The organism is Citrobacter portucalensis, from assembly GCF_002042885.1.
GTDB classification, from domain to species: Bacteria; Pseudomonadota; Gammaproteobacteria; order Enterobacterales; family Enterobacteriaceae; genus Citrobacter; species Citrobacter portucalensis.
Genome location: NZ_MVFY01000006.1, coordinates 1 through 57477, shown reverse-complemented (window position 1 = coordinate 57477; position 57477 = coordinate 1). Strand labels below are relative to the sequence as shown.

Annotated in this window: 56 protein-coding genes and 7 tRNA genes (1 of these 63 only partly in view); 46 read left to right on the top strand and 17 right to left on the bottom strand. The window is 51.5% G+C overall.

What is annotated here, in order from left to right; genetic code table 11:
* From asnB to BZK40_RS10555, 8 genes are all read left to right on the top strand, one after another.
* Positions 1-1513 carry the 3' portion of an asparagine synthase B gene (asnB, locus tag BZK40_RS10590; RefSeq protein WP_008784099.1) on the top strand. Its footprint begins 152 nt before the window's first position, so 1513 of the gene's 1665 nt are visible here — the last part of the coding sequence; the start codon falls outside the window, past its left edge; the stop codon is at positions 1511-1513.
* Positions 1514-1736: 223 nt separating this feature from the next.
* A tRNA-Met gene (locus tag BZK40_RS10585) sits at positions 1737-1813 on the top strand.
* A 9-nt stretch (positions 1814-1822) separates the two neighbouring features.
* Positions 1823-1907: transfer RNA gene (locus BZK40_RS10580), tRNA-Leu, on the top strand.
* Positions 1908-1930: 23 nt separating this feature from the next.
* Positions 1931-2005: transfer RNA gene (locus BZK40_RS10575), tRNA-Gln, on the top strand.
* A 38-nt stretch (positions 2006-2043) separates the two neighbouring features.
* Positions 2044-2118: transfer RNA gene (locus BZK40_RS10570), tRNA-Gln, on the top strand.
* A 21-nt stretch (positions 2119-2139) separates the two neighbouring features.
* Positions 2140-2216, top strand: a tRNA-Met gene (locus tag BZK40_RS10565).
* A gap of 43 nt (positions 2217-2259) precedes the next feature.
* A tRNA-Gln gene (locus tag BZK40_RS10560) sits at positions 2260-2334 on the top strand.
* 36 nt (positions 2335-2370) lie between these two features.
* Positions 2371-2445, top strand: a tRNA-Gln gene (locus tag BZK40_RS10555).
* Positions 2446-2549: 104 nt separating this feature from the next.
* Here BZK40_RS10555 and ubiF read toward each other — a convergent pair.
* Complete coding sequence (gene ubiF / locus BZK40_RS10550) at positions 2550-3725, bottom strand: 3-demethoxyubiquinol 3-hydroxylase (protein ID WP_079934609.1); 1176 nt, start codon at positions 3723-3725, stop codon at positions 2550-2552.
* 145 nt (positions 3726-3870) lie between these two features.
* Between ubiF and miaB the strand changes: the two genes are divergently transcribed.
* From miaB to rihA, 10 genes are all read left to right on the top strand, one after another.
* Positions 3871-5301, top strand: a complete 1431-nt coding sequence (gene miaB, locus BZK40_RS10545; protein WP_003022779.1) for a tRNA (N6-isopentenyl adenosine(37)-C2)-methylthiotransferase MiaB — start codon at positions 3871-3873, stop codon at positions 5299-5301.
* A 205-nt stretch (positions 5302-5506) separates the two neighbouring features.
* Positions 5507-6553 carry a PhoH family protein gene (locus BZK40_RS10535; protein WP_003022776.1) on the top strand — a complete coding sequence of 349 codons (1047 nt, stop codon included), beginning with the start codon at positions 5507-5509 and terminating at the stop codon, positions 6551-6553.
* Positions 6550-7017: an rRNA maturation RNase YbeY gene (ybeY, locus tag BZK40_RS10530; RefSeq protein WP_003831323.1), complete on the top strand. Its 468-nt coding sequence runs from the start codon at positions 6550-6552 to the stop codon at positions 7015-7017. The genes BZK40_RS10535 and ybeY overlap by 4 nt, the downstream gene beginning before the upstream one ends.
* A gap of 129 nt (positions 7018-7146) precedes the next feature.
* The gene (gene corC, locus BZK40_RS10525; RefSeq protein WP_003022770.1) at positions 7147-8025 is read left to right on the top strand and encodes a CNNM family magnesium/cobalt transport protein CorC; all 879 of its coding nucleotides are present in this window, start codon (positions 7147-7149) and stop codon (positions 8023-8025) included.
* 24 nt (positions 8026-8049) lie between these two features.
* The gene (gene lnt, locus BZK40_RS10520) at positions 8050-9588 is read left to right on the top strand and encodes an apolipoprotein N-acyltransferase (protein WP_079934607.1); all 1539 of its coding nucleotides are present in this window, start codon (positions 8050-8052) and stop codon (positions 9586-9588) included.
* 411 nt (positions 9589-9999) lie between these two features.
* Complete coding sequence (gltI, locus tag BZK40_RS10515; protein ID WP_003022762.1) at positions 10000-10908, top strand: glutamate/aspartate ABC transporter substrate-binding protein GltI; 909 nt, start codon at positions 10000-10002, stop codon at positions 10906-10908.
* A 159-nt stretch (positions 10909-11067) separates the two neighbouring features.
* Positions 11068-11808: a glutamate/aspartate ABC transporter permease GltJ gene (gene gltJ / locus BZK40_RS10510; protein ID WP_003831316.1), complete on the top strand. Its 741-nt coding sequence runs from the start codon at positions 11068-11070 to the stop codon at positions 11806-11808.
* Positions 11808-12482 (top strand): glutamate/aspartate ABC transporter permease GltK, encoded by a 675-nt coding sequence (gltK, locus tag BZK40_RS10505; RefSeq protein ID WP_048214691.1) that lies wholly within the window; start codon positions 11808-11810, stop codon positions 12480-12482. Before gltJ ends, gltK begins: the two co-directional genes overlap by 1 nt.
* Positions 12482-13207, top strand: coding sequence for a glutamate/aspartate ABC transporter ATP-binding protein GltL (gene gltL, locus BZK40_RS10500; RefSeq protein WP_003022754.1), 726 nt, complete (start codon positions 12482-12484; stop codon positions 13205-13207). The genes gltK and gltL overlap by 1 nt, the downstream gene beginning before the upstream one ends.
* 116 nt (positions 13208-13323) lie before the next feature.
* Positions 13324-14259, top strand: coding sequence for a pyrimidine-specific ribonucleoside hydrolase RihA (gene rihA / locus BZK40_RS10495; protein WP_079934606.1), 936 nt, complete (start codon positions 13324-13326; stop codon positions 14257-14259).
* Between the two features lie 96 nt (positions 14260-14355).
* Here rihA and BZK40_RS10490 read toward each other — a convergent pair whose 3' ends face one another.
* Positions 14356-14838, bottom strand: coding sequence for a zinc ribbon-containing protein (locus tag BZK40_RS10490; RefSeq protein WP_003022748.1), 483 nt, complete (start codon positions 14836-14838; stop codon positions 14356-14358).
* Between the two features lie 235 nt (positions 14839-15073).
* Here BZK40_RS10490 and leuS point away from each other — a divergent pair, with 235 nt between their 5' ends.
* Genes leuS through nadD form a run of 4 tightly spaced genes read left to right on the top strand, consistent with a single transcriptional unit; the run spans position 15074 to position 19941 of the window.
* A complete protein-coding gene (gene leuS / locus BZK40_RS10485) occupies positions 15074-17656 on the top strand; it encodes a leucine--tRNA ligase (protein ID WP_095533124.1) in 2583 nt (860 codons plus the stop codon).
* A 14-nt stretch (positions 17657-17670) separates the two neighbouring features.
* On the top strand, positions 17671-18267 hold the full coding sequence (gene lptE / locus BZK40_RS10480) for an LPS assembly lipoprotein LptE (RefSeq protein WP_032942688.1): 597 nt from the start codon (positions 17671-17673) through the stop codon (positions 18265-18267).
* Positions 18267-19298, top strand: a complete 1032-nt coding sequence (holA, locus tag BZK40_RS10475) for a DNA polymerase III subunit delta (protein WP_032942687.1) — start codon at positions 18267-18269, stop codon at positions 19296-19298. The genes lptE and holA overlap by 1 nt, the downstream gene beginning before the upstream one ends.
* 1 nt (position 19299) lies before the next feature.
* A complete protein-coding gene (nadD, locus tag BZK40_RS10470) occupies positions 19300-19941 on the top strand; it encodes a nicotinate-nucleotide adenylyltransferase (protein WP_095533129.1) in 642 nt (213 codons plus the stop codon).
* Here nadD and cobD read toward each other — a convergent pair.
* Positions 19916-21010, bottom strand: coding sequence for a threonine-phosphate decarboxylase CobD (gene cobD, locus BZK40_RS10465; RefSeq protein WP_079934673.1), 1095 nt, complete (start codon positions 21008-21010; stop codon positions 19916-19918). The two genes, nadD and cobD, sit on opposite strands and share 26 nt — an antisense overlap.
* A 96-nt stretch (positions 21011-21106) precedes the next feature.
* On the opposite strand from cobD, the gene BZK40_RS10460 reads away from it, so the two are divergent.
* From BZK40_RS10460 to lipA, 10 genes are all read left to right on the top strand, one after another.
* Entirely contained in the window at positions 21107-21718 is a 612-nt protein-coding gene (locus BZK40_RS10460; RefSeq protein WP_032942684.1) for an adenosylcobalamin/alpha-ribazole phosphatase, read from the top strand.
* A 254-nt stretch (positions 21719-21972) separates the two neighbouring features.
* Positions 21973-22290 carry a ribosome silencing factor gene (gene rsfS, locus BZK40_RS10455; RefSeq protein ID WP_003022728.1) on the top strand — a complete coding sequence of 106 codons (318 nt, stop codon included), beginning with the start codon at positions 21973-21975 and terminating at the stop codon, positions 22288-22290.
* 3 nt (positions 22291-22293) lie between these two features.
* Complete coding sequence (rlmH, locus tag BZK40_RS10450) at positions 22294-22761, top strand: 23S rRNA (pseudouridine(1915)-N(3))-methyltransferase RlmH (RefSeq protein ID WP_003022725.1); 468 nt, start codon at positions 22294-22296, stop codon at positions 22759-22761.
* A gap of 30 nt (positions 22762-22791) precedes the next feature.
* Complete coding sequence (gene mrdA / locus BZK40_RS10445) at positions 22792-24693, top strand: peptidoglycan DD-transpeptidase MrdA (protein ID WP_003831292.1); 1902 nt, start codon at positions 22792-22794, stop codon at positions 24691-24693.
* A gap of 2 nt (positions 24694-24695) precedes the next feature.
* Complete coding sequence (gene mrdB / locus BZK40_RS10440) at positions 24696-25808, top strand: peptidoglycan glycosyltransferase MrdB (protein ID WP_003022718.1); 1113 nt, start codon at positions 24696-24698, stop codon at positions 25806-25808.
* Positions 25809-25818: 10 nt separating this feature from the next.
* Positions 25819-26928 carry an endolytic peptidoglycan transglycosylase RlpA gene (rlpA, locus tag BZK40_RS10435; RefSeq protein ID WP_057067704.1) on the top strand — a complete coding sequence of 370 codons (1110 nt, stop codon included), beginning with the start codon at positions 25819-25821 and terminating at the stop codon, positions 26926-26928.
* 142 nt (positions 26929-27070) lie between these two features.
* Entirely contained in the window at positions 27071-28282 is a 1212-nt protein-coding gene (gene dacA / locus BZK40_RS10430) for a D-alanyl-D-alanine carboxypeptidase DacA (RefSeq protein WP_003022711.1), read from the top strand.
* 106 nt (positions 28283-28388) lie between these two features.
* Positions 28389-28652, top strand: a complete 264-nt coding sequence (gene ybeD / locus BZK40_RS10425) for a DUF493 family protein YbeD (protein WP_003022706.1) — start codon at positions 28389-28391, stop codon at positions 28650-28652.
* Between the two features lie 114 nt (positions 28653-28766).
* Positions 28767-29408: a lipoyl(octanoyl) transferase LipB gene (gene lipB / locus BZK40_RS10420; protein WP_032942682.1), complete on the top strand. Its 642-nt coding sequence runs from the start codon at positions 28767-28769 to the stop codon at positions 29406-29408.
* 206 nt (positions 29409-29614) lie between these two features.
* A complete protein-coding gene (lipA, locus tag BZK40_RS10415) occupies positions 29615-30580 on the top strand; it encodes a lipoyl synthase (RefSeq protein WP_003022702.1) in 966 nt (321 codons plus the stop codon).
* A gap of 98 nt (positions 30581-30678) precedes the next feature.
* On the opposite strand, the gene tatE is transcribed toward lipA, so the two are convergent.
* Entirely contained in the window at positions 30679-30882 is a 204-nt protein-coding gene (tatE, locus tag BZK40_RS10410; RefSeq protein WP_003022699.1) for a twin-arginine translocase subunit TatE, read from the bottom strand.
* Between the two features lie 128 nt (positions 30883-31010).
* Positions 31011-31799 carry a deaminated glutathione amidase gene (locus tag BZK40_RS10405; RefSeq protein WP_008784083.1) on the bottom strand — a complete coding sequence of 263 codons (789 nt, stop codon included), beginning with the start codon at positions 31797-31799 and terminating at the stop codon, positions 31011-31013.
* 90 nt (positions 31800-31889) lie between these two features.
* Between BZK40_RS10405 and crcB the strand changes: the two genes are divergently transcribed.
* Positions 31890-32273 (top strand): fluoride efflux transporter CrcB, encoded by a 384-nt coding sequence (crcB, locus tag BZK40_RS10400; protein ID WP_003831281.1) that lies wholly within the window; start codon positions 31890-31892, stop codon positions 32271-32273.
* Between the two features lie 52 nt (positions 32274-32325).
* Here the strand turns inward: crcB and cspE are convergent, their stop codons facing one another.
* Positions 32326-32535 (bottom strand): transcription antiterminator/RNA stability regulator CspE, encoded by a 210-nt coding sequence (gene cspE / locus BZK40_RS10395; protein ID WP_000034825.1) that lies wholly within the window; start codon positions 32533-32535, stop codon positions 32326-32328.
* A 189-nt stretch (positions 32536-32724) separates the two neighbouring features.
* The gene (gene pagP, locus BZK40_RS10390; RefSeq protein ID WP_079934605.1) at positions 32725-33288 is read right to left on the bottom strand and encodes a lipid IV(A) palmitoyltransferase PagP; all 564 of its coding nucleotides are present in this window, start codon (positions 33286-33288) and stop codon (positions 32725-32727) included.
* Between the two features lie 462 nt (positions 33289-33750).
* Here pagP and dcuC point away from each other — a divergent pair, with 462 nt between their 5' ends.
* Positions 33751-35136: an anaerobic C4-dicarboxylate transporter DcuC gene (dcuC, locus tag BZK40_RS10385; protein WP_003022136.1), complete on the top strand. Its 1386-nt coding sequence runs from the start codon at positions 33751-33753 to the stop codon at positions 35134-35136.
* Positions 35137-35252: 116 nt separating this feature from the next.
* Here the strand turns inward: dcuC and dpiA are convergent, their stop codons facing one another.
* Together dpiA and dpiB are read right to left on the bottom strand one after the other, a co-directional pair.
* Positions 35253-35933: a two-component response regulator DpiA gene (gene dpiA, locus BZK40_RS10380; protein WP_003831279.1), complete on the bottom strand. Its 681-nt coding sequence runs from the start codon at positions 35931-35933 to the stop codon at positions 35253-35255.
* On the bottom strand, positions 35902-37563 hold the full coding sequence (gene dpiB, locus BZK40_RS10375) for a sensor histidine kinase DpiB (protein ID WP_008784080.1): 1662 nt from the start codon (positions 37561-37563) through the stop codon (positions 35902-35904). Before dpiB ends, dpiA begins: the two co-directional genes overlap by 32 nt.
* 391 nt (positions 37564-37954) lie before the next feature.
* Between dpiB and citC the strand changes: the two genes are divergently transcribed.
* The 8 genes from citC to rna all read left to right on the top strand — a co-directional run bounded on the left by citC (position 37955) and on the right by rna (position 45609).
* A complete protein-coding gene (gene citC / locus BZK40_RS10370) occupies positions 37955-39031 on the top strand; it encodes a [citrate (pro-3S)-lyase] ligase (protein WP_003831277.1) in 1077 nt (358 codons plus the stop codon).
* The gene (gene citD / locus BZK40_RS10365; RefSeq protein WP_003831276.1) at positions 39028-39324 is read left to right on the top strand and encodes a citrate lyase acyl carrier protein; all 297 of its coding nucleotides are present in this window, start codon (positions 39028-39030) and stop codon (positions 39322-39324) included. The genes citC and citD overlap by 4 nt, the downstream gene beginning before the upstream one ends.
* Positions 39321-40229 carry an aldolase/citrate lyase family protein gene (locus BZK40_RS10360; RefSeq protein ID WP_003831275.1) on the top strand — a complete coding sequence of 303 codons (909 nt, stop codon included), beginning with the start codon at positions 39321-39323 and terminating at the stop codon, positions 40227-40229. The genes citD and BZK40_RS10360 overlap by 4 nt, the downstream gene beginning before the upstream one ends.
* Positions 40230-40238: 9 nt before the next feature.
* Positions 40239-41771 carry a citrate lyase subunit alpha gene (gene citF / locus BZK40_RS10355; protein WP_003831274.1) on the top strand — a complete coding sequence of 511 codons (1533 nt, stop codon included), beginning with the start codon at positions 40239-40241 and terminating at the stop codon, positions 41769-41771.
* 3 nt (positions 41772-41774) lie between these two features.
* Positions 41775-42329 (top strand): citrate lyase holo-[acyl-carrier protein] synthase, encoded by a 555-nt coding sequence (citX, locus tag BZK40_RS10350; protein WP_079934604.1) that lies wholly within the window; start codon positions 41775-41777, stop codon positions 42327-42329.
* Positions 42298-43203 (top strand): triphosphoribosyl-dephospho-CoA synthase CitG, encoded by a 906-nt coding sequence (gene citG / locus BZK40_RS10345; RefSeq protein ID WP_003831272.1) that lies wholly within the window; start codon positions 42298-42300, stop codon positions 43201-43203. Before citX ends, citG begins: the two co-directional genes overlap by 32 nt.
* A 25-nt stretch (positions 43204-43228) precedes the next feature.
* Positions 43229-44692 (top strand): citrate/succinate antiporter CitT, encoded by a 1464-nt coding sequence (citT, locus tag BZK40_RS10340; RefSeq protein WP_003022114.1) that lies wholly within the window; start codon positions 43229-43231, stop codon positions 44690-44692.
* A 110-nt stretch (positions 44693-44802) separates the two neighbouring features.
* On the top strand, positions 44803-45609 hold the full coding sequence (gene rna / locus BZK40_RS10335) for a ribonuclease I (protein WP_003835606.1): 807 nt from the start codon (positions 44803-44805) through the stop codon (positions 45607-45609).
* Positions 45610-45650: 41 nt separating this feature from the next.
* On the opposite strand, the gene BZK40_RS10330 is transcribed toward rna, so the two are convergent.
* On the bottom strand, positions 45651-46274 hold the full coding sequence (locus BZK40_RS10330; RefSeq protein ID WP_003022109.1) for a flavin reductase family protein: 624 nt from the start codon (positions 46272-46274) through the stop codon (positions 45651-45653).
* A gap of 96 nt (positions 46275-46370) precedes the next feature.
* Positions 46371-47201 carry an alpha/beta fold hydrolase gene (locus tag BZK40_RS10325; RefSeq protein ID WP_020996552.1) on the bottom strand — a complete coding sequence of 277 codons (831 nt, stop codon included), beginning with the start codon at positions 47199-47201 and terminating at the stop codon, positions 46371-46373.
* A 275-nt stretch (positions 47202-47476) separates the two neighbouring features.
* Here BZK40_RS10325 and rnk point away from each other — a divergent pair, with 275 nt between their 5' ends.
* Together rnk and uspG are read left to right on the top strand one after the other, a co-directional pair.
* The gene (gene rnk / locus BZK40_RS10320; protein WP_003831264.1) at positions 47477-47887 is read left to right on the top strand and encodes a nucleoside diphosphate kinase regulator; all 411 of its coding nucleotides are present in this window, start codon (positions 47477-47479) and stop codon (positions 47885-47887) included.
* Between the two features lie 183 nt (positions 47888-48070).
* A complete protein-coding gene (gene uspG, locus BZK40_RS10315) occupies positions 48071-48499 on the top strand; it encodes a universal stress protein UspG (RefSeq protein WP_003022101.1) in 429 nt (142 codons plus the stop codon).
* 69 nt (positions 48500-48568) lie between these two features.
* Here uspG and BZK40_RS10310 read toward each other — a convergent pair whose 3' ends face one another.
* The 6 genes from BZK40_RS10310 to ahpC all read right to left on the bottom strand — a co-directional run bounded on the left by BZK40_RS10310 (position 48569) and on the right by ahpC (position 55218).
* The gene (locus BZK40_RS10310) at positions 48569-49336 is read right to left on the bottom strand and encodes a dimethyl sulfoxide reductase anchor subunit family protein (protein ID WP_008784075.1); all 768 of its coding nucleotides are present in this window, start codon (positions 49334-49336) and stop codon (positions 48569-48571) included.
* Entirely contained in the window at positions 49336-49893 is a 558-nt protein-coding gene (locus BZK40_RS10305; protein WP_008784074.1) for a 4Fe-4S dicluster domain-containing protein, read from the bottom strand. The genes BZK40_RS10310 and BZK40_RS10305 overlap by 1 nt, the downstream gene beginning before the upstream one ends.
* On the bottom strand, positions 49890-52160 hold the full coding sequence (locus BZK40_RS10300; RefSeq protein ID WP_008784073.1) for a molybdopterin-dependent oxidoreductase: 2271 nt from the start codon (positions 52158-52160) through the stop codon (positions 49890-49892). Before BZK40_RS10300 ends, BZK40_RS10305 begins: the two co-directional genes overlap by 4 nt.
* On the bottom strand, positions 52157-52711 hold the full coding sequence (locus tag BZK40_RS10295; RefSeq protein WP_079934603.1) for a TorD/DmsD family molecular chaperone: 555 nt from the start codon (positions 52709-52711) through the stop codon (positions 52157-52159). The genes BZK40_RS10300 and BZK40_RS10295 overlap by 4 nt, the downstream gene beginning before the upstream one ends.
* 223 nt (positions 52712-52934) lie before the next feature.
* Positions 52935-54500 carry an alkyl hydroperoxide reductase subunit F gene (gene ahpF / locus BZK40_RS10290; RefSeq protein ID WP_020996553.1) on the bottom strand — a complete coding sequence of 522 codons (1566 nt, stop codon included), beginning with the start codon at positions 54498-54500 and terminating at the stop codon, positions 52935-52937.
* A gap of 154 nt (positions 54501-54654) precedes the next feature.
* On the bottom strand, positions 54655-55218 hold the full coding sequence (ahpC, locus tag BZK40_RS10285) for an alkyl hydroperoxide reductase subunit C (protein WP_002894394.1): 564 nt from the start codon (positions 55216-55218) through the stop codon (positions 54655-54657).
* A gap of 374 nt (positions 55219-55592) precedes the next feature.
* Here ahpC and dsbG point away from each other — a divergent pair, with 374 nt between their 5' ends.
* Both dsbG and citR read left to right on the top strand, forming a co-directional pair.
* The gene (gene dsbG, locus BZK40_RS10280) at positions 55593-56339 is read left to right on the top strand and encodes a thiol:disulfide interchange protein DsbG (protein ID WP_048235899.1); all 747 of its coding nucleotides are present in this window, start codon (positions 55593-55595) and stop codon (positions 56337-56339) included.
* A gap of 203 nt (positions 56340-56542) precedes the next feature.
* Positions 56543-57445: a DNA-binding transcriptional repressor CitR gene (gene citR / locus BZK40_RS10275; RefSeq protein WP_079934602.1), complete on the top strand. Its 903-nt coding sequence runs from the start codon at positions 56543-56545 to the stop codon at positions 57443-57445.
* Positions 57446-57477 lie beyond the last annotated feature (32 nt).

Below are 57477 nucleotides of genomic sequence, written 5' to 3'. Positions count from 1 at the left end.
GTCCATCGTCGACGTCAATGCCGGTGCTCAGCCGCTGTACAACGTGAAGAAGACACATATCCTGGCGGTTAACGGTGAAATTTATAACCACCAGACACTGCGTGCTGAATACGGCGATCGCTACCAGTTCCAGACCGGTTCCGACTGCGAAGTTATCCTCGCGCTGTATCAGGAAAAAGGACCCGCGTTCCTCGATGACCTGCAAGGCATGTTCGCTTTTGCCCTGTACGACAGCGAGCAGGACGCCTACCTGATCGGTCGTGATCATATCGGGATCATCCCGCTGTATATGGGTTACGACGAGCACGGTAACTTCTACGTTGCGTCTGAAATGAAAGCGCTGGTTCCCGTCTGCCGCACAATCAAAGAATTCCCAGCCGGTAGCTATTTGTGGAGTAAAGACGGTGAAATTCGTCAGTACTACCAGCGCGACTGGTTTGAATACGATGCCGTCAAAGACAACGTTACCGATAAAAACGAGCTGCGCCAGGCGCTGGAAGATGCGGTGAAAAGTCACCTGATGTCAGATGTTCCTTATGGAGTTCTGTTGTCCGGCGGTCTGGATTCATCCGTCATTTCCGCGATAACTAAAAAATACGCGGCACGCCGTGTTGAAGATCAGGAACGTAGCGAAGCCTGGTGGCCACAGCTGCACTCCTTCGCCGTCGGCCTGGAAGGCGCTCCGGATCTGAAAGCTGCGCAAGAGGTGGCGAACCATCTGGGGACCGTGCACCATGAGATCCACTTCACCGTGCAGGAAGGTCTGGATGCGATCCGCGACGTGATTTACCACATCGAAACTTACGATGTCACGACGATTCGCGCCTCGACGCCAATGTACTTAATGTCGCGTAAAATTAAAGCGATGGGTATTAAAATGGTGTTGTCGGGTGAAGGTTCGGACGAGGTGTTTGGCGGCTATCTCTATTTCCACAAAGCGCCAGATGCAAAAGAACTGCACGAAGAAACCGTGCGCAAGCTGCAAGCGCTGCATATGTTCGACTGCGCCCGTGCCAACAAAGCCATGTCGGCCTGGGGTGTAGAAGCTCGCGTGCCCTTCCTGGATAAGAAATTCCTTGATGTGGCGATGCGCATCAACCCGCAGGACAAAATGTGCGGCAACGGCAAAATGGAAAAACACGTTCTGCGCGAATGTTTTGAGTCCTACCTGCCGGCAAGCGTCGCATGGCGTCAGAAAGAGCAGTTCTCTGACGGTGTCGGTTACAGCTGGATTGACACGCTGAAAGAGGTGGCTGCAGAACAAGTTTCAGACCAACAACTGGAAACCGCCAGCTTCCGTTTCCCGTACAACACGCCATCGTCAAAAGAAGCGTATTTGTACCGTGAGATTTTCGAAGAGTTGTTCCCGGTAGCAAGCGCTGCCGAATGCGTGCCTGGCGGGCCGTCGGTTGCCTGTTCTTCTGCCAAAGCAATCGAATGGGATGAGGCGTTTAAAACCATGAACGATCCGTCTGGCCGTGCCGTTGGCGTACACCAGTCCGCTTATAAATAAGTTAATCCTTAGATAAGAGCCCTGCGGGGCTCTTTTTTTATGTTTGTTTTCTGTGCAAAAAAACAATTAATAACTAATAATTGCCGAATATTGCGTCATGCTGTTCGCAACCTAACCAAACAGTCACATTCCAGCTATTTTCAATGAAAAAGGGGTTGACGCTTCAAGGCTCAATACGCATAATGCGCCCCGCAACGCCGATAAGGTTACGCGAAAAAAAGATGGCTACGTAGCTCAGCTGGTTAGAGCACATCACTCATAATGATGGGGTCACAGGTTCGAATCCCGTCGTAGCCACCATCTTTTTTTGCGGGAGTGGCGAAATTGGTAGACGCACCAGATTTAGGTTCTGGCGCCGCAAGGTGTGCGAGTTCAAGTCTCGCCTCCCGCACCATTCACCCGTAAGCGTTGCACGGATGGGGTATCGCCAAGCGGTAAGGCACCGGTTTTTGATACCGGCATTCCCTGGTTCGAATCCAGGTACCCCAGCCATTTTTTTCTTCGATATAGCGGTTCACCGCAACGGTCATTGGGGTATCGCCAAGCGGTAAGGCACCGGTTTTTGATACCGGCATTCCCTGGTTCGAATCCAGGTACCCCAGCCATCGAAGAAAATGTTAGTATTTGGCTACGTAGCTCAGCTGGTTAGAGCACATCACTCATAATGATGGGGTCACAGGTTCGAATCCCGTCGTAGCCACCATATTAAGGACGTATCGACTCGTTCGGTAAATCCAAAAAATTGTTGGGGTATCGCCAAGCGGTAAGGCTCTGGTTTCTGATACCAGCATTCCGAGGTTCGAATCCTCGTACCCCAGCCAATTTCAAAAAGTCGTCCACTCTGTGGGTGCGCCCGTTGGGGTATCGCCAAGCGGTAAGGCTCTGGTTTCTGATACCAGCATTCCGAGGTTCGAATCCTCGTACCCCAGCCATATTAAAAAAGCTCGCTTCGGCGAGCTTTTTGCTTTTCTGCATTTATCGCCTGATGGCGCTCCGCTTATCAGGCCTACGTATTTTCCCCGTAGGCCTGCCTGAATTACAACCCTAACGCATACTTCAGTGCCTGACGTTTCAGTACGCCAGCGCGCTCTGCGGCCATGAGCCCGAGATTACGCATGATGCGCAGCGGCTGCAGGTTATTGCTGAATCCGGCATAGAACAGATCCATACCGCTTTGCATGATGAAATTGTCAGTCATACGGCGATTCTGATAGCGCTTGAGCACCGGCTGACTGGCCCAGGATTCACCGTAGCTGCGCGCGTTCACCAGCACATCAATCAACGCATCGACATCACGAAAGCCCAGATTAACGCCCTGCCCCGCCAGCGGATGAATGGTATGCGCGGCATCACCTACCAGCGCCAGACCCGGTTGCACATATTGCAGCGCATGACGACGCGTAAGCGGGAACGCCCCCGCAGCCACTGGCATCACCTTACCGAGTCGCGATGGAAAATGTTTAGCAATCTCCGTCTGCAATTGCGGCATATTCAGCGCTTGCAATTGGCGGATGCGAGCCGGTGAGTCGTACCACACCAACGAGGCCCAGTTATCAAACAGCGGTAAAAACGCGCGCGGGCCGTCAGGCGTAAATTGCTGCCAGGTGCTGTCTCCCGGTGAATTTTCGCATTGCACGGTTATCAACATACAGGACTGCGCGTACTGCCAGGCATGGATACCAATCCCGGCCATTTTTCGCACCTGAGAGTTGGCACCATCGGCGCCGATGACCAGCTTCGCGCTAATAGTTTCGCCACCTGCCAGCTCAAGCTCATGCCGATCGTTATGTTGATGCAAAGAAATCAGGGACGCCGGTACGCGCAGCGTGACTTTAGGGTTAGCTTGCAGCGCCTGCCAGAGCGCCTGTTGCAGGACCGTGTTTTCCACCATATAGCCCAACAGAGGCAGCTTAAGCTCGGCGGCATCAAACATCACATGGGCATTTTCCCACTCCCACGTTTCCAGTCGACGATAAGGATGGCTGCGCATCCCCTGCACCGTATCCCAGACGCCCAGCCCTTTTAGCAACGACACCGATGCGGAACTTATGGCAGAAATTCTGACATCAGGCTGTCCGTCAGCCACAAACGGCGCGGGAACGGCATGCTCAATGACCGTTACCGTAAATCCATGCTGCGCCAGTCCAAGCGCCAGCGCGCCGCCGACCATCCCCCCGCCGACAATGGCAATTTCCGTTGGTTGATTTGTCATGGTCAATTATCCAGTTACATGTATTGTGTAAGTTTACAGGATTTTTTACCCCTTGAGGCTGACATCCGTCATACTGGTCACAACCGCGCCAAAGCAGTACACTATGCGCCCTGCATTTCAGCCACAATTTCGCAAGAGCAAGTCGATGACCAAAAAACTCCATATTAAAACCTGGGGCTGTCAGATGAACGAATACGATTCATCGAAGATGGCCGATCTGCTGGATGCCACTCATGGGTATCAACTGACAGACGTGGCCGAAGAAGCGGATGTGCTGCTGCTGAATACCTGCTCAATCCGTGAGAAGGCTCAGGAAAAAGTGTTCCATCAACTGGGCCGCTGGAAACTGTTAAAAGAGAAAAACCCCAAGCTCATCATTGGGGTCGGTGGCTGTGTTGCGTCTCAGGAAGGCGATCATATTCGCCAGCGCGCGCATTACGTCGATATTATTTTTGGGCCGCAAACTCTGCACCGCCTGCCGGAAATGATCAACAAAGTGCGTGGAAGCACGACCCGTAGCCCGGTGGTTGATATCAGTTTCCCGGAGATCGAAAAGTTCGACCGCCTGCCAGAACCGCGTGCTGAAGGTCCAAGCGCGTTTGTGTCCATCATGGAAGGTTGTAATAAATATTGTACTTACTGCGTGGTGCCCTACACCCGCGGTGAGGAAGTCAGCCGTCCGGCGGATGATATTCTGTTTGAAATCGCCCAGCTTGCAGCCCAAGGCGTGCGTGAAGTGAACCTGCTGGGGCAAAACGTGAACGCCTGGCGTGGTGAGAACTACGACGGCACGATTGGATCTTTTGCCGATCTGTTACGTCTGGTTGCAGCGATCGACGGTATTGATCGTATCCGCTTCACCACCAGCCATCCGATCGAATTCACCGATGATATCGTTGAAGTTTATCGTGATACGCCAGAGTTGGTGAGCTTCCTGCATCTGCCGGTACAGAGCGGTTCAGACCGCGTACTGAACCTGATGGGGCGTACCCATACCGCGCTGGAATACAAAGCGATCATCCGCAAACTGCGTGCTGCGCGTCCGGATATCCAGATTAGCTCCGACTTCATCGTTGGCTTCCCGGGTGAGACCACGCAGGATTTCGAGCAGACCATGAAGCTGATTGCTGACGTCAATTTTGACATGAGCTACAGCTTTATTTTCTCTGCGCGTCCTGGCACCCCTGCCGCCGATATGGTTGACGACGTACCGGAAGAAGAGAAGAAACAGCGTCTGTACATTCTACAGGAGCGTATCAACCAGCAAGCTATGGCCTGGAGCCGCCGTATGGTCGGCACGACCCAGCGCATTCTGGTTGAAGGCACATCGCGGAAGAGCATTATGGAACTGTCAGGCCGTACCGAAAATAACCGTGTGGTGAACTTTGAAGGCACCCCGGATATGGTCGGTAAGTTCGTGGACGTAGAAATTACCGATGTCTGGACTAACTCCCTGCGCGGTAAAGTGGTGCGTACCGAGGACGAAATGGGTCTGCGTATCGCAGAATCCCCTGAATCGGTCATTGCGCGTACCCGCAAAGAAAACGATCTGGGCGTCGGTATTTATCAGCCTTAATCCCACTGAAAGACGTAAAAGGGCCCGATACCGCTACACTTATCGGGCCTACAATCCTGGGCTCGCTGTCCCGGCGGGCCTTGTAATCTGCCCTATCATCCCCATATTTGCTGCAATGCTTGCGCCTTTCCCCCATGGCGTGAATAATTTCCTTAGATGCCGGTAAATGTTCAGCGTCCGGCGAGACATGCATAAGAGGAACAGTTTGAACATAGACACTCGCGAAATCACCCTTGAACCCGCAGACAACGCCCGCCTGTTGAGCCTTTGCGGCCCATTTGATGACAACATCAAACAGCTGGAACGTCGCCTCGGCATCGAAATTAACCGCCGTGATAACCACTTTAAACTGACCGGTCGTCCAATTTGCGTCACCGCTGCGGCAGATATTTTACGTAGCCTGTACGTCGATACCGCCCCAATGCGCGGTCAGACGCAGGACATCGAGCCCGAACAAATTCATCTGGCGATCAAAGAAGCGCGTGTGCTTGAGCAAAGCGCAGACAGCGTGCCTGAATTTGGCAAAGCGGTGAACATAAAAACCAAGCGTGGAGTAATTAAGCCGCGCACGCCGAACCAGGCACAGTACATTGCGAATATCCTCGACCACGACATCACATTTGGCGTTGGCCCTGCGGGTACGGGTAAAACGTATCTCGCGGTTGCCGCTGCGGTTGATGCGCTTGAGCGTCAGGAGATCCGTCGCATTCTGCTGACCCGTCCGGCAGTGGAAGCGGGCGAAAAACTGGGATTCCTGCCAGGAGATCTCAGCCAGAAAGTCGATCCGTATTTACGACCGCTGTATGACGCGCTTTTCGAAATGCTCGGCTTTGAAAAGGTTGAAAAGCTGATTGAGCGTAACGTCATTGAAGTTGCGCCACTGGCCTATATGCGCGGTCGCACGTTGAACGATGCGTTCATCATTCTTGATGAAAGCCAGAACACCACCATCGAACAGATGAAAATGTTCCTGACCCGTATCGGCTTTAACTCCAAAGCGGTCATCACTGGCGATATCACCCAGATTGACCTGCCGCGTAGCACCAAATCCGGTCTGCGTCATGCCATTGAAGTGTTGGCTGAAGTCGACGAAATTAGTTTTAATTTCTTCCATAGCGAAGACGTGGTGCGCCACCCGGTGGTTGCCCGTATCGTCACGGCGTATGAAGCCTGGGAAGAAGCAGAACAGAAACGCAAAGCCGAGCAGGCTGCAGAACGCAAGCGCGAAGCTCAGGAGCAGGAACAAAAATGAGTCAGGTTATCCTCGATTTACAGCTGGCATGTGAAGACGAATCCGGTTTGCCAACAGAAAGTCAGTTTCAGGGCTGGCTGGATGCGGTGATCCCCCAATTTCAGGAAGAGTCTGAAGTGACGATTCGTCTGGTCGATGACGCGGAAAGCCACGACCTGAACCTGACCTATCGCGGGAAAGATAAATCCACCAACGTGCTCTCTTTCCCGTTTGAGGCTCCTCCGGGCATTGAGATGCCGCTGCTGGGCGATTTGATCATCTGCCGTCAGGTGGTTGAGAAAGAAGCGCAGGAGCAAGGCAAACCGCTTGAGGCCCACTGGGCGCACATGGTGGTGCACGGTAGCCTGCATTTACTCGGCTACGACCATATTGAAGACGATGAAGCGGAAGAGATGGAATCCCTCGAAACAGAGATTATGCTTGCTCTGGGCTATGAGGATCCGTACATTGCCGAGAAAGAGTAAGCATTTCGACATCTTGTAGGCCTGATAAGGCCTACCTGGTTTGAAGTACAATGAAGAGATATGCCGTCAACAGCTGAGTAAACGCATGACGCGCTTTGTATTAACTAACATGAGAACCCATACGACGCCATGAGCGACGACAATTCACACAGTAGTGACACCTTAAACAGCAAAAAGGGATTTTTTTCCCTGTTACTGAGCCAACTTTTCCACGGTGAACCGAAAAACCGCGACGAACTGTTGGAGCTGATCCGTGATTCCGGGCAAAACGACCTTATCGATGAAGATACGCGCGATATGCTCGAAGGGGTAATGGATATTGCGGACCAACGCGTTCGCGACATCATGATCCCTCGCTCCCAGATGATTACCCTGAAACGCAACCAAACTCTGGACGAATGCCTCGATGTCATTATCGAGTCTGCCCACTCGCGTTTCCCGGTAATTAGCGAAGACAAGGATCACATCGAAGGGATTCTGATGGCCAAAGATCTGCTGCCGTTTATGCGTAGCGATGCCGAAGCCTTCAGCATGGAGAAAGTGTTACGCCAGGCGGTTGTCGTCCCTGAAAGCAAGCGGGTTGACCGCATGCTGAAAGAGTTCCGCTCCCAGCGTTATCATATGGCTATCGTCATCGACGAGTTCGGCGGTGTCTCAGGTCTGGTGACCATTGAGGACATCCTTGAACTGATTGTCGGTGAAATTGAAGATGAGTACGACGAAGAAGACGATATTGATTTCCGTCAGCTCAGTCGCCACACCTGGACTATTCGCGCGCTGGCGCCAATTGAAGACTTCAACGAAGCTTTCGGCACGCATTTCAGCGATGAAGAAGTGGATACCATTGGCGGGTTGGTCATGCAGGCCTTCGGCCATCTGCCCGCGCGTGGAGAGACCATCGACATTGATGGTTACCAGTTCAAAGTGGCAATGGCCGACAGCCGTCGTATTATTCAGGTTCATGTCAGAATTCCGGACGACTCACCCCAGCCCAAACTGGACGAATAAACCCGAAACTGGATCTAAGACTACATGGCATTTGCCCCTTTAATTGAACGCCAGCGCATTCGCCTGCTGCTGGCGTTATTATTCGGTGCCTGCGGGACACTGGCTTTCTCACCGTATGACATCTGGCCCGCTGCGATTGTTTCGCTGATGGGTCTGCAGGCTCTCACCTTCAACCGCCGTCCGCTCCAGTCTTCCGCTATCGGCTACTTCTGGGGACTGGGACTGTTTGGCTCAGGCATCAACTGGGTTTACGTCAGTATCGCGCAGTTTGGCGGTATGCCGGGCCCCGTTAACGTCTTCCTCGTGGTTCTGCTTGCTGCTTACCTTTCCCTCTACACTGGCCTGTTTGCCGGCGTTTTGGCGCGTCTGTGGCCGAAAACTACCTGGATACGTGTAGCGATTGCCGCGCCGGTAGTCTGGCAAATCACTGAATTTCTACGCGGCTGGGTACTGACCGGTTTTCCGTGGTTGCAATTCGGCTACAGCCAGATCGACGGTCCGTTAAAAGGGCTGGCGCCGGTAATGGGCGTTGAGGCGATAAACTTCCTGCTGATGATGGTTAGCGGCCTGCTGGCACTTGCACTGGTAACGCGTAACTGGAAGCCGCTGGCTGCCGCCGTGGTGCTTTTCGCTCTGCCCTTCCCGCTACGTTATATTCAGTGGTACACGCTGGAGCCGGAAAAAACCACCCAGGTCTCGATGGTGCAGGGTGACATCCCGCAGTCGCTCAAATGGGATGAAGGCCAGTTACTCAACACCCTGAAGATTTATCTCGACGCCACCCAGCCTGAGATGGGCAAATCACAGCTCATCATCTGGCCAGAATCCGCTATTCCGGACCTGGAAATTAACCAGCAGCGTTTTCTGAGTATGATGGATGACCTGCTGAAATCGAAAAATAGCACGCTGATTACCGGTATTGTAGACGCACGTCTGAACAAGCAGAATCGTTACGACACCTACAACACCATCATCACACTGGGTAAAGACAGCCCATACAGCTACGACTCCAGCAACCGCTATAACAAAAACCATCTGGTACCGTTTGGCGAGTTTGTCCCGCTGGAATCTATCCTACGCCCGCTAGCGCCATTCTTTGACCTGCCAATGTCTTCGTTCAGCCGCGGTCCTTATGTACAGCCACAGTTGCATGCACACGGCTTTAAGCTGACCGCTGCCATCTGCTACGAAATCATTCTTGGCGAACAGGTACGGGATAACTTCCGCCCGGATACGGACTACCTGCTGACTATCTCTAACGATGCATGGTTTGGTAAATCTATTGGCCCGTGGCAGCACTTCCAGATGGCGCGTATGCGTTCCCTGGAGCTGGCGCGACCTCTGCTGCGTAGCACCAACAACGGTATTACGGCGGTGATTGGTCCGCAGGGCGAAGTTCAGGCGATGATCCCGCAGTTTACCCGTCAGGTGCTGACCACCAGCGTGACGCCAACGACGGGCTTAACCCCTTATGCCCGTACCGGAAACTGGCCGCTCTGGCTGCTAACCGCGCTGTTTGGCTTTGGCGCAGTGGTAATGAGTCTGCGTCAACGTCGTAAGTAAAACAGTGCCCCATCAAATGCAGGCCGGATAAGGCGGTACGCCGCCATCCGGCAGTTGTGCAGCATCGTGCCTGATGGCGCTACGCTTATCAGGCCTACTTCCCCCTCCCAAAGACCATTCTGGCACGTCTATTGCTTTGTTCTACAAGGCAAACGCTGTTTTGGCTGAATGTGCAACCTGGTCGCACCAAAGTTGAGCGCCGGTAGCACCTGAAAAGTGCAACAAGATATTTTTGCCCCCAAATGGTGCGGCGCACTTCGCAAAAACAAACAATAACACAGCAAATTCTTTACATTCATCCAAACTAAATGTTAACAAACACATACAAGACTGCACGTTTTAGTAGCAAACAATAACAACATCACAATGGGTATCAATGCGTCCCTGGCGCAGACGATAAAGGAGTTGGATATGCAATTACGTAAGCTCGCCACTGCCATGCTGGTCATGGGAATGTCCGCCGGTCTGGCGCACGCAGAAGACGCAGCACCAGCGGCAGGCAGCACGCTGGATAAGATCGCCAAAAATGGCGTGATCGTTGTCGGCCACCGTGAATCATCAGTACCGTTTTCTTACTACGATAATCAGCAAAAAGTGGTCGGTTATTCACAGGATTACTCCAACGCGATCGTTGAAGCCGTGAAGAAAAAGCTGAACAAGCCTGATCTGCAGGTGAAACTGATCCCGATTACTTCACAAAACCGTATCCCGCTGCTGCAAAACGGCACCTTCGATTTTGAATGTGGATCCACCACCAACAACGTCGAGCGCCAAAAACAAGCGGCTTTCTCTGACACCATTTTCGTTGTCGGCACCCGTCTGCTGGCGAAAAAAGGCGGCGACGTTAAAGATTTCGCCGATCTGAAAGGTAAAGCCGTAGTCGTGACTTCAGGTACCACCTCCGAAGTTCTGCTGCACAAGCTGAATGAAGAACAAAAAATGGATATGCGCATCATCAGCGCGAAAGACCACGGTGACTCTTTCCGTACTCTGGAAAGCGGTCGCGCCGTTGCCTTTATGATGGATGACGCCCTGCTGGCTGGCGAGCGCGCGAAAGCGAAGAAACCAGACAACTGGGAGATCGTCGGCAAGCCACAGTCTCAGGAAGCCTACGGCTGTATGTTGCGCAAAGATGATCCTGAGTTCAAAAAGCTGATGGACGACACTATCGCCAAGGCGCAAACCTCAGGCGAAGCTGAGAAATGGTTTGATAAGTGGTTTAAAAATCCAATTCCACCGAAGAACCTGAACATGAATTTCGAACTGTCAGACGAGATGAAAGCCCTGTTCAAAGAACCGAATGATAAAGCGCTTAACTAACTAAAATAAATGGGAGGCTTCCCCTCCCTCTCGATTGTTACTCGGCACGGACAGACTATAAGCCTGATGGTCGTTCCCCATCAGGCCTGAAAACCGCAAAACGCCGAATAACAATCTTCGAGGGTAGCGCTGCTACCCTTTTTTTTCTGGAGTAGATTTATGTCTATAGACTGGAACTGGGGTATTTTTTTACAACAAGCCCCGTTCGGCAACACCACCTATCTCGGCTGGCTCTGGAGTGGTTTCCAGGTCACTGTCGCGTTATCCATCACCGCCTGGATTATCGCTTTCCTCATAGGCTCTTTATTCGGCATCTTACGTACCGTTCCAAATCGTTTCCTTTCTGGGATCGGCACGCTGTACGTTGAGCTGTTTCGTAACGTTCCGCTCATCGTCCAGTTTTTTACCTGGTATCTGGTTATTCCGGAACTGCTGCCGGAAAACATTGGGATGTGGTTCAAGGCTGAGTTGGATCCCAACATCCAGTTCTTCCTCTCATCAATGCTTTGTCTGGGGCTGTTTACCGCCGCGCGCGTCTGCGAACAGGTTCGCGCCGCTATTCAGTCTCTGCCTCGTGGGCAGAAAAACGCCGCACTGGCGATGGGGCTGACGTTACCGCAGGCCTACCGCTATGTTCTGTTGCCAAACGCATACCGCGTGATTGTTCCGCCAATGACCTCAGAGATGATGAACCTGGTGAAGAACTCCGCGATCGCCTCCACCATCGGCCTGGTCGATATGGCGGCACAGGCGGGCAAACTGCTGGATTACTCCGCCCACGCATGGGAATCGTTTACCGCTATCACTCTGGCTTACGTGCTGATTAACGCCGTCATCATGCTGGTGATGAATCTCGTTGAACGTAAAATCCGCCTGCCTGGCAATTTGGGAGGCAAATAATGTACGAATTTGACTGGAGTTCTATCATCCCTTCCCTGCCGTATCTGCTGGACGGGCTGATGATCACGCTGAAAATCACCGTTACGGCGGTAGTCATTGGTATCGTATGGGGAACTATCCTGGCCGTCATGCGTCTGTCCAGCTTCGCGCCGATAGCCTGGTTTGCGAAAGGCTACGTCAACGTATTTCGTTCTATTCCGCTGGTCATGGTGCTGCTGTGGTTCTACCTGATTGTGCCCGGCTTCCTGCAAAACGTACTGGGTCTGTCGCCAAAAACCGATATTCGCCTGATCTCAGCAATGGTCGCGTTTTCGATGTTTGAAGCAGCGTACTATTCCGAGATTATCCGTGCCGGTATCCAGAGTATTTCTCGTGGGCAATCCAGCGCCGCGCTGGCGCTAGGGATGACCCACTGGCAGTCGATGAAGCTCATTATTCTGCCGCAGGCATTCCGCGCGATGGTACCGCTGCTGCTAACCCAGGGCATCGTACTCTTCCAGGATACCTCGCTGGTCTACGTATTAAGTCTGGCAGACTTCTTCCGTACCGCCTCTACCATTGGCGAGCGTGACGGCACACAGGTTGAAATGATCCTGTTTGCTGGCGCCGTTTATTTTGTATTCAGTCTGAGCGCATCGTTGTTGGTCAGCTATTTGAAGAAAAGGACAGTTTAATGATTACCCTGAAAAATGTTTCTAAATGGTATGGTCACTTTCAGGTGCTGACCGACTGCTCCACGGAAGTGAAAAAAGGGGAAGTGGTGGTGGTCTGCGGCCCGTCAGGTTCAGGTAAATCAACGCTTATCAAAACGGTGAACGGGCTGGAGCCGGTACAACAAGGCGTCATCACCGTTGATGGTACCGTGGTGAATGATAAAAAAACCGATCTGGCCAAACTGCGCTCTCGCGTTGGTATGGTGTTCCAGCACTTTGAACTGTTCCCTCACCTGTCGATCATTGAGAACCTGACTCTGGCGCAGGTAAAAGTGCTCAAGCGCGATAAAAAGCCGGCCCGCGACAAAGCGCAAAAGTTACTGGAACGCGTTGGTCTGTCAGCACATGCGGAGAAGTTTCCAGCTCAGCTCTCAGGGGGCCAGCAACAGCGTGTCGCTATCGCCCGGGCGCTGTGCATGGATCCTATCGCCATGCTGTTTGACGAACCAACGTCGGCGCTTGATCCTGAAATGATCAACGAAGTACTGGATGTTATGGTTGAACTGGCCAATGAAGGGATGACCATGATGGTGGTAACCCACGAAATGGGCTTTGCGCGTAAAGTGGCGAACCGGGTGATCTTCATGGATGAAGGGAAAATTGTTGAAGACTCGCCGAAAGAAGAGTTCTTCGCTAATCCGAAATCGGACCGCGCCAAAGACTTCCTCGCGAAAATACTGCACTAATCTTGCTGGCGCGCACCTCCATGTGCGCGCCACCTCACGCTTTATCCCTTCGCCTCTCGAAACACATACAGCCCAGCGTTAACCTTGTCACAAAGTCCCACTTACAAGGAGCATCAATGGCACTTCCTATCCTGTTTGATTGCGATCCGGGTCATGACGACGCTATCGCAATTGTGCTCGCCCTCGCCTCACCAGAACTGGATGTGAAAGCGATAACCTCATCAGCCGGTAACCAGACACCTGACAAAACGCTGCGTAACGTGTTGCGCATGTTAACGTTGCTCAACCGTACGGATATCCCAGTGGCTGGTGGCGCAGTGAAACCACTAATGCGCGATCTGATTATCGCCGATAACGTTCACGGCGAGAGTGGGCTGGATGGCCCGGCGCTGCCGGAACCCGCTTTTGCGCCACAAGACTGTACCGCCGTGGAACTGATGGCGAAAACCCTGCGTGAAAGCCCGGAACCGATGACGATTGTCTCCACCGGGCCGCAAACTAACGTCGCATTGCTCCTGAATAGCCATCCTGAGCTGCACGCCAAAATCGCCCGTATCGTAATTATGGGTGGTGCGATGGGCCTCGGAAACTGGACGCCCGCCGCCGAGTTCAATATTTTCGTGGATCCTGAAGCCGCTGAAATCGTATTCCAGTCTGGCATTCCAGTGGTGATGGCTGGTCTGGACGTCACGCATAAAGCGCAAATACATCGCGAAGATACCGAGCGGTTCCGCGCTATCGGCAATCCCATTTCGACGATCGTGGCTGAACTACTCGACTTCTTCTTTGAGTATCATAAAGATGAAAAATGGGGATTCATCGGCGCGCCACTGCATGATCCATGCACCATTGCCTGGCTGCTGAAACCTGAACTGTTTACCACCGTTGAACGCTGGGTCGGCGTGGAAACTCAGGGTAAATATACCCAGGGAATGACCGTGGTGGATTACTACTTCCTGAGCGGCAATAAGCCAAACGCCACCGTAATGGTAGACGTGGATCGTCAAGGGTTTGTCGATTTGCTGGCAGAACGGCTGAAGTTTTACGCCTAATACACGCCGGATGGCGCTAACGCTTATCCGGCCTACAAAATCGTGCAATTTGTAGGCCGGATAAGACGCTTTGCGTCGCCATCCGGCAATAAGCGATCACGGCTCAAACGGTCGCCGCTGGAACTGATCGTGCCCGCATTTCGGACACAGCGGTAGCACATCCGGGGTGTAAACCGCTAAATGGAAGTGGCACTTCTCGCAGACCAGATTACCTAATCCGACCACCTCACCGCTGTGATAAACCCCGTGATGACTGAGATCCTGGAACACTTCTCGCCATTCGAGCTGCGTTTTATCGGTAATATCGGCCAGTTCCTGCCAGATACTCTCCTTGATAACCCGCATAAAGACGCTGTCTGTCTCCTCATCGAGACTTTCTTCATAGCTCAGAGCAAACTCTTCCAGGTCACGTCTGACGGCCCGGGTGAGCTCTTCCACCTCGGTTCGCGTTAACTCCCCGGTCTGCATAACTCGTTGACGCGCCTGCTCCACCAACGCATCAATATCGCGTTCACCATTACGCAGACGTTCGCTCAGTGAAGCCACCAGTTCACGGTAATATTGAGCAACCTTGTTCATCGCTTCGCCTCCTGGGTCGTTAACTGTCTATAATAATAGACGTTATTTACGCTACGCTTTGCAAGACTGTCCACAGAGTGTGTAAATTCGTGCAAGAATTATCCTTGCGGGAATTCAACGCTGAATGCGCGAAAGGCTGTTTTGGCGCGGGCGTTTGGGCTATGCTATGCGGATCTGAAACACCACATCTAGAGCTACGTTTGTAGCTGTATTGAAAACAGGACCACTGGCTGCCATGCAAGAGCAATACCGCCCGGAAGAGATAGAATCCAAAGTACAGCTTCACTGGGATGAGAAGCGCACATTTGAAGTTACCGAAGACGAGAGCAAAGAGAAGTATTACTGCCTGTCTATGCTTCCCTATCCTTCTGGTCGACTACACATGGGCCACGTACGTAACTACACCATCGGTGACGTGATCGCCCGCTACCAGCGCATGCTGGGCAAAAACGTACTGCAGCCAATTGGCTGGGATGCGTTCGGTCTGCCTGCAGAAGGCGCTGCGGTTAAAAACAATACCGCACCAGCACCGTGGACGTACGACAACATCGCATACATGAAAAACCAGCTCAAAATGCTGGGTTTCGGTTACGACTGGAGCCGTGAGCTGGCGACCTGCACCCCGGAATACTACCGTTGGGAACAGAAATTCTTCACCGAGCTGTACAAAAAAGGCCTGGTGTACAAGAAAACGTCTGCGGTCAACTGGTGCCCGAACGACCAGACCGTACTGGCGAACGAACAGGTTATCGACGGCTGCTGCTGGCGTTGCGATACCAAAGTCGAGCGTAAAGAGATCCCACAGTGGTTCATCAAAATTACCGCTTACGCTGACGAACTGCTGCGTGACCTGGATAACCTGGATCACTGGCCTGACACCGTGAAAACGATGCAGCGCAACTGGATTGGCCGTTCTGAAGGCGTGGAAATCACCTTCGATGTGAACGGTTACGACAACACGCTGACCGTTTACACCACCCGCCCGGACACCTTTATGGGTGCGACCTATCTGGCCGTTGCCGCAGGTCACCCGCTGGCGCAGAAAGCTGCTGCAAATAACCCAGAACTGGCCGCCTTCATTGACGAATGCCGCAATACCAAGGTTGCTGAAGCCGAAATGGCAACCATGGAGAAGAAAGGCGTCGACACGGGCTTTAAAGCCGTTCACCCGCTGACTGGCGAAGAAATCCCCGTTTGGGCAGCAAACTTCGTCCTGATGGAATACGGTACGGGCGCAGTCATGGCCGTTCCGGGCCACGATCAGCGCGATTACGAGTTTGCGACAAAATATGGCCTGACCATCAAACCAGTAATTCTGACCGCTGAAGGCGCAGAGCCGGATCTGTCCGAACAAGCTCTGACCGAAAAAGGCGTGCTGTTTAACTCCGGCGAGTTTGACGGCCTCGACTTCGAAGCTGCCTTCAACGCCATTGCTGACAAGCTGGTAGCCAAAGGCGTGGGTGAGCGTAAAGTGAACTACCGTCTGCGTGACTGGGGTGTTTCCCGTCAGCGTTACTGGGGTGCGCCAATTCCGATGGTGACGTTGGAAGACGGTACCGTTCTGCCGACGCCAGAAGATCAGCTGCCGGTTATTCTGCCGGAAGACGTGGTCATGGACGGCATCACCAGCCCAATCAAAGCCGATCCGGAGTGGGCAAAAACCACCGTTAACGGCATGCCTGCGCTGCGCGAAACCGACACCTTCGATACCTTTATGGAATCCTCCTGGTACTACGCGCGCTACACCTGCCCGCAGTACAACGAAGGGATGCTGGATCCAGAAGCTGCAAACTACTGGCTGCCAGTTGATATCTACATTGGTGGTATTGAACACGCCATCATGCACCTGCTCTACTTCCGCTTCTTCCACAAGCTGATGCGCGATGCGGGCATGGTCAACTCTGACGAACCGGCCAAACAGCTGCTGTGCCAGGGTATGGTGTTGGCTGATGCGTTCTATTACGTTGGTGCAAACGGCGAGCGTAACTGGGTTTCTCCGGTTGATGCCATCGTTGAGCGCGACGAAAAAGGTCGTATCGTCAAAGCTCAGGACGCAGAAGGCCATGAACTGGTCTATACCGGCATGAGCAAAATGTCCAAGTCGAAAAATAACGGTATCGACCCGCAGGTCATGGTTGAACGTTACGGCGCTGACACGGTACGTCTGTTCATGATGTTCGCTTCTCCGGCTGATATGACGCTGGAATGGCAGGAATCCGGCGTTGAAGGGGCGAACCGCTTCCTGAAACGTGTATGGAAGCTGGTTTACGAACATACTTCCAAAGGCGATGTTGCTGCCCTGAACGTTGATGCGTTGAGCGAAGACCAAAAAGCGCTGCGTCGCGACGTACATAAAACCATTGCTAAAGTTACCGATGATATCGGTCGTCGTCAGACCTTTAACACCGCAATTGCGGCGATTATGGAGCTGATGAACAAGCTGGCGAAAGCACCGCAGGAAGACGAACAAGACAGAGCCCTGATGCAGGAAGCGTTACTGGCCGTCGTTCGCATGCTGAATCCGTTCACCCCACACGTTTGCTTCACGATGTGGGAAGCACTGAAAGGCGAAGGCGATATCGACAACGCACCGTGGCCGGTGGCGGACGAAGCCGCAATGGTTGAAGACTCGACGCTGGTTGTTGTTCAGGTGAACGGTAAGGTCCGTGGCAAAATTACCGTTCCGGTAAATGCGACAGAAGAACAGGTTCGTGAACGTGCTGGCCAGGAGCACCTGGTGGCAAAATATCTTGATGGCGTTACCGTACGTAAAGTGATTTATGTACCAGGTAAACTCCTCAATCTGGTCGTTGGCTAAGCGCGGGAGGAAGCGTGCGACTTCTGACAACATTGTTGTTATCTCTGGCGGTGCTTGTCACCGCCGGGTGTGGCTGGCATCTGCGTAATACTACGCAGGTTCCACCCTCAATGAAAACCATGATCCTGAACTCTGGTGATCCGAACGGCCCATTAAGCCGCGCGGTTCGTAATCAGCTGCGCCTGAACGGCGTTACGCTGCTTGAAGACGGTACAATGCGTAAAGATGTGACGTCCTTACGTCTTGGCGCAGTCAGCATTTCGCAGGATACGGCGTCGGTATTCCAGAACGGTCAAACGGCTGAATACCAGATGGTGATGTCCGTAAGTGCTACTGTGCTGATTCCAGGTCATGATATTTATCCAATCAGCGCCAAAGTTTATCGTTCGTTCTTTGACAACCCACAGGCTGCACTGGCGAAGGATAACGAGCAAGAGATGATCATCAAAGAGATGTATGACAAAGCGGCTGAACAGTTAATTCGTAAGCTGCCAAGCGTACATCTGGCCGATACTCTGTCATCCAATGCTGATGATGCTAAGCCAGCGGCGACAAAAGCCGCAGAGCCTGCGTCATCTCCGGCGCGTGTTTCCACCACGCTGGGTAACTGATGCTCAAGTTGTACCCTGAACAACTCCGCGCACAGCTCAATGAAGGGCTGCGCGCGGCGTATTTGCTCTTAGGTAACGATCCTCTCTTGTTGCAGGAAAGCCAGGACGCTATCCGTCAGGCTGCCGCCACACAAGGGTTCGAAGAACACCACGCTTTCACCCTGGACAATAGCACCGACTGGGGAGAGATTTTTTCACTCTGCCAGGCAATGAGCCTGTTTGCCAGCCGTCAAACCCTACTTTTGCAGTTGCCTGAAAATGGCCCCAATGCCGCCATTAACGAACAGCTCGCTTCACTCGTCACACTGCTACATGACGACCTGCTGCTGATCGTTCGCGGCAACAAACTGACTAAAGCGCAGGAAAACGCCGCATGGTATACCGGACTTGCCAATAATGCGGTACAGGTAAGCTGCCAGACGCCGGAGCAAGCACAGCTTCCTCGTTGGGTCGCCGCCAGAGCGAAGCTTAACAATCTACAACTGGATGACGCAGCCAATCAGCTGTTGTGCTATTGCTATGAAGGTAATCTGTTAGCGCTGGCGCAAGCGCTGGAACGGCTAGCATTGCTTTGGCCTGATGGCAAACTAACGCTGCCTCGCGTGGAGAAAGCCGTTAACGATGCCGCGCACTTTACCCCGTTCCATTGGGTGGATGCGCTGCTGATGGGCAAAAGCAAACGCGCGCTGCACATTCTGCAACAGTTACGCCTGGAAGGCAGTGAGCCAGTTATTTTGTTGCGTACGATACAGCGCGAATTACTGCTGTTGGTCAACTTAAAACGGCAGTCAGCCCATACGCCTTTGCGCACGTTGTTTGATAAACACCGGGTGTGGCAAAATCGCCGGGGTATGATGGGAGACGCGCTAAACCGGCTGAATCCTGCGCAGTTGCGTCAGGCTGTAACGCTGTTAACGCGTACTGAAATTACGCTTAAACAAGACTATGGTCAGTCAGTGTGGGCGGAACTTGAGGGGCTTTCCCTGTTGCTCTGCCATAAATCGCTGGCCGATGTTTTTATTGATGGTTGATATGAAATCATTGCAGGCTCTGTTCGGTGGCACCTTTGATCCGGTGCATTATGGTCATCTTAAACCGGTTGAAATTCTGGCGAATCTGATTGGCCTTTCCCGGGTCATTATCATGCCCAATAACGTGCCGCCGCATCGTGCGCAACCCGAAGCGTCCGGCGAACAACGTCAACACATGGTTGAACTGGCCATTGCCGATAAGCCGCTGTTCTCCCTTGATGAACGCGAACTGAAACGCGATACCGCCTCCTACACCGCGCAAACGCTCAAAGAGTGGCGCGAGGAGCAAGGACCGGACGTGCCATTAGCGTTTATTATTGGCCAGGACTCACTGCTTACCTTTCCGTCCTGGCATGACTACGACACGATTCTGGGTAACACCCACCTCATTGTCTGCCGACGTCCGGGCTATCCGCTCGAAATGGCGCAGGAAAAGCACCAGCAGTGGCTGGAGGATCATCTGACCCATTCGCCAGATGACCTGCACAACTTGCCTTGCGGGAAAATTTATCTGGCTGAAACGCCGTGGTTTAACATCTCCGCCACGCTCATCCGTGAGCGTCTGGAAAAAGGCGAGCCGTGCGACGACCTGATGCCAGCTGCAGTGCTTGACTATATCAATCAGCAGGGGTTGTACCGCTAAGCACCTTGCGTAGAGCCGCTAACAGGCGGTTATTCTCTTCCTGGCTGCGAACGGCTACCCGATAATAGCGCGCATCCAGCCCCGGATAATTAGCACAACTGCGAATCAAAACATGTTGTTCCAGCATTGCGCGTTGCAGATCAAAATCCGCCCGCTCGCAGCGCAATAAGCGATAATTTGCCCTGCCAGGATACACCGTCAGGCCGGGCAGTTCTTTCAACTGCCGATCAAACCTCGCGCCCTCTTGCTCCAGCCACTTCCATGTTGCCTGCTGATATGCGCTGTCGTGTAAAATAATCTCGCCTGCCAGTGCAGCAAATGCGTTAATTGACCACGGCATTTGTCGACGGCGCATCTGTGCAACAGCCTGTTCATTACTGTTGACCAGATACCCTAACCGCAGCCCCGGTATCGCATAGAACTTGGTTAGCGAGCGCAGCACCCAAATATGCGGGTTATCCCGAAGCAGCGGAATAAACCCCTGCTCCCCGGCAATAAAATCGATAAACGCTTCATCAAGGATCAGATTGATCCCAAGCAACTCACAACGCTCGGCTATTTCGCGCAGCAGGCGGTTATCGGGCAGCAAGCCAGTGGGATTGTTGGGCGTACAGAGAAACAGGCAGTCCAGCTCTGAGGTTAACGCATCGAGGATTGCATCGGTAAGCTGCCAGCCATCGTCTTCGTGCAGCGCAAACTCATGGATCGTACAGTCTCCCCATTGCAGCGCCCGACGATATTCAGCAAACCCGGGCGTCACGATCATCGCATGGCGTGGTTTAAGTCCTTGCACCAAAGTGAAAATCGACTCAGTCTCGCCGTTTCCGGCAAGTATCCATGAGGCAGGAATCTGATGATGCTCCGCCAGCGCCGCATGCAATTTAGCGTAATCAACATCCGGGTAACGCTCCGCGCAGTCCAGGTTGTCGACGATCGCGCGTTTTAAACTTGCCGGCATACCCAGCGGATTAATATTCGCGCTAAAATCCAACAATTGTTCAGGCGAGATGCCCAACAGTTCGGCGGCTTCTCGGGTATTGCCACCATGCGCGCTCTTCAATAAAGACATCGTGCCGCTCCACGCAAAAAAAGGTATTTTAGTGAAAAATCTCTGCGCAATCAGGGCAAACATCATGTTTTGTGCGAATAACCTCAAGAGGAAAAAATGAGACTCTGGTTAGTACGTCATGGAGAAACTGAAGCCAATGTTGCTGGTTTATACAGCGGCCACGCCCCCACACCGCTAACGGAACGGGGTATCGCTCAGGCGCAAACACTGGGTACGCTGTTACGCCATGTGCCTGTCGACAACGTTCTGTGCAGCGAGTTGGAACGTGCCCGCCATACAACGCAGTTGATCTTAGGCGATCGTGAGGTCCCTGTGCGCAACATGCCTGAGCTCAATGAGATGTTTTTTGGTGACTGGGAAATGCGCCATCATCGCGATCTGGCGCGAGAAGACGCCGAAAACTACGCCGTGTGGTGTAACGACTGGCAGAATGCGACGCCAACCAATGGTGAAGGCTTTCAGGCGTTTTCCCAGCGTGTGGAACGCTTTATTGCTCAGCTCGCTGATTACAAAACGTGCCAAAACCTGCTGGTGGTGAGCCATCAGGGTGTTCTGAGCGTGTTGATCGCCCGTCTGCTGTCCATGCCGGCTGCAGCAATGTGGCATTTTCGCGTCGAACAAGGTTGCTGGAGCGCAATTGATTTTTGCGACAATTTTGCGGTTCTGAAAGTGCTCAACAGCCGGGCTGTATGGCACGACGGGGAGTGAAAGCCCTGTTTTTTCTGCCGAAGGGCTTCTCTCCCATTGACACCCCATGACAGGCTGTTATTCTCCGCAACCTGACTTTTCCCGCCCTTCAGAGCTTTGCAGAAATTGTTTTACAAAAATGGCGATGCATTCTGCGGCGTGGGGTGGGATGATAGCGCACTTCAAAAGCGCTTTCGGAGACATTTGTCCCGATATCGCCTCTGGTTCAGGTATACTAACAGACGTTTTTAACTCTTTTCACCCAGGGGGAACACTTGCAGGGTAAAGCACTTCAGGATTTTGTAATCGACAAAATTGATGACCTGAAAGGTCAAGACATCATCGCCTTAGACGTTCAGGGCAAATCCAGCATCACTGATTGCATGATTATCTGCACCGGCACGTCCAGCCGTCATGTAATGTCTATCGCAGACCACGTTGTTCAGGAGTCCCGCACTGCTGGTCTGCTGCCGCTCGGCGTAGAAGGCGAGAACGTTGCAGACTGGATCGTCGTTGACCTCGGTGATGTGATTGTCCACGTGATGCAGGAAGAAAGCCGTCGCCTGTATGAACTGGAAAAACTCTGGAGTTAATGCGTGAAGCTGCAACTTGTCGCTGTGGGTACGAAAATGCCTGACTGGGTGCAAACCGGGTTTACGGAGTATCTCCGTCGGTTTCCGAAAGATATGCCCTTTGAGCTGATCGAAATCCCGGCAGGAAAACGCGGCAAGAACGCGGATATTAAACGCATTCTCGACAAAGAGGGTGAGCAGATGCTGGCTGCCGCAGGCAAAAACCGCATCGTCACCCTTGATATCCCTGGTAAACCCTGGGACACGCCGCAGCTGGCGACTGAACTGGAACGCTGGAAACTGGACGGTCGTGACGTCAGTCTGTTGATTGGCGGGCCGGAAGGTCTCTCTCCTGCCTGTAAAGCGGCAGCGGAACAAAGCTGGTCACTCTCTGCGTTAACCCTTCCTCACCCTCTTGTTCGGGTTCTGGTCGCGGAGAGTCTGTACAGGGCGTGGAGCATCACCACCAACCATCCTTATCACCGTGAGTGATCATTGATTCTTGAGTAGATTAAGCAGCGGATGAAACTACAGAATTCTTTTCGCGACTATTCGGCTGAGTCCGCGCTGTTTGTGCGCCGGGCGCTGGTCGCTTTTTTGGGGATTTTGCTGCTCACCGGCGTGCTGATCGCCAACCTTTATAATCTGCAAATCGTTCGCTTTACTGATTATCAGACCCGCTCGAACGAAAACCGCATCAAACTGGTGCCTATCGCCCCCAGTCGCGGCATCATTTATGACCGTAACGGAATTCCGCTCGCCCTTAACCGCACCATTTATCAGATAGAAATGATGCCGGAAAAGGTCGACAACGTTCAGGATACCCTCGACGCGCTGCGTAACGTCGTAGACCTGACGGACGACGACATTGCCGCCTTTAAAAAAGAGCGCGCCCGTTCACACCGCTTCACCTCCATTCCGGTAAAAACTAACCTCAGTGAAGTGCAGGTGGCCCGATTCGCCGTTAATCAATATCGCTTTCCCGGCGTCGAAGTTAAAGGCTATAAACGCCGCTATTACCCCTACGGCTCTGCGCTGACCCACGTCATTGGCTACGTATCGAAGATCAACGATAAAGACGTGGACCGCCTGGACAAAGACGGCAAGCTGGCCAACTACGCGGCGACGCACGACATCGGTAAATTGGGTATTGAACGCTATTATGAAGACGTACTTCACGGCCAGACGGGTTATGAAGAAGTTGAAGTGAACAACCGTGGCCGCGTCATTCGCCAACTGAAAGAAGTGGCGCCGCAGGCCGGGCACGATATCTATCTCACCCTTGACCTGAAACTCCAGCAGTACATCGAAACGCTGCTGGCGGGCAGTCGTGCCGCGGTGGTAGTCACCGACCCGCGTACCGGTGGCGTTCTCGCACTGGTGTCCATGCCGAGCTACGACCCGAACCTGTTTGTCGATGGTATCTCGAGTAAAGATTACTCCGGGTTGCTCAATGACCCGAATACCCCATTGGTTAACCGCGCGACTCAGGGTGTCTACCCTCCTGCTTCGACGGTTAAACCTTACGTCGCGGTTTCTGCATTAAGTGCAGGCGTCATCACCCGCAATACTGGTCTGTTCGATCCGGGTTGGTGGCAATTACCGGGCTCTGAAAAACGTTACCGCGACTGGAAAAAATGGGGGCACGGCCATCTGAACATCACCCGTTCTCTGGAAGAGTCGGCGGATACGTTTTTCTATCAAATCGCCTATGATATGGGGATAGACCGCCTTTCAGAGTGGATGAGCAAGTTTGGCTACGGTCAATATACGGGTATCGATCTTGCCGAAGAGCGCGCCGGAAACATGCCAACCCGCGAGTGGAAGCAAAAACGGTTTAAAAAGCCATGGTACCAGGGTGATACCATTCCGGTCGGCATCGGTCAGGGTTACTGGACAGCAACCCCTATCCAGATGAGTAAAGCGCTGATGATCCTTATCAACGACGGTTTGGTAAAAGTTCCGCATCTGCTGATGAGTACGGCAGAAAACGGCAAGCAAGTGCCGTGGATTCAGCCACACGAACCACCCGTTGGTGACATTCATTCCGGTTATTGGGAAATCGCAAAAGACGGCATGTACGGTGTAGCCAACCGTCCTAACGGTACTGCACACAAATATTTCGCTGGCGCACCTTACAAAATTGCGGCGAAATCCGGTACTGCACAGGTCTTTGGCCTGAAAGCCAATGAAACCTATAACGCACATAAGATCGCCGAGCGCTTACGTGACCACAAGCTGATGACGGCCTTCGCACCCTATGATAAGCCCCAGGTTGCTGTCGCCATAATCCTTGAAAACGGTGGCGCGGGCCCGGCTGTGGGTACCATTATGCGCCAGATCCTTGACCACATTATGTTGGGCGACAATAACACCAATCTGCCTGCAGAAAACCCCGCGGTTGCTGCAGCGGAGGACCAATAATCGTGACGGATAATCCGAACAAAAAAACATTCTGGGACAAAATCCACATCGATCCCACGATGTTGCTTATTTTGCTGGCGCTGCTGGTTTACAGCTCGCTGGTCATCTGGAGCGCCAGCGGCCAGGATATTGGCATGATGGAGCGCAAGGTCGGTCAGATCGCGATGGGCCTGGTCATCATGGTGGTGATGGCGCAAATCCCGCCCCGAGTTTATGAAGGCTGGGCTCCCTATCTCTACATCTTTTGCATCATTTTGTTGGTGGCAGTAGATGCCTTCGGCGCTATCTCCAAAGGCGCGCAGCGCTGGCTGGATTTGGGGATTGTGCGTTTTCAGCCTTCCGAAATCGCCAAGATTGCCGTGCCGCTGATGGTCGCGCGCTTCATCAACCGTGATGTTTGCCCGCCATCGCTAAAAAATACCGCCATTGCGTTGGTGCTGATATTTATGCCCACCCTGCTGGTGGCCGCCCAGCCAGACCTCGGGACTTCAATTCTGGTCGCCCTTTCCGGCCTGTTTGTTCTGTTCCTTTCTGGTTTGAGCTGGCGTTTAATCGGTGTTGCGGTGGTCCTGGTTGCGGCGTTTATCCCAATACTGTGGTTCTTCCTGATGCATGATTATCAACGTCAGCGCGTCATGATGTTACTCGATCCGGAAACCGATCCGCTGGGTGCGGGTTATCACATCATTCAGTCTAAAATTGCTATTGGCTCCGGCGGTCTACGTGGTAAGGGCTGGCTACACGGTACGCAGTCACAGCTTGAGTTTTTACCCGAACGTCATACAGATTTTATCTTCGCGGTATTAGCGGAAGAACTGGGTCTGGTAGGGATCTTAATTCTGCTGGCGCTGTACATTTTGCTGATTATGCGCGGATTATGGATCGCTGCCCACGCGCAAACCACCTTTGGTCGCGTCATGGCGGGTGGTTTAATGTTGATATTATTCGTTTATGTCTTCGTAAATATTGGTATGGTGAGCGGTATTCTGCCCGTGGTTGGCGTTCCTCTCCCACTGGTTAGTTACGGAGGCTCGGCACTTATCGTGCTGATGGCTGGGTTCGGGATTGTTATGTCGATCCATACCCATAGAAAAATGTTGTCGAAAAGCGTGTAAGGGGTACGCAATGCGTAAGCAGTGGCTTGGTATCTGCATCGCAGCAGGAATGCTCGCGGCGTGTTCGAGTGATGATGGTCAGCAACAGGGTGCTGTCGCGCCGCAGCCTGCGGTGTGTAATGGTCCGATTGTTGAAATCAGCGGGGCCGATCCGCGCTTTGAACCCCTGAACCCAACGGCGAATCAGGACTATCAGCGTGATGGTAAGAGCTACAAAATCGTCCAGGACCCTTCCCGCTTTAGCCAGGCAGGGCTTGCCGCTATCTATGATGCGGAACCCGGAAGCAACTTAACCGCGTCTGGTGAAGCGTTCGACCCGATGCAGTTAACCGCAGCGCATCCGACGCTGCCAGTCCCAAGCTATGCCAGAATAACTAACCTGGCAAATGGCAGGATGATTGTCGTGCGCATTAACGATCGCGGCCCTTATGGCAACGATCGCGTGATTTCACTTTCACGTGCAGCAGCCGACCGTCTGAATACCTCCAACAATACCAAAGTACGTATCGACCCGATCATCGTCGCCCAGGATGGTTCATTGTCCGGGCCGGGAATGGCTTGTACCACGGTAGCGAAACAAACCTATGCCCTGCCCGCGCGTCCTGATTTAAGCGGCGGTGGTAGTATGGGCAGCATGCCTGCGCCATCGGATGTGGGTCAGCCGCAAGGCGATATTCGTCCGATCAGCAATTCCACGTTGAAAAGCGATGATACAACCGGTGCGCCAGTGAACAGCAGTGGATTCCTCGGTGCGCCGACCACACTCGCTGCAGGCGTGCTGGAAGGTAGCGAGCCGACTCCGGCTCCGCAACCGACCACCACCGCACCGGTAACGCCAACCGCGCCAGCAGCAACACCAGCCGCCGTCGCTGCACCTGCGCCAGCGGCAGTAGCCAACGGACGCTACGTGGTTCAGGTTGGCGCAGTCAGCGAGCAGTCGCGTGCGCAGCAGTATCAAAAACGTTTAAGCCAGCAATTTGGCGTCCCAGGTCGGGTGGTACAAAACGGCGCAGTCTGGCGTATCCAGATGGGGCCGTTCGCCAGCAAAGCTGAAGCCTCCACATTGCAGCAGCGTCTTCAAGCCGAAGCGCAATTACAGTCCTTCATCACCGGCGTGTAATAACGTAAATCAGGTATCTGAACTGTCAGTTTCTGTAAATGACATTAACAAAGTCACGCGGAAAGTCAGATGCCTGCCCGTTTTGCATTTGCTATAGTAGGGCACTTTTTTTAATTTCATCACGGACGTCGTAGTTCAGACCATGAAGACCACTTTTTCCGCTCGTTTCGTGCAGCGTATGGCGCTCACCGCGGCTCTCTGCGCAGCTTCTCTCTCTGCTGCCCATGCCGATGACCTGAATATTAAAACCATGATCCCGGGTGTTCCGCAGATCGATGCGGAGTCATATATCCTGATTGATTACAATTCAGGCAAAGTTCTGGCAGAACAGAACGCTGACACTCGCCGCGACCCCGCCAGTCTGACCAAAATGATGACCAGCTACGTCATCGGCCAGGCGATGAAAGCCGGGAAATTCAAAGAAACCGATCTGGTCACCGTCGGCAATGACGCATGGGCTACAGGTAACCCGGTCTTTAAAGGTTCATCGTTGATGTTCCTGAAGCCAGGAATGCAGGTTCCTGTTTCTCAGCTTATCCGTGGTATCAACCTGCAATCCGGGAATGACGCGTGCGTGGCAATGGCGGACTTCGCAGCCGGTAGCCAGGATGCTTTCGTCGGTCTGATGAACAGCTATGTGAACGCGCTGGGCCTGAAAAACACCCACTTCCAGACCGTTCATGGTCTCGATGCTGACGGTCAATACAGCTCGGCTCGCGACATGGCGATGATTGGTCAGGCGCTGATTCGCGACGTGCCTAACGAATACTCTATCTATAAAGAAAAAGAGTTCACCTTTAACGGCATCCGTCAGTTAAACCGTAACGGCCTGCTGTGGGATAACAGCCTGAATGTCGACGGTATCAAAACCGGTCATACCGACAAGGCTGGCTATAACCTCGTTGCATCCGCAACCGAAGGCCAGATGCGTCTGATCTCCGCCGTCATGGGTGGCCGCACCTATAAAGGTCGCGAAACCGAAAGTAAAAAACTGCTGACCTGGGGCTTCCGTTTCTTTGAAACCGTGAACCCACTGAAAGTCGGTAAAGAGTTTGCTTCTGAGCCCGCCTGGTTTGGTAACACCGATCGTGCATCGTTAGGCGTAGATAAAGATGTCTACCTGACTATTCCGCGCGGCCGCATGAAAGATCTGAAAGCAAGCTATGTGCTGAACACCACGGAACTGCACGCACCGCTGCAGAAAAACCAGGTTGTCGGCACCATCAACTTCCAGCTGGATGGCAAAACCATTGAGCAGCGCCCGCTGGTAGTCCTGCAGGAAATCCCTGAAGGCAACTTCTTTGGGAAAATCATTGATTACATTAAATTAATGTTCCATCACTGGTTTGGCTAAAAATCGAACACTTGAAAGTGTGATTTACGTCCCCATATACTAGGTATCCAGATAACTCCCACACGCTGTGGGAGTTATTATTTATTGATGTAACGCCGGAGCTGACATGAAAACCAAACTTAACGAACTGCTTGAATTCCCTACTCCATTTACTTACAAAGTAATGGGGCAGGCGTTGCCTGAGCTGGTTGATCAGGTGGTTGAAGTGGTACAGCGCCATGCGCCAGGTGATTACTCTCCGACGGTAAAACCGAGCAGCAAAGGCAACTACCACTCGGTCTCAATCACTATTACTGCTACACACATTGAGCAGGTTGAAACGCTGTACGAAGAATTAGGCAATATCGATATCGTTCGCATGGTGCTGTAAAAACCTGTTGGTTACCCGCTGCATCCCCGCTCGGGTAACCCCTCCCTCCTGTGATATACTTTTTCCCCTCTTTTATATTCTCTACTCTATGTGAGTATCTACGGAGATGCCGTTTTGTATCAGGATAAAATTCTTGTCCGCCAGCTCGGTCTTCAACCTTACGAGCCAGTTTCTCTGGCCATGCACGAATTCACCGATACCCGCGATGAAAACAGTTATGACGAAATCTGGCTGGTAGAGCATTATCCTGTTTTTACCCAGGGTCAGGCAGGTAAAGCAGAGCACGTACTGATGCCAGGAGATATTCCGGTGATCCAGAGCGATCGTGGCGGTCAGGTGACTTATCACGGGCCGGGCCAGCAGGTCATGTATGTGCTGTTGAACCTGAAGCGTCGTAAACTTGGCGTTCGCGAACTGGTTACGCTGCTGGAGCAAACCGTTGTGAATACCCTTGCGGAAATCGGTATTGACGCCCACCCGCGAGCCGATGCGCCTGGCGTATACGTTGGAGAGAAGAAAATCTGCTCTTTGGGGTTACGTATTCGTAAAGGTTGTTCATTTCACGGCTTAGCGCTCAATGTGGATATGGACTTGTCTCCTTTCCTGCGTATCAATCCTTGTGGTTATGCCGGAATGGAAATGGCGAAGGTATCGCAGTGGGATAGCACCGCCACGACCGAGAGCGTTCGCCCCCGGCTGCTGGCCAACATTCTGGCGCTGTTGGGTAACCCACCGCACGAGTACATTGCGGACTGAAAATACGCGCATACTTTGCCACGGCATATGTTGTGGCAAATGGCACAAAACAACAACTATTTTACATTTTGCCAGCCTGTCAGGCTGCTTTCTGGCCCGTTTCAATGATATACTGCGTATCACTAATTCAAAAATAGTTGATAAATGCAACATTCCCTTGAATTGAAACGCTTTCCTTCGTAATTCGCAACTGGAACACGCAAGCTATGAGTAAACCCATTGTGATGGAACGCGGTGTTAAATACCGCGATGCCGATAAGATGGCTCTTATCCCGGTAAAAAATGTGGCAACAGAGCGTGAAGCCCTGCTGCGTAAACCGGAATGGATGAAAATAAAACTGCCAGCGGACTCCACTCGCATCCAGGGCATCAAAGCGGCAATGCGCAAAAATGGCCTGCACTCTGTCTGCGAAGAAGCTTCCTGCCCTAACCTGGCTGAATGTTTCAATCACGGAACTGCAACCTTTATGATCCTCGGCGCAATCTGTACCCGCCGTTGCCCATTCTGTGACGTTGCCCATGGCCGTCCGGTTGCTCCTGATGCTAACGAGCCGTTAAAACTTGCTCAGACGATTGCTGACATGGCGCTGCGCTATGTCGTCATTACCTCCGTTGACCGCGACGATCTGCGTGACGGCGGCGCTCAGCACTTTGCTGACTGCATCACCGCTATTCGTGAGAAAAGCCCGTCGATTAAAATCGAAACGCTGGTGCCTGACTTCCGTGGTCGTATGGATCGTGCGCTGGATATCCTCACGGCCACCCCGCCGGATGTGTTTAACCACAACCTCGAAAACGTACCACGTATTTATCGCAATGTACGCCCCGGGGCTGACTACAACTGGTCACTGAAGCTTCTGGAACGTTTCAAGGAAGCGCACCCGGAGATTCCGACTAAATCAGGTCTGATGGTCGGTCTGGGCGAAACCAATGCGGAAATCATTGAGGTCATGCGTGACCTGCGCAGTCATGGTGTAACCATGTTGACGCTGGGGCAGTATTTACAGCCAAGCCGCCATCACCTGCCGGTTCAACGCTATGTGAGCCCGGATGAGTTCGATGAGATGAAAGCCGAAGCTATGGCAATGGGCTTTACCCATGCAGCCTGCGGTCCATTCGTTCGCTCTTCTTACCATGCTGACATGCAGGCCAAAGGGCTGGAAGTGAAGTAATCGTGTAATACTCACTTACATATCAGCAATAAAAAAACCGGCAAATTGCCGGTTTTTTTTCATGCAGAGTATGCAGTATGAGCATCATGCTCCTGACATTACTCTTTATGAGAAAGCTTCTCAGCCTGAACGCTACCATCAGCATCTTTCTTAGCATCGGCATTATCGTCGTTCATTGCTTTCTTGAAGCCCTTGATTGCCGTTCCCAGGTCTCCACCCAGTGTACGTAACTTCTTGGTACCAAACAGCAGAACAACCAGTGCGGCAACCACCAGCAGTTTGGTAATACTAATCTCACCCATAGATACCTTCTTGACTTAAACCAGGCTGCATAAAGCGCCATATTAACCTGAGAATATTAACGGCCTTTCGACGCGCGCACACAATAGCAATCTGTAACAAGGTGAATCAAGCCTTGTTTAAAAAAACGTCATAATAATTGCGGTGGCGCAAAGCGTCGGTTACTTAACACCGGGAGTTGTGCCCTAACCTGCCTCACCCGCTCGGCGGAAACCTCGGCCATAATTAGCGCGGGCGTTTCTGCCGCAGCAGCAATGGTCACACCAAAGGGGTCGATGACCCTGCTTTGGCCGATATTCTTGTTACCGCACTCTCCCGCCGCAATCAAGTAACACGTCGCATCTAACGCTCTTGCCGCCAAAAGCGTAGCCCAGTGATGCTCTTTAAGCGATCCCCGAACCCAGGCTGCGGGTAAGACAAGAATTTCCGCTCCCTGCAATGCGTGCGCCAGCGCCAACTCAGGAAAGCGCAGATCATAACAGGTCATTAACCCTACTTTTAACCCGTCTACGTCCAGCAGCGGCGCTATGGCGTCCCCTGCATCCACATTTCGTGACTCCTGAATCGAAAAGGCATCATAGAGATGTAATTTAGCGTAATGGGCCACGACCTGACCTGCCCGTAGCGCCACCAGCATGTTAAACGCCCGGCCTGGCACAGAAGGAACATGAATCGTCAGGATTGTCGTCATCTCGTTTTGCGCGCTTTCTCGCAGCAAGCGCGTCAAAAATCCGCCCTCCAGCAGTTGAGCTGATTTCACTGACAGGTCTGGGTCCAGATCGTCACGGGCCAGAAGCGCCTCCGGTAATACCAACAGCGACGCCCCCTCTCCTGCAGCCTGTGACATCAAAAAGACGCAGGTTTCTGCATTTTTTTCCCATGAAGGTCCCACGGCAAATTGCCCTGCTGCAACGAACATATTCCCTCCAGAAAACGTTGTTAGGCTCGCCAACCACGATTATTCAGCGTTACACTCATCCTATATACAATCAAATAGCAGGATTATGCAGTGTTACAACTCCTTTTAGCGGTTTTTATCGGTGGTGGTACAGGTAGTGTAGCAAGATGGATGTTGAGCATGAGGTTTAACCCGCTACATCAGGCCATCCCATTCGGCACGCTGGCTGCAAACTTACTTGGCGCATTTATCATTGGTATGGGTCTGGCATGGTTTAATCGCATGACAAACATTGATCCAATGTGGAAGGTACTGATTACCACTGGCTTTTGCGGGGGACTGACAACGTTTTCCACTTTCTCAGCTGAGGTGGTGTTTTTGCTACAGGAAGGACGCTTTGGTTGGGCTATGGTGAATGTACTGGTTAATCTGTTGGGATCATTTGCGATGACCGCCCTGGCATTCTGGCTGGTTTCGGCCTCTCCCGCGCACTGAAGCGAAAAAAAACCCGCAATTAAGCGGGTTTTGAATGCTTGCTGTCGTATGCTTACAGAGCGATTACGTTTGCAGCAGAAGGGCCTTTGGCACCGTTAGTGATTTCGAACTCTACACGCTGACCTTCAGCCAGAGTTTTAAAACCATTGGTCTGGATTGCAGAGAAGTGTACGAACACGTCTTTGCTGCCATCTTCCGGAGTAATGAAACCGAATCCTTTGGACTCATTAAACCACTTAACGTTACCTTTAATCTTAGACATCAAAATTACCTTTACATGAAAAATAGACACAAATGCTGTGTCGGGTATCAGTACAACAATTGTGGTGGACTTTGTCCAGTCGAACTTTATCAAAAAGTGATAAATGTCGCGTTATTTTTCAGTTAAAGTTAATATCGCACTGTTTTTAAAAGGCTTTTTAATAATCCACCTGACAATACAGGTAGTCCATCAAAACTGGAAACGCATCCATGCAAAGTAGACGTTACCGTTGTTGTACGTTCCCGGAATGTAGGTCATCTGGAACGTTGCCGGACCATACCCTATCGATGCCAGCGGTAACAGCACGGGAACCGGAATGTAGTTCCAGTTATCGCGCGCAGTAAAACCGGTGGTAAAGCCAAGTCCGGTATGGAAATTTTCATCTGCCAGCGGTCGCCAGGTTTTTTCCCAGCCATAACCACCAATAGGTTCCCATTTATTGTAGGAATCCTTAAAGGCCATTATATAAAGCCCGTGCCAGTTACCTTTATCATCCCAACGGGATTGACCAAAGCCCGCCCCCCATGGGCGTTCATTGTAGCGATCCGTTTTTTCTTTATCATAAGCAAAACGAGCATGCCAGGTAATAGCCGGCACGTACAGATCATAATGTTCTGGCTGCTGCCAGGTTTCACTGACATTGTCTTTAAAAGTAGCGAACCAACCTTTATCTTCAGCAGCGCCCTGGGGAATGAAAGCTAACTGAATAAAAAGAAATGAAAAAATGAGAAAATATCGTTTAGCGACAATCACAACTTAATTACCATCCTGGGATTTATTATTAATTGTAGCAAACCCAACCTTAATGTTAGCTTAACAAAAATGCGCAGCTAAAAAATCAGAATAATCCTCAGCCTATAATTTTTAAGATAATTACCCATGAGTTTATTGAGCCATCTAATAGGAACTATTTTCTCTTTATTGCCAATAAATTGTTCTTTCCTGCGAAAAAAGTTAAATAGCATCACAATAAATTAACAATTGATATTCATCATCGCCACAAAACACACACATCAGCGCTGCGCTTCACAGTTTCTTATTGTGAGATTCTTTTTTTAACCACGATGCTGAAAAAACGGCTTAACCATCGCTTGAATCCGTATTTTTATTGATTTTAATCAGCAAGAGTTATCGGTTTATTAGGCACATTCTGTCACCACTTTTTACTTTTTTTAGTTTTTTTACTTTCTGGGCAGCAATGCGACAGGGGAAACGATGTTGACATTTATTGAACTCCTTATTGGGGTTGTGGTTATTGTGGGTGTAGCGCGCTACATCATTAAAGGTTATTCCGCGACAGGCGTACTGTTTGTTGGTGGTCTGGTTTTGCTGATTATCAGTGCGCTGATGGGGCATAAAGTTTTGCCGTCCAGCGCGGCATCAACGGGCTATACGGCAACAGACATTGTTGAATATATTAAAATTTTGCTGATGAGCCGTGGTGGCGATCTCGGCATGATGATCATGATGCTGTGTGGTTTTGCCGCTTATATGACCCACATTGGCGCGAACGATATGGTCGTTAAGCTGGCCTCCAAGCCTCTGCAATACATCAACTCTCCTTACCTGCTAATGATTGCCGCCTATTTTGTCGCCTGCCTGATGTCACTGGCGGTTTCTTCAGCAACCGGTCTGGGTGTATTGCTGATGGCAACACTATTCCCGGTCATGGTTAACGTTGGGATCAGCCGTGGCGCCGCAGCGGCCATTTGTGCCTCCCCTGCTGCAATTATTCTTTCACCAACATCCGGTGATGTGGTGCTGGCGGCAAAAGCTGCGGAAATGCCGCTGATCGATTTCGCCTTTAAAACCACGCTGCCAATTTCCATTGCCGCCATCATTGCTATGGCGATTGCCCACTTTTTCTGGCAGCGTTTTCTGGATAAAAAAGAGAACATTTCTCATGAAATGTTAGATGTGGCTGAAATCACCACGACTGCCCCGTCATTTTACGCCATTCTGCCGTTTACCCCGATTGTTGGCGTCCTGATTTTTGATGGTAAATGGGGTCCACAGCTGCATATCATTACGATTCTGGTACTGTGCATGCTCATCGCGGCTATTCTGGAGTTCGTACGTGGGTTCAATACCCAAAAGGTTTTCTCTGGTCTGGAAGTCGCTTACCGTGGCATGGCGGATGCCTTTGCTAACGTGGTGATGTTGTTAGTCGCTGCGGGTGTTTTTGCCCAGGGCCTGAGCACAATCGGCTTTATTCAGAGTCTGATTTCTATCGCTACCTCGTTTGGTTCGGCGAGCATTATTCTGATGATGGTGCTGGTGATCCTGACTATGCTGGCGGCAATGACTACGGGTTCCGGTAACGCCCCGTTCTATGCCTTCGTTGAGATGATCCCTAAGCTGGCGCATTCCTCCGGCATTAACCCAGCTTACCTTGTTATCCCGATGCTGCAGGCGTCAAACCTTGGACGCACAATCTCCCCGGTCTCCGGCGTGGTGGTTGCTGTTGCTGGTATGGCGAAGATTTCTCCGTTCGAAGTGGTGAAACGTACCTCGGTTCCGGTTCTGGTTGGGCTGTTAGTTGTGATTATCGCAACTGAAGTGATGGTACCAGGCTCTTCTTCAGCCGTCGTTGGCGGCTGATACTCAGAGAAATGTAGGCCGGATAAGGCATTCACGCCGCATCCGGCATTTCGATTGCAACGTTGCCGGATGTCGATGCTAAAGCATCTTATCCGGCCTACGTCAGAAATCAGCATTTAGCCGCCGTGATAGATACGCTGCGGCCTACCCACCTTACCATGAATAATCTCCGCAATAATCAAATGTCGGCTGGCACAGTACTCCAGGTAACGTCTGGAAGTCGTTCGGCTGATAGTGAGCGCCTGGGCGATCGTTTCTGCTGTATGGTGTACCGTCGGATCGGCAAATAATTTCAACACTGCATTCAGCGTTAAGGCATCAATCCCAGTCGGTAAATCCCCTTTCGGCTCGCCCCGCGCGTAGGCATTAAACATCTCATCTATCTGCTTTTGACTGGCGCTATCATTACCCGCCAACATGCGTCGACGCTGTTGATAACGCGTCAGGGTCTGCCCCAGTCGCTCGTAGGCAATGGGTTTGACCAGGTAATCAAACGCGCCGCTGCGCACAGCTTCGGAGACTGTTTCCATGTCGCTGGCCGCCGTGGTAAACACCACACCGCCCGGATAACGCGCCTGGGTTAGCTCATGCAATAAGGTAATTCCCTTGCCGTCCGGCAAGTAGTTATCGAGCAGAATCAAACCGGGCTTAAAACGCTCAATCATCATCCTCGCCTGCGCAAGATTACCCGCCAGCCAAATCTGGCTGAAGCCGGGTATATGGCGGATATATTCAGCATGCATTTCCGCCAGTAGCGTTTCATCCTCAACGATCAATAGCGTTAATGGTTCCGTCATTGTTTTTTTTCACTTTCGGAAGAAATAAAGAAAATAAGGTGCCGCAGGGGGAGTTATCTTCGAGGGTAATCACCCCGTCACAGCGCCTCACATAACTAGCAATAAGATACAAACCGATGCCATGTTCACCTGGTTCATCGGTACGGGTGCTCACACCCTGTTCAAATATTTTTTCACGCAATGCTTCCGGCACACCGCATCCCTGATCGGCAACTTCGATGATCACGTCATCCCCTTCATCGCTCAAATAGAGTTCGACGACCTTGTTGCCTTGCTGGGTGCGCAAGCTCGCTTCAAATGCATTATCAAGCAGATTGCCAACAATTGCTGCAAACTCTGTGCTATCCAGCCCCTCGGGGAGTTGATGCAGTTGGCTGCCCGGAACAATAGTCATGGTGAGACCCAGTTCCCGCGCGCGCTGCACCTTGCCAAACAACAGACCGGCTACCTGACGATCGGCAAACGCGCCGCGCAGGCTGTCAATCAGTTGCTGTTGCGCCTGGGATTCCCCCTGCACCATGGCCAGAACCTTGTCATACTCTTTCATTTGCAGCAGACCATTGATAGTCGACATCCAGTTCAGATGCTCATGACGCAGCGTCCTCAGGCTCTCTACATACTGTTTGATTTGCGTTAACTGCGCATTAAGAGTAGCAATTTCATCTTTACTACGAAAACTGATGATTGCCCCAAGCAGTTCGTCACCGGAGCGAATCGCCTCACGGTTGGCGATAACGCTCAGTCCATTAAAGTTGACCATCGCGTCCTGTCGTTTTTCCGCAATCTGTTGGGTGAAAAAGTCCGCTGGCTGAACCACCTCACTCACTGGTTTTCCAAGCCACTTTCTCCCAGGTGAAGACAGCCCCAGCATTTTCCTCGCACTGCGGTTTATTGCGGTGATATATCCATCAGGATCCACGGCAATCAATCCTTCATATACCGAGCTGAACAACGCTTCCTGCTGACGTACCACACGCGCAATTTGTTTCGGTTCCATACCCAACATCTGCCGACGAATATGGGCAGCGAAAAACCAGGAGAGCAGCATAAGTACCAGCAACAGGAGGATAAACACGCCGGCCATCGGAAGTAAGAAGTCCGATCGCCAGCTATCGATTTTGCTGATCAGATAACCAATTGAGACTACGCCAATGATTTTGCCATCGTCATCAAAGATGGGCGTTTTAGCGCGCATTGCCATCCCGATGGACCCTTTACCGGTAATAAAGTAGCTCTCGCCTTTTTCCAGCGCACCGGGTTTGGTGAACTGCATCGGATAGCCAATCTTTTCCGGGTTCGGATGATATAGACGAATGGAGTTGGTATCCCCGATAACCACATAGTCGAAGTCAGTTCCGCTCTGCAGTTTGTCGGCAATCGTCGCCAACCGCTTGTAATCACGATGCTTAACCGCCGTGATGATACTGTCGTTAGAGGCGATGATTTTGGCCTGATTCATTGCCATATCGCGGACATGCGTTGCCAGATAATCTTCAAAGCTGGCGGTGAAGTATTGTGCCAGGGCGGCAATGATAAAAACAGAAACGACCAGAATGAGCAGAAAGATACGTAAAGGAAACGCCAGACTGCGGAAAAAAGGAAACCGTGTTTTATTTTTCTGTTCTGCCATCACATTTTTCCTCACCGACGTTAACTAAAACTAATTTCTCATTGTAGTTGTAATTAAAATGTTCTATTTACACGTTATGGTATAAAACAAGATCGTTGCAGATTCCCCACCTTAAATCAATTAAACAAATTAAAACCACACCTTATTTTAGGGTTAAATTAATTAAAAAACTTAAAACCATAAAACACATTAAAACCTTCTAACTTATTGTGAAATAAATCAAAAATTACCTCCAAAATACCCCTTACGATGTATGCAGCAGGGAAAAAAAGAAATACTCCGTAATAAAAAACCATTCCCTTCAATTGCAAACAAAACGTTATCAGGTTGCTAAACAGAGCAACAAAAACAGAAACCCAGTAACAAATATAGCATCGGGGCTCTATTCACTATGTTCGGTAATAATATATTCACGCAAGTTAAACGCTCAGAAAATAAAAAGATGGCGGCTATCGCGCAATTTCTGAAAGAGAATGATTTGAGCGTAGATACGACCGTCGAAGTATTTATCACCGTCACCCGTGACGACCGTCTGATTGCCTGCGGTGGTATCGCTGGGAATATTATTAAGTGTGTCGCAATCTGTGAATCTGTCCGCGGCGAGGGTTTAGCGCTGACGCTGGCGACTGAGTTAATCAACCTTGCCTATGAACGTCATTGTACGCACCTCTTCATCTATACCAAAACCGAGTACGAATCGCTGTTTAAACAGTGCGGTTTTTCTACGCTCACCAGCGTTCCCGGCATTATGGTATTGATGGAAAACAGCACCACACGTCTGAAACGTTACGCCGAATCACTGGCAAAACAGCGTCATGATGGGAAAAAAATTGGCTGTATCGTCATGAACGCCAACCCCTTCACCAACGGACACCGTTTTCTGATCCAACAGGCGGCCGCGCAATGTGACTGGCTGCATCTGTTTTTGGTGAAAGAAGATACCTCACGTTTTCCGTATGAAGACCGCCTGGATCTGGTGCTTAAAGGAACAAAAGACATTCCACGTTTAACCGTGCATCGCGGTTCGGAGTACATCATTTCCCGCGCCACGTTCCCGTGTTACTTCATCAAAGAGCAGAGCGTTATTAACCACTGCTACACCGAAATAGACCTGAAAATCTTCCGCCAGTATTTGGCTCCGGCTCTCGGCGTCACGCACCGCTTCGTCGGTACTGAGCCGTATTGCACCGTCACCTCCCAGTACAACAACGATATGCGTTACTGGCTGGAGACCCCAACGCTTCCCGCCCCACCGATTGAACTGGTGGAAATTGAGCGGCTGTGTTTCCAGGAGATGCCGATTTCCGCCTCCTGGGTGCGCAAGCTGCTGGTTAAAAAAGATCTCACGGCTATCGCATCCCTGGTCCCTGACGCCACGCTGCAGTATCTGCAAAGCATGGTTGAGCGAGCCTCATCGGGTGCGGCAGTCCGCCAAAATACCCCCGCATTAGCAACAGGTGAAAAATGAAAATAAACCAGGCAGCCGTCGCAGGCACACTCGAGTCCGGTGATGTGATGATTCGTATCGCCCCACTCGATTCGCAGGATATTGACCTGCAGGTTAACAGTAGCGTCGAAAAGCAGTTCGGTGATGCCATCCGGGCCACCATTCTGGACGTTCTGTCCCGCTACAACGTACGCGGCGTGCAATTGAATGTTGATGATAAAGGCGCACTGGACTGCATTTTACGTGCGCGACTGGAAGCACTACTGGCCCGCGCTGGCGGTATTCCGGCACTGCCATGGGAGGATTGCCAGTGATTTCCGAATCTTTGCAACAACGTAAAACTCGTACTCGCCGCAGCATGTTGTTCGTACCGGGCGCCAATGCCGCCATGGTCAGCAACTCGTTCATCTATCCGGCAGATGCACTGATGTTCGACCTGGAAGACTCCGTCGCGTTGCGTGAAAAAGATACCGCTCGCCGCATGGTGTACCACGCGCTGCAGCATCCGCTGTATCACGACGTTGAAACCATCGTGCGTGTAAACGCCCTCGACTCCGAATGGGGTATCAACGACCTTGAAGCCGTGGTACGTGGCGGTGCTGACATTGTACGTTTACCGAAGACCGATACCGCGCAGGATGTCATCGACATCGAAAGCGAAATTCTGCGTATCGAAAACGCCTGTGGCCGTGAGCCAGGCAGCACCGGTCTGTTAGCCGCCATCGAATCGCCGTTAGGCATTACCCGCGCGGTAGAAATTGCCCATGCTTCCGAACGTCTGATCGGTATTGCCCTGGGTGCGGAAGACTATGTACGTAACCTGCGCACTGAGCGCTCACCGGAAGGTACTGAACTGCTGTTTGCCCGCTGCTCTATTTTGCAGGCTGCACGTTCTGCCGGTATTCAGGCGTTCGACACCGTGTATTCCGATGCCAACAACGAAGCGGGTTTCCTGCACGAAGCCGCACACATCAAGCAGTTGGGTTTTGACGGCAAATCGCTCATCAACCCGCGCCAGATCGAACTCCTGCACAACCTGTACGCCCCAACGCGCAAAGAGCTGGCTCACGCCCGTCTGGTTGTGGAAGCCGCTGAAGCCGCTGCTCGCGAAGGTCGTGGCGTAGTTTCCCTGAACGGCAAAATGGTCGACAGCCCGGTTATCGAGCGCGCCCTTCTGGTTATCTCCCGTGCAGAACTTTCCGGCATTCGCGAAGAATAAGGCAAAAAAATGACGCAGAAAATCGAACAGTCTCAACGCCAGGATCGCGTGGCGACCTGGAGCCGTCATGCAGAAAGTGAGCTTTCCGCTTATCAGAGCACCGCAAAAGTAGAATTGCAGGCGCAAAAACCGCGCGACAAAAAGCTGTGCACTAACCTGGAAGACGCTATTCGTCGTTCAGGTTTACAGGATGGTATGACTATCTCTTTCCACCACGCTTTTCGTGGTGGCGATCTGACGATTAACCTGGTGATGGACGCCATCGCCAATATGGGCTTTAAAAATCTGACGCTGGCCTCCAGCTCTCTGAGCGACTGCCATGCTCCGCTGGTTGAGCACATCCGTCAGGGCGTGGTTAGCCGCATTTATACCTCCGGTCTGCGTGGCCCGCTGGCGGAAGAAATCTCACGTGGCCTACTAGCCGAACCGGTACAAATTCACTCCCACGGTGGCCGTGTGCACCTGGTGCAAAGTGGCGAGCTCAGCATTGATGTGGCGTTCCTCGGCGTGCCGTCCTGCGACCAGTTTGGCAACGCCAACGGTTATACCGGTAAAGCGTGCTGCGGCTCACTAGGCTATGCCCGCGTAGACGCCGAAAACGCAAAACAGGTTGTCCTGCTGACTGAACAGCTGCTGACCTATCCGCATAACCCGGCCAGCATTACGCAGGATCAGGTAGATCTGATCGTGCAGATCGATCAGGTCGGCGATGCGGACAAAATTGGTGCCGATGCGACCCGCATGACCACCAACCCGCGTGAACTGTTAATCGCCCGTAGCGCGGCTGAGGTCATTGCTAATTCCGGCTACTTCAACGAAGGCTTCTCACTGCAGACAGGAACCGGCGGCGCCTCTCTGGCCGTTACGCGTTTCCTGGAAGACAAAATGCGCAGCCGCGATATCCGTGCCGACTTCGCGCTGGGCGGCATTACCGCTACCATCGTTGACCTGCACGAAAAAGGCCTGATTCGCAAACTGCTGGACGTTCAGAGTTTTGACCGTAACGCCGCAGAATCGCTGGCCCGCAATCCAAACCACATTGAGATCAGTGCCAACCAGTATGCCAACTGGGGCTCAAAAGGCGCATCCGTCGATCGTCTGGACGTCGTGGTGCTCAGCGCGCTGGAAGTTGATACCAGCTTCAACGTCAACGTACTGACCGGTTCTGACGGCGTACTGCGCGGCGCATCCGGTGGTCACTGCGATACCGCGGTTGCCGCTGCGCTGTCTATCATCGTCGCGCCGCTGGTTCGCGGACGCATCCCGACCCTGGTTGATAACGTGCTGACCTGCGTAACCCCAGGCTCCAGTGTTGACATTCTGGTCACTGACCACGGTATCGCCGTCAACCCTGCACGTCCGGAACTGGCAGAACGTCTGAAAGAAGCCGGTATGAAAGTGGTGTCCATTGAATGGCTGCGCGAACGTGCACAGCAGCTCACCGGTCAGCCACGCGCTATCGAATTCACTGACCGCGTGATTGCCGTTGTGCGTTACCGCGATGGTTCAGTGATTGACGTTGTGCATCAGGTGAAGGAATAAACCATGCACTTGCTCCCTGAATACGCCACCCAACACGCGGTTTCCATTCCCGAGCTGCTAGCCAGCCGCGATGAGAGACAGGCAAGGCAACAGGAGTGGCTGACACGCCACTCTGCGCCGCTGGTCTCGTTTACCGTCGTCGCACCGGGTCCGATTAAAGACAGCGAATTAACTCGTCACATCTTTAATCATGGCGCAACCGCCTTGCTCGCGTTGGCGAAACAATCCACCTGGATTGTCAGGGAGCAAACAGCGCTGGTTTCTGCCAGCGGTCCAGAAGGTCTTTTGTCTATTGAGGCTCCGGCCCACGACCTCAAGCTCGCCACGATTGAACTTGAGCATTCACACCCGCTGGGACGGCTATGGGACATCGATGTCCTGACCCCTGAAGGGGAAATTCTGTCCCGGCGTCATTTCGCACTCCCTGCCCGCCGCTGTCTGCTGTGCGAGCAAAGTGCTGCCGACTGTGCGCGGGGTAAAACCCACGCGCTTTCCGACTTACTCACTCAGATGGAGGCACTGCTGCATGATGCCGATTCCCGCAACATCAACCAATAACGCAGTCCTCCCTCTGGATCTGCCTGATGCTTACGCAACGCTTGCGTGGCGCGCCATGTTGACTGAAGTCAACCTGTCGCCCAAACCCGGTCTGGTAGATCGTATTAACAACGGCGCGCATAAAGATATGGCGCTGGAAGATTTTCATCGCAGCGCTGAAGCGATTCAGTCATGGCTACCACGTTTTATTGAGTATGGGGCGTTTAGCGCACAGCTGTCGCCTGAAGATGTATTGAAAGGACTGCGTCCGCTGGGCATGGCCTGCGAAGCCGATATGTTCCGCGCCACCGCCGGGGTGAACACCCATAAAGGGAGCATCTTTTCACTGGGACTGCTGTGCGCCGCCATTGGCCGCCTGCACCAGCTCCAACTCACTGTTACCGCTGAAACCATTTGCTCTACGGCAGCAACATTTTGCCGTGGCCTGACCGAGCGCGAACTGCGCCAGAACAATCAACAACTCACGGCTGGCCAACGTCTTTATCAGCAATTGGGATTAACCGGCGCACGGGGCGAAGCCGAAGCGGGATATCCGCTTGTCATCCAGCATGCCCTGCCGCACTACCGCGCACTGCTGACTCAGGGCCGCGACCCTGAACTGGCGTTACTCGACACATTATTGCTGCTGATGTCTATCAACGGCGACACCAACGTGGCTTCACGTGGCGGCGCAGAAGGTCTGCGTTGGCTACAGCAGCAGGCCACCGCCCTGATGCAGCAAGGGGGGATTCGTACCCCTGCCGATCTCGAATATCTACACCAGTTCGACCAACAGTGCATTGAACGCAACCTCAGTCCCGGAGGCTGCGCCGATCTGCTGATCGTCACCTGGTTCTTAGCTCAGATTTCACAAGTTCATCATTATCACAATTAAAGATCCTTTCCGGAGAATCACACACATGTCTTTAGCAAAAGATAAAATATGGAAGTTATTGGCCCCCCTGGTCGTCATGGGTGTCATGTTTCTAATCCCCGTCCCTGATGGAATGCCTCCACAGGCCTGGCACTACTTTGCCGTGTTTGTGGCGATGATCGTCGGTATGATCCTGGAGCCAATTCCGGCAACAGCGATCAGCTTTATCGCCGTAACGATCTGCGTTATCGGCAGCAACTATCTGCTGTTTGATGCTTCAGAACTGGCCGACCCGGCGTTTAAAGCGGGTAAGCAAGCGCTGAAATGGGGTCTGGCTGGCTTCTCCAGCACCACCGTGTGGTTGGTGTTTGGTGCGTTTATCTTCGCACTGGGTTATGAAGTCACCGGTCTGGGTCGTCGTATCGCGCTGTTCCTGGTGAAATTCATGGGTAAACGTACCCTGACGCTGGGCTATGCGATTGTTATCATCGACATTCTGCTGGCACCGTTTACTCCATCTAACACTGCGCGTACCGGTGGCACCGTATTCCCGGTTATCAAAAACCTGCCGCCGTTGTTTAAATCATTCCCGAACGATCCTTCCGCGCGCCGTATCGGTGGATATTTGATGTGGATGATGGTCATCAGTACCAGCCTGAGTTCCTCGATGTTCGTGACCGGCGCTGCGCCTAACGTGCTGGGTCTGGAATTCGTCAACAAAATTGCCGGTATTCAAATCAGCTGGTTGCAGTGGTTCCTCAGCTTCCTGCCGGTCGGTATTATTTTGCTGATCGTTGCTCCGTGGCTGTCATACGTTCTGTACAAACCAGAAGTTACTCACAGTGCTGAAGTTGCCGCTTGGGCCGGTGATGAACTGAAAGGCATGGGTAAACTTACCCGTAAAGAGATAACGCTGATCGGTCTGGTACTGCTCAGCCTGGGCCTGTGGGTCTTCGGTGGTAAACTGATTGATGCAACCGCAGTGGGCCTGCTGGCTGTCTCCCTGATGCTGGCGCTGCACGTTGTACCGTGGAAAGACATTACCCGTTATAACAGCGCATGGAACACTCTGGTTAACCTCGCCACGCTGGTCGTTATGGCGAATGGTTTAACCCGTTCAGGCTTCATCGACTGGTTCGCCAACACTATGAGCACGCACCTGGAAGGCTTCTCGCCTAACGCGACCGTGATCGTTCTGGTGCTGGTGTTCTACTTTGCTCACTACCTGTTTGCCAGCCTTTCCGCTCACACCGCCACCATGCTGCCGGTTATTCTGGCCGTCGGTAAAGGTATCCCGGGCGTGCCGATGGAACACCTGTGTATCCTGCTGGTACTGTCCATCGGTATCATGGGCTGTCTGACTCCGTATGCAACGGGCCCTGGCGTTATCATCTACGGCTGTGGTTATGTGAAGTCCAAAGACTACTGGCGTCTGGGTGCTATCTTCGGCGTTATCTACATCTCCATGCTTCTGCTGGTCGGCTGGCCGATTCTGGCAATGTGGAGCTAATCATCCTGGTTCACGCCTGATGAAAATGATGCCAGTCAGCTAAACCTGACTGGCATTTTTTATGATTAAATAGATGATATTCAGAATTTATATAAGTATCCGAAATCATCATGACATCAACATGGCGTTATTCTTCGTTGCTGGCGGCACTCCTGCTGCCAGTTTCTGCGGCTCAAGCCGATGAACTTCAGGCAAAACAGTACGCTGATTTTGACAGCTACGTGCTGGCCCTCTCCTGGCAAACCGGATTTTGTCAGAGCCAACATGAGCGTAATCGTCAGGAGCCTGACGAATGTCGTCTGCAAAAAGAGAGCGCAGACAAAGCGGATTTTCTGACCGTTCACGGTTTATGGCCCAGCCTGCCTAAATCCATTGCTGCCCGTGGAGTAGACAATCGCCGTTGGATGCGTTTTGGCTGCGCGACTCGTCCTATTCCCAACCTGCCTGAAGCCCGCGCCAGCCGTAAATGCGCGGCCCCCGAAACCGGGCTGTCGCTGGAAAGCGCGGCAAAACTCAGCGCCGTAATGCCCGGAGCTGGAGGAAGATCCTGTCTGGAACGTTACGAGTATGCCAAACATGGCGCGTGTTTCGGTTTTGATCCCGACGCGTACTTCGGCACGATGGTACGGCTGAATAATGAGGTTAAGAACAGCGAGGTGGGCAAATTCCTGGCGGAAAACTACGGCAAAACCGTCAGCCGTAACGCATTTGACGCCGCCGTTGCCAAAAGCTGGGGCAAAGAGAACGTCAAAGCAGTGAAGTTAAGCTGCCACGGCAATCCGGCGTATCTTACGGAGATCCAGTTATCCCTGAAAGCCGACAACATCAACCAGACGTTATCTGCCCAGTCATTCTTACCGCAACCGCATCCGGGTAGCTGCGGTAAACAGTTTATTATCGACAAAGTGGGATACTGAAACTTGCGACCGACGCTGCGAGCTGACGTCGGTCCGTAAACTTAGCGTTTTGCACGGGCGTCCGGGCGAACTAAATCAAAACGATGTGTTTCACTGATCGAATAATACGCCGTTGGCCCACCTGCACGCAGTACCGGTTTCGCTTTCGCCGTCTGATAGATGCCGTCTTCCAGGAGCGTTTCATCTATGTGAATGCCTACCACTTCCCCCAACACCAGCCAGGTATCAACCGGTGAGCCATCAGCGGTAGTCAGTTGCAGGCTTTGCGATAAGCGACACTCAAAATTGACCGGGCTTTGCGCCACGCGCGGCACGTTGACTATCCGGCTATCTGCCTTGCTAAGCCCGGCGGCAAAAAACTCGTCCTCACCGTGCGGCAAGCTGGCTGACGTTTCGTTCATCGCAGTGGCCAGCTCAAGAGTCGTCAGGTTCCAGACAAATTCACCGGTTTCGATAATATTCTGCACGCTGTCTTTCCAGCCGCTGCTGGCGAAACCGATAATCGGCGGATGATAGTTAAAACAGTTAAAGAAACTGTATGGTGCCAGATTGTGCCGACCGTTGCCGTCACGCGACGCAATCCAGCCAATCGGGCGGGGTCCAATAATGGCATTTAGCGGATCATGCGGTAAGCCGTGTCCCTGTGACGGTTGATAGAAATACATAGCGTTCCCTGTTGAAGTTAACGTCAGCGCAGCACAAATTATGCTTCGCTCATCCCCCTGGAAAAAGAAGATCAGCGTAGAACAATCTGCCAACGATTACGACTGAATAAAGTTGAGTAGGTCACCGTTGATCTGTTGCTTATGGGTGGTGCAAATGCCATGCGAGCCGCCGACATATACCTTCAACTGCGAGTCCGGCAGTATTTCCGCCGCGACTTTTCCGCAGGTTTCAAACGGGACAATCTGATCGTCATCACCGTGGATCACCAGCGTCGGGATGGTCATCTTTTTGAGGTCTTCACGCAGATCTGTTTCCGAAAACGCATGAATGCAGTCGTACAACGCTTTGATGGACCCTTGTAAGCCCTGTTCAACAAAACTTTCCCGTACAGCTTTCGACTCTTTCGCGCCAGGACGATTGTAACCATAGAATGCAGCGGTCAGCTCATAGAAAAAGGCGGCGCGATCGTTCACAACCCCCTCACGGATGCCATCGAATACCTCTTTCGGCACGCCATTTGGGTTAAAGTCAGTCTTGATCATAATGGGTGTCACCGCGCCAATTAACACCGCTTTTGCCACCCGCTGCGTCCCATGCCGGCCAATATAACGAGCAACTTCCCCACCGCCGGTAGAGTGCCCAACATGTACGGCATCTTTAAGATTGAGATGCGCGGTAAGTTCAGCCAGGTCGTCAGCATACTGATCCATATGATGTCCATCCCAGGGTTGGGCCGAACGCCCATGTCCGCGCCTGTCATGGGCGATCACACGAAATCCTTTCAATCCAAGGAACAGCATTTGATCTTCAAACGCGTCTGCCGTCAGCGGCCAACCGTGACTAAACACAATAGGTTGTCCACTTCCCCAGTCTTTAAAATGCAAATAGCTGCCGTCTTTCAAGGTAAGTTTGTCGTACTGGCTCATGAGATCTCCTGTCGCGGAACACTGAGTTGTTTGACGCGCCCGCAGCGAGCGCTTAAAAAGCATAATGCAAATTGGAGAACGATCACGTTTTTCGGCTAAAATCACACCATACGCGACAAAATTGATGATTTACCTGAATGTGAACTAAATCACTTCAAACATGGGGTAAGTCTCAGTATCATCATAAAAGCTAAACCCTTGCCGCCTGACGGTGAGGGTTTTCTTTTGGGATTATTTACCTGCGCACCCGCAGTTTCGACGACATGGAGTAATAAATGTCCAGACCAACTATCATCATTAACGACCTCGATGCGGAACGCATTGACCGCCTGTTGGAGCAACCTGCGTTTGCTGGTTTACCGATTGCCGACGCCCTTAACGCCGAGCTGGATCGTGCCCAAATGTGTTCTCCAGAAACCATGCCGCACGACGTCGTGACCATGAACAGCCGCGTGAAATTCCGCAATCTGAGTGATGGCGAAGTCCGTGTGCGTACCCTGGTGTATCCGGCTACTATGACTGACAGCAACACACAGCTTTCGGTAATGGCACCTGTCGGCGCTGCACTTCTGGGGCTGCGCGTTGGTGATACCATTCACTGGGAATTGCCAGGCGGGACCTCAACGCACCTCGAAGTTATCGAGCTTGAGTACCAGCCTGAAGCTGCAGGCGACTACCTGCGCTAACTCTGTCTTATCAAAGCCACTCGCTTTATCTTACAGGGGATGCATCCGCATCCTCTTTCCGGTTAGATCTCCCTGCTCCTCGCTTTCTTTCCTGTTCGCAAAACATAAATCTGTGTCGTGACTGACAGAATCATTTTTAATACTATGCTGTTATGTGTTCATGTAATGACAAGGAGAATGTTTATGTACAACACAATCATAATGCCAGTTGATGTATTCGAAATGGAACTGAGCGACAAGGCTATTCGCCATGCAGAATTTCTGGCCCAGGATAAAGGGGTTATCCATCTGCTGCATGTGCTGCCAGGCTCAGCGAGCTTAAGCCTGCACCGCTTTGCAGCCGATGTCCGCCGTTTTGAAGAGCATCTGCAACACGAAGCGGAAACCCGTCTGCAAACGATGGTCGGTCACTTCAGCATCGATCCTTCCCGTATTAAACAACATGTCCGCTTTGGCAGCGTCCGTGACGTGGTCAACGAGTTGGGTGAAGAGTTGAATGCGGATGTCGTTGTCATTGGGTCGCGTAACCCATCAATCAGCACCCATCTGCTCGGCTCAAACGCTTCCAGCGTTGTTCGACACGCGACTTTGCCAGTGCTGGTTGTTCGTTAACAGCCACTGATTTGCTAAAGAAAACCCCTGCCAGGTTAACGCCTGACAGGGGTTTTTATTACCTCACGATTAATACAAATGGCCGATATTCACGATGGAGCTGATCGTATCGCCAAAAAACGTCAGACGGCTCAGGAATACGCCAACAAACAGCAGGGCGAAAAGCGCTTTTGCGCGACGCTCGCCCTGACGGCTAAGCACAAAGGCCACCGCCAGACACACCAGACTCGCCAGATAAAGTGGCGACGTCAGCCAGGCATGCGCCGTCATCTGCATGATGGTGCCACCGCTTAGCCAGATAATGGGTGCGGCGATCATGACTGCCATACACACGGCAATCCCCTGGCGCAATGCAGCAACGGCAGGTGCGAGGTTAAGCAGTGGAATCGCAGCACACCCCATCACCCACACCGTGATGAAGAACAACAGCATTGTCAGACCGTTGGCGATCGCCACCATTGCCGGGGCGGCATAGGTCATCCCCTGTACCGCCACCAGCGCGATACCGAGAACAGAGGCCAGAACAGCTGGTGCTTTGTGCCCTTTTGCCAAAAACGTCACCCCGACAGCTGCACCGTATAAAGTGGCGCCCAGAATCTCTCGGCTCAGCCAGGCGTGCTGCAGGTTGATCAAGGCATCGTAGGCGCGATCCGGATGCGCAAGGTGTAATATCGCCGCCACGGACGCCGCCGCCAGAACCAGTCCACTTACCAGCCAGTACAGGCGCTTGCTCTCCAGTTTTCCTTGCAGCACACGCAGCGTCAGAATGAGCGTGATCCCAACCGACATTTGGCTTAATACGGTAAAAATGACCAGAGGAAGTTCATACTTTTCCATTACTTGGCCTCCGGCTGCTTTGGTTGACGCGCAAGGATAAAACGCGTGCCAGGATTAAGCTGCGGCATACGCGGGAATCCCGGCGGATACTGCACCGCATTATCAGGTATAGGATCGGCATCCAGATCGATAAGCGTCAGCGCACCTACCGGACAGGCATTCACGCACGCCGGCTGCATGCCAACATCAAGACGCTCATAGCACATGCTGCATTTTTCCGCTTTTTTCGTCTCTTCATTAAAGCGCGGCGCACCGTATGGACAGTTGCGAATACAGTTTTTGCATCCGATACAACGTTCCGGGTTATGCACTACAACGCCATCCTCACGTTTGGTGTACGCCTCTACCGGACAAGCTGCCAGGCAGGCCGGATTTTCGCAGTGGTTACAGGCCAGCGAGTAGAACGCTCGCTCTTCATGCGGATAAATTTCTTTATCCAGCGGGTAGACGTAGCGCCAGAAACGTTCTGGCTCCAGCTGGTTAAAACTCTTACACGCCATCGCACAGCCACGGCAGCCGATACACTTATCGCTATTAACTAAAAACGCGCGCCTCATGCCGCTGCTCCTTTATCGATCAAAATGATGTCCGCAAACTGACTATGGATGGCCGCACCTGGCGCACCAGTTTTCATCAAGCCCATATCGGCCGGAGTATCCGCCACAACGTTTTGAACGTTGTATTTCCGTTTCGGGAACCACGCCTCGTACATCACCAGGAAATCCTCCGGAACGTTAGCGGTTACCTTCGCACGTAACTCCACCTCACCTGCGGTGTTAAACACTTTCACCAGGTCATTTTCAGCGATGCCTCTTTTCCCGGCGGAAACCGGGTGCATATAAACAAACGGTTCAGGATAGAAGACCTGCATCCAGTCAAGGTTGATGAATTGGGAATGGATACCGAACTGGACATGCGGCGTAAACAGGTGGAATGGCAACGTGCTTTTTGCCTCCGGTTTGTATTCCGGCAGCGCCGTATGACCATTTTTCTCACACAGCTCAGATTTGAACTCAAACTTTCCAGAGGGCGTTTTAAACTTACGGTCATACCAGGCCGCAGAACTTGGCAGAATGGCTTTTTTCGGCCCTTCCAGTAAATCATCCCAGGAGGAGATACCAAACATTTTGGCCATTCCGTCATTGAACTCCTGGTCCAGCCAGCGCTTATGATCGAACTCCTGCGGGAATGTGCAAGAACCCGGCTCCAGCTTGTTGATTGTGCGGGAAAGTAAAACGGCGATTTCCAGATCGCATTTTGCCTCATACATTGGCTTAATTGCAGGCTGGTTGATTGAGAGCCAGTAGTGCCAATATGAGGCGTCTACGTTCCACTCTTCAAAGGCTGTGGTGACAGGCAAAACGATATCGGCATGCTGGACGGTCTCGTTAAAGAATTGGTCGGCGCACACCACCATTTCCAGTTTTTCGAATGCTTTTTCCATCTTGCTGCGATCAAAATCCTGAGCAAACGGGTTCTTACAGGCAACCCAAAGCATTCGGACAGGCGGCTCATTGGCTTCCAGAATTCCCTTTGCGGTCTGGTTGATATTCAACGAGCGATCGGAATACTGTGCGACTTCCCCCGCAGAACCAAACTCGCTGGTTGTGCCCGCCGCCCCCGGCATCCCGATAGAGCCTACCGGTGGCTTCTGCAACATGGCATTGTAGTTAAAGCCCCAGGTATGCAAATGACCGTAGCGAGCGCCACCGCCCTCAATGCCAATATTGCCGGTCATTGCCACAAAGGCATCGATCGCCCGTACGTTAGCGCCGCCGTTGACATGGCGCTGCATGCCGTAGCCAATCCACACGGTAGCAGGGTTAACCGCGGTAAATTCTTCCGCCAACTGGCGAATAACATCCGCCGACAGCCCGCAAATCTCAGATGCCCACTCTACGGTAACGTTATTACGCAAATACTCTTCAAATTCAGCATAGCCATGGGAATAGTTGTTAACGAAATCCTGATCAACCAATCCTTTGTCCACCAGGTGGCGTGCCATGCCCAGCGCCAGAGCGCCATCTGATCCTGGGCGAACGCGTAAATAGAGATCGGCTTTCGCAGCGGTTTGGGTTAACAGTGGATCGATAACGACCACTTTTGCGCCTTTTTCCCGCGCCTGATAGATGTACTTCATGGTGTGCATAGAGCACCAGGCCGGGTTAGCGCCCCAGATAATAATGTATTTGGCTTTCACCATATCTTCCGGGTCGTTACACCACATGTCGCCCATGTCGTAGTTTTGCGCGTCGATACCGGCTGGCCAGCAAGGTGTTCCGGCAAAACGGGTGGTGTAACCCAGTGAAGACATCATCCCTTCAACGGCATAGTTCAATACACCAAATTTGCCTGAGTACTTGGTCAGCGCCAGACCCAACATTGAACCATCTTTCTTTTTAATCTCCAGCATCTTGGTCGCAATGCGCTGCATTGCTTCATCCCAGGAGATACGACGCCAGTTACCGCTGCCGCGAACATCCTGAACCATCGGATATTTAATGCGGTCTGGGCTGTATACCCTACGTGGATAGCTCAATCCCTTCACACACGGAGTTCCATGCGTAAACGTTGATTCAGGCGCGCCTTCCACAAAGGTGATGACGTCATCCTTCACCCAGGTTTTCAGGCTACAAGTGTCATAGCAGTTACGTGGACAGGCGTTACGATAGATTTTGTAGGTTTTGGGATTAAACGGAATTGGCGGTTGCGCCAATGCACAGCGTGAAGTCAGCAATCCCCCTGGCAGGGCAGCCACCGTTCCAAGGGCAATCAACCCTTTCAAAAATGAACGTCTGTTCAGAACTCCCGGTCCATTACTCATATTGATACTCTCGTGTTTAATTCATCAAGCCAAAAAGACAACCTTTCCGCGACGTTTTTCAACGTAACGGTTTGTGCATTTATATGTATTTTTTCTATATACGCGGGCATCCACATCGATATATACTCAATTACATATCGAGTCATAACGATCTGGTATTCTGCTGATATCCTGGCATTAGCCGATAATAAAACTGCTAATTCCAATACGCAGGAAATATGATCATCCGGGATATTATTTACATGGTTTATAGATAGACCTATATTTGCCATGAATTCCCGAATGCTTAAGGTTGATTTACCCATTACGAGGGCATCTTCTTCAAGGTATACCGAAGCGAACGGCGGGGCTTTTAGCGTCTGCGGCCCAACAAATAGTGCATTGAAGTCGTACTCCGCCTCCAGCCACTCCTGCTCTGTTAGCGTTGAGGCATTTGTATCTAAAGCTGAATAAGCCGCTTTCAGCGTGTAACTATCGTGAGAGATAAAAAAATCACGTAACAATAACCCTGTCGATTCAAAGATCGTCAGGGTTTCATATATTTCACCCATGAATTAACCAACCATTTATTCACACAACAAATGAAAAAATAATGCAGGTTAATATAATAAAGATAACGCCCTCTCTTTCTTTGATGAAAATAATGATCAGGCTAATTAAGTGAATGTTTTAAACGGTTTATTGTTTCAAGAATTGACAATTTAAGTGTATGGAAATAAAAAACCGCCAGCGGATGACTGGCGGTTTTGGCATTGCAGGTGAGTCTTACTTTTTTTATGCTACTGTCGTGCGAATCAGATAATCAAACGAACTTAACGAGGCCTTCGCGCCTTCACCTGTCGCGATGATAATCTGCTTATACGGTACGGTGGTGCAGTCACCGGCAGCGAAAACGCCTTTCACGCTGGTTTCGCACTTGGCATCGATGATGATTTCACCCATACGGTTACGTTCAACGGCACCTTCCAGCCAGTTGGTGTTCGGTAGCAGCCCAATCTGAACAAAAATACCGGCCAGTTCCACATTGTGAACATCGCCGCTCACACGGTCACGATACTCCAGGCCAGTAACTTTGCTGCCATCGCCTTTCACTTCTGTCGTTTGCGCATTCAGAATGATGTCGACGTTTTTCAGACTGCGAAGCTTATTTTGCAGCACCTGATCGGCCTTCATTTCAGGAGCAAACTCCAGCAGCGTCACATGTTCAACAATACCTGCCAGGTCGATAGCCGCTTCAACGCCGGAGTTACCGCCGCCAATCACCGCAACACGCTTGCCTTTAAACAGCGGGCCATCACAGTGAGGGCAGTAGGTTACGCCTTTGGTGCGATACTGATCTTCACCCGGAACGTTCATGTTGCGCCATTTCGCGCCGGTGGCGATGATAATGCTACGTGCTTTCAGCACCGCGCCGGAGGCCGTTTCAATCTGATGCAAACCGCCTTCCTGCGCTGCTGGAATGAGTTTGCTCGCGCTCTGGCTGTCAATCACATCGACATCATAATCATCAACGTGTGCTTTCAGCGCGCCTGCCAGTTTCTGACCTTCAGTTTTCGGTACTGAGATATAGTTTTCAATATCAACAGTATCAAGGACCTGACCGCCAAAACGTTCGCCCATCAGACCGGTGCGAATGCCTTTACGTGCAGAGTACACCGCTGCCGCCGCACCTGCAGGACCAGAACCGACAATCAATACGTCATAAGCATCGCGCTTATTCAGCTCTTCAGCCGCACGTTTTTCTGCGCCAGTATCCACTTTCGCCACGATCTCAGTCAGCGTCATACGCCCCTGACCGAACTCTTTGCCGTTCATAAATACCGCCGGAACACCCATCACGTTACGATCGGTGATTTCGTTCTGGAAAGTACCGCCGTCAATCGCCGTATGTTTGATACGTGGGTTCAGCACCGCCATCAGGTTCAGCGCCTGCACCACGTCCGGGCAGTTATGGCAGGAAAGTGAATAATAGGTTTCAAATTCAAAATCACCGTCGAGATCGCGGATCTGCTCCAGCAACGTCTGCGCCTCTTTTGACGGATGGCCACCGGTCCACAACAGCGCCAGCACCAGAGAGGTAAACTCATGGCCCAGCGGAGAACCGGCAAAACGCGGCCCCTGGTGAGAACCGGGATTGGTAATCAGGAACGATGGCTTACGCACCGCCAGAGTATTGTCTTCTTTGAAGGTGACTTTTTCTGACAGTTCAGCAATTTCAGTCAGCAGTTCCTTGATTTCTGCCGATTTAGCGCTGTCATCCAGCGTCGCAATCAGCTCAACAGGTTTGGTCAGTTTCTCAAGGTAAGCCCTGAGCTGGGTTTTCATATTTGTGTCGAGCATTCTTCTTCCCTCTCTGAAAACATCATCATGCAAGCCGATTTTGCGGGACTGCATTAATGCAACTTGCGTCATGGTGCTGGAATGAAACAGGCGCAAATTTGCGCCTGTGGAATGCCGGATGCACTACGTTTATCCGGCCTACAAACTATGCGACTTAGATTTTACCAACCAGGTCCAGAGATGGCGCTAAGGTTGCTTCACCTTCTTTCCATTTTGCCGGGCAAACTTCACCTGGGTGGGAAGCGACGTACTGTGCTGCTTTGATTTTACGCAGCAGGTCAGACGCATCACGGCCGATACCTTCAGCAGTAACTTCGATTGCCTGGATGATACCCTGCGGGTCAACAACGAAGGTTGCGCGGTCAGCCAGACCTTCATCTTCACGCATGTTGTCAAAGTTACGGGTCAGGGCGCCAGTCGGGTCGCCGATCATCGCGTATTTGATTTTCGCGATGGTTTCAGAGCTGCTGTGCCATGCTTTGTGGGTGAAGTGGGTGTCGGTAGACACGGAATACACATCTACGCCCAGTTTCTGCAGTTCTTCGTAATGGTCTGCAACGTCACCCAGCTCGGTCGGGCATACGAAAGTAAAGTCAGCCGGGTAGAAGAAGAAGACGCTCCAGCGACCTTCGGTATCTTTCTCGGTTACTTCGATGAACTCACCGTTTTTGAACGCCTGGTTTTTGAAAGGTTTAATTTTGGTATTAATCAAAGACATCTGTACTTCCTCCGTGTTTTCGTTGAGAGATAAGTTAACGAAAATCTCTTCGCAGGGCTAATGCGTTTCCTTTATCAAATCAATAAGCGTTAACTAACAACCCACTCAAACTCATGTTGTGAACCTAAAGATAAAAGTAAAAAAGGCCCCCTTTGCAGGGAGCCTCATTACCCGAGCTACCCGCAGGTAACGTCAGTGCCAGCAGGGCTGGCTATGTGTTGCGCTCTACATTACCTTAACAAAGGTCGTAACAGCGATGGGGATTACATCACCCAACTAAAGAAAGGGCAATCGACAGACCGTCGATCTTACCTATGGCTGTGATAGGTTTTGCAATTAAGCCCACTTTCCTGCTGATTTTATAAGGAAAATCAATGTTTAAACGCACCTTACTCTTAACTCTTCTCCCCGCTATCGTGCACGCAGAGGAGCTCCCTGCCCCTGTTAAAGCCATTGAGAAACAGGGAATTACCATCCTGAAGCCCTTCGACGCACCGGGTGGAATGAAAGGCTATCTGGGAAAATACCAGGACATGGGGGTCACTATCTATGTCACGCCTGACGGTAAACATGCCATCTCCGGCTACATGTATAATGAAAAAGGCGAAAACCTCAGTAATGCGCTCATAGAAAAAGAGATCTATGCCCCTGCCGGACGTGAGATGTGGCAGCGAATGGAAAAAGCGTCGTGGATTCTGGACGGGAAAAAAGAAGCCCCGGTCATCGTTTACGTGTTTGCCGATCCCTTCTGTCCTTATTGTAAACAGTTCTGGCAGCAGGCGCGCCCATGGGTAGATTCCGGTAAAGTTCAGCTGCGTACGCTGCTGGTTGGCGTGATCAAGCCCGAAAGCCCGGCAACCGCTGCTGCAATCCTGGCATCCAAAGATCCGGCCAAAACCTGGCATGACTATGAAGCATCCGGCGGGAAAATGAAGCTGGAAATCCCGGCTTCAGTCCATCCAGAACAGATGAAAGTACTGAATATCAACCAAAAACTCATGGATGATTTAGGTGCTAATGTGACGCCCGCGATCTACTACATGAGCAAAGACGATACGTTACAACAGGAAGTGGGATTACCCGATAAAGATAAATTAAATATTATTATGGGAAATAAATAAAGGTAACAGAATGAGTGATTGTTATGGTTCTCATTTCAATCACTCTTTAAAATGTATTTTTATCGTAACCATCAAGCAATCTGTGTTATTTTAGTTTAAGTTAATTATTCATTAAGCCATAAACATAAACTCTAAGAATGATTAGAATTTAAATTATTCAACAATTGAATTATCCTATACATTACCATCACAGGAAGGTATGCATGGCTAACCTCTATGACCTCAAAAAATTCGATCTTAACCTGTTGGTAATTTTTGAATGTATTTATCAACATTTGAGCATCAGTAAAGCTGCGGCAACACTGTATATCACCCCTTCAGCCGTCAGCCAGTCATTACAGCGACTGCGTACACAGTTTAACGACCCCTTGTTTATTCGCTCAGGCAAAGGCATTACGCCTACGGTCACAGGGGTAAACCTTCATCTTCACCTTGAAAAAAATCTCAATAATCTGGAACAAACCATCAATATCATGCACGGTTCCAGCCTGAAAAATAAATTCGTCATCTACAGCCCACAAATTACAACCAACCTGAATGTGACATCTTTAATTAATAGCCTCAGAGAAAATTCAGATATTGAAATTGAGCATCATGATATATTAATGTCAGCAGAAACGGCCGAAAACATCCTTGCCTATCGTAAAGCCGATCTGGTGATTACAACAACGCCAGTTCACAATCGTTCTATTGTATGTACTCATTTCAAGACTATTGACTGTGTTTTAGTGTGCAGTGGCAACCATCCCAGAATAAATGAAACGAGCACACTCGAACAAATTCAACAAGAGCAATTTACATATTTTTCCTCTGAAGATCAGGGCATTAAAGATTATCGTTCCCGTGCAAGCGAATCGATGGCATTCCATAAAGTAGGTTTTAGTAGCGACTCCTTACTCTCGATTGCTAACGTTATCGCCAGTACGGATATTATTGGTGCACTCCCCAGACAAATTTATGAAATTTATCAGCCAGCATTGAAATTTAAAGAAATTAAAACCGATTTTGAATTACCAAAAGTAAAATTATTCATAATGTATAACCGGGCATCATTGAATAACAAAGCCTTCGCAGAATACATAAGCAAACTATCCTTGGATAGTTAAGGATAACATGATTAAAAGCACATTATAATTCA

What these genes read in the sequence shown, in the direction of transcription:
- BZK40_RS10295 (WP_079934603.1), bottom strand. Translation starts at nt 52,711, where the DNA reads ATGGGTGAAATATATGAAACCCTGACGATCTTTGAATCGACAGGGTTA.
- BZK40_RS10460 (WP_032942684.1), top strand. Translation starts at nt 21,107, where the DNA reads ATGAGACTCTGGTTAGTACGTCATGGAGAAACTGAAGCCAATGTTGCT.
- BZK40_RS10330 (WP_003022109.1), bottom strand. Translation starts at nt 46,274, where the DNA reads ATGTATTTCTATCAACCGTCACAGGGACACGGCTTACCGCATGATCCG.
- BZK40_RS10310 (WP_008784075.1), bottom strand. Translation starts at nt 49,336, where the DNA reads ATGGAAAAGTATGAACTTCCTCTGGTCATTTTTACCGTATTAAGCCAA.
- gltL (WP_003022754.1), top strand. Translation starts at nt 12,482, where the DNA reads ATGATTACCCTGAAAAATGTTTCTAAATGGTATGGTCACTTTCAGGTG.
- ahpF (WP_020996553.1), bottom strand. Translation starts at nt 54,500, where the DNA reads ATGCTCGACACAAATATGAAAACCCAGCTCAGGGCTTACCTTGAGAAA.
- citT (WP_003022114.1), top strand. Translation starts at nt 43,229, where the DNA reads ATGTCTTTAGCAAAAGATAAAATATGGAAGTTATTGGCCCCCCTGGTC.
- citR (WP_079934602.1), top strand. Translation starts at nt 56,543, where the DNA reads ATGGCTAACCTCTATGACCTCAAAAAATTCGATCTTAACCTGTTGGTA.
- dacA (WP_003022711.1), top strand. Translation starts at nt 27,071, where the DNA reads ATGAAGACCACTTTTTCCGCTCGTTTCGTGCAGCGTATGGCGCTCACC.
- BZK40_RS10490 (WP_003022748.1), bottom strand. Translation starts at nt 14,838, where the DNA reads ATGAACAAGGTTGCTCAATATTACCGTGAACTGGTGGCTTCACTGAGC.
- ubiF (WP_079934609.1), bottom strand. Translation starts at nt 3,725, where the DNA reads ATGACAAATCAACCAACGGAAATTGCCATTGTCGGCGGGGGGATGGTC.
- dcuC (WP_003022136.1), top strand. Translation starts at nt 33,751, where the DNA reads ATGTTGACATTTATTGAACTCCTTATTGGGGTTGTGGTTATTGTGGGT.
- gltK (WP_048214691.1), top strand. Translation starts at nt 11,808, where the DNA reads ATGTACGAATTTGACTGGAGTTCTATCATCCCTTCCCTGCCGTATCTG.
- citF (WP_003831274.1), top strand. Translation starts at nt 40,239, where the DNA reads ATGACGCAGAAAATCGAACAGTCTCAACGCCAGGATCGCGTGGCGACC.
- dpiA (WP_003831279.1), bottom strand. Translation starts at nt 35,933, where the DNA reads ATGACGGAACCATTAACGCTATTGATCGTTGAGGATGAAACGCTACTG.
- rlpA (WP_057067704.1), top strand. Translation starts at nt 25,819, where the DNA reads ATGCGTAAGCAGTGGCTTGGTATCTGCATCGCAGCAGGAATGCTCGCG.
- citG (WP_003831272.1), top strand. Translation starts at nt 42,298, where the DNA reads ATGATGCCGATTCCCGCAACATCAACCAATAACGCAGTCCTCCCTCTG.
- ybeD (WP_003022706.1), top strand. Translation starts at nt 28,389, where the DNA reads ATGAAAACCAAACTTAACGAACTGCTTGAATTCCCTACTCCATTTACT.
- rihA (WP_079934606.1), top strand. Translation starts at nt 13,324, where the DNA reads ATGGCACTTCCTATCCTGTTTGATTGCGATCCGGGTCATGACGACGCT.
- miaB (WP_003022779.1), top strand. Translation starts at nt 3,871, where the DNA reads ATGACCAAAAAACTCCATATTAAAACCTGGGGCTGTCAGATGAACGAA.
- gltI (WP_003022762.1), top strand. Translation starts at nt 10,000, where the DNA reads ATGCAATTACGTAAGCTCGCCACTGCCATGCTGGTCATGGGAATGTCC.
- ahpC (WP_002894394.1), bottom strand. Translation starts at nt 55,218, where the DNA reads ATGTCTTTGATTAATACCAAAATTAAACCTTTCAAAAACCAGGCGTTC.
- ybeY (WP_003831323.1), top strand. Translation starts at nt 6,550, where the DNA reads ATGAGTCAGGTTATCCTCGATTTACAGCTGGCATGTGAAGACGAATCC.
- BZK40_RS10325 (WP_020996552.1), bottom strand. Translation starts at nt 47,201, where the DNA reads ATGAGCCAGTACGACAAACTTACCTTGAAAGACGGCAGCTATTTGCAT.
- rna (WP_003835606.1), top strand. Translation starts at nt 44,803, where the DNA reads ATGACATCAACATGGCGTTATTCTTCGTTGCTGGCGGCACTCCTGCTG.
- lnt (WP_079934607.1), top strand. Translation starts at nt 8,050, where the DNA reads ATGGCATTTGCCCCTTTAATTGAACGCCAGCGCATTCGCCTGCTGCTG.
- dpiB (WP_008784080.1), bottom strand. Translation starts at nt 37,563, where the DNA reads ATGGCAGAACAGAAAAATAAAACACGGTTTCCTTTTTTCCGCAGTCTG.
- lipA (WP_003022702.1), top strand. Translation starts at nt 29,615, where the DNA reads ATGAGTAAACCCATTGTGATGGAACGCGGTGTTAAATACCGCGATGCC.
- corC (WP_003022770.1), top strand. Translation starts at nt 7,147, where the DNA reads ATGAGCGACGACAATTCACACAGTAGTGACACCTTAAACAGCAAAAAG.
- BZK40_RS10305 (WP_008784074.1), bottom strand. Translation starts at nt 49,893, where the DNA reads ATGAGGCGCGCGTTTTTAGTTAATAGCGATAAGTGTATCGGCTGCCGT.
- mrdA (WP_003831292.1), top strand. Translation starts at nt 22,792, where the DNA reads ATGAAACTACAGAATTCTTTTCGCGACTATTCGGCTGAGTCCGCGCTG.
- tatE (WP_003022699.1), bottom strand. Translation starts at nt 30,882, where the DNA reads ATGGGTGAGATTAGTATTACCAAACTGCTGGTGGTTGCCGCACTGGTT.
- holA (WP_032942687.1), top strand. Translation starts at nt 18,267, where the DNA reads ATGCTCAAGTTGTACCCTGAACAACTCCGCGCACAGCTCAATGAAGGG.
- citD (WP_003831276.1), top strand. Translation starts at nt 39,028, where the DNA reads ATGAAAATAAACCAGGCAGCCGTCGCAGGCACACTCGAGTCCGGTGAT.
- BZK40_RS10405 (WP_008784083.1), bottom strand. Translation starts at nt 31,799, where the DNA reads ATGTTCGTTGCAGCAGGGCAATTTGCCGTGGGACCTTCATGGGAAAAA.
- citX (WP_079934604.1), top strand. Translation starts at nt 41,775, where the DNA reads ATGCACTTGCTCCCTGAATACGCCACCCAACACGCGGTTTCCATTCCC.
- cobD (WP_079934673.1), bottom strand. Translation starts at nt 21,010, where the DNA reads ATGTCTTTATTGAAGAGCGCGCATGGTGGCAATACCCGAGAAGCCGCC.
- cspE (WP_000034825.1), bottom strand. Translation starts at nt 32,535, where the DNA reads ATGTCTAAGATTAAAGGTAACGTTAAGTGGTTTAATGAGTCCAAAGGA.
- leuS (WP_095533124.1), top strand. Translation starts at nt 15,074, where the DNA reads ATGCAAGAGCAATACCGCCCGGAAGAGATAGAATCCAAAGTACAGCTT.
- citC (WP_003831277.1), top strand. Translation starts at nt 37,955, where the DNA reads ATGTTCGGTAATAATATATTCACGCAAGTTAAACGCTCAGAAAATAAA.
- gltJ (WP_003831316.1), top strand. Translation starts at nt 11,068, where the DNA reads ATGTCTATAGACTGGAACTGGGGTATTTTTTTACAACAAGCCCCGTTC.
- nadD (WP_095533129.1), top strand. Translation starts at nt 19,300, where the DNA reads ATGAAATCATTGCAGGCTCTGTTCGGTGGCACCTTTGATCCGGTGCAT.
- dsbG (WP_048235899.1), top strand. Translation starts at nt 55,593, where the DNA reads ATGTTTAAACGCACCTTACTCTTAACTCTTCTCCCCGCTATCGTGCAC.
- uspG (WP_003022101.1), top strand. Translation starts at nt 48,071, where the DNA reads ATGTACAACACAATCATAATGCCAGTTGATGTATTCGAAATGGAACTG.
- rnk (WP_003831264.1), top strand. Translation starts at nt 47,477, where the DNA reads ATGTCCAGACCAACTATCATCATTAACGACCTCGATGCGGAACGCATT.
- BZK40_RS10300 (WP_008784073.1), bottom strand. Translation starts at nt 52,160, where the DNA reads ATGAGTAATGGACCGGGAGTTCTGAACAGACGTTCATTTTTGAAAGGG.